At 40.2% G+C, this 57,671-nt stretch carries 57 protein-coding genes (2 of these 57 cut by a window edge); 45 read left to right on the top strand and 12 right to left on the bottom strand.

The annotated features are described in order from the left end of the window. Positions 1-8, top strand: the final stretch of a protein-coding gene (locus AAV98_RS19955) for a YjcZ family sporulation protein (protein ID WP_082380849.1). The gene continues 79 nt to the left of window position 1, outside the view; the window shows 8 of its 87 coding nt (coding positions 80-87); the start codon falls outside the window, past its left edge; the stop codon is at positions 6-8. 85 nt (positions 9-93) lie between these two features. On the opposite strand, the gene AAV98_RS09410 is transcribed toward AAV98_RS19955, so the two are convergent. Both AAV98_RS09410 and AAV98_RS09405 read right to left on the bottom strand, forming a co-directional pair. Continuing rightward, positions 94-285, bottom strand: coding sequence for a hypothetical protein (locus tag AAV98_RS09410; protein ID WP_010192281.1), 192 nt, complete (start codon positions 283-285; stop codon positions 94-96). 139 nt (positions 286-424) lie between these two features. Beyond that, complete coding sequence (locus tag AAV98_RS09405) at positions 425-979, bottom strand: DUF3267 domain-containing protein (RefSeq protein WP_060665296.1); 555 nt, start codon at positions 977-979, stop codon at positions 425-427. Positions 980-1,195: 216 nt separating this feature from the next. Between AAV98_RS09405 and AAV98_RS09400 the strand changes: the two genes are divergently transcribed. Beyond that, the gene (locus AAV98_RS09400) at positions 1,196-1,525 is read left to right on the top strand and encodes a DUF1878 family protein (protein ID WP_060665295.1); all 330 of its coding nucleotides are present in this window, start codon (positions 1,196-1,198) and stop codon (positions 1,523-1,525) included. Here AAV98_RS09400 and AAV98_RS09395 read toward each other — a convergent pair. Both AAV98_RS09395 and AAV98_RS09390 read right to left on the bottom strand, forming a co-directional pair. After that, on the bottom strand, positions 1,512-2,111 hold the full coding sequence (locus AAV98_RS09395; RefSeq protein WP_082380848.1) for an HTH-type transcriptional regulator Hpr: 600 nt from the start codon (positions 2,109-2,111) through the stop codon (positions 1,512-1,514). The two genes, AAV98_RS09400 and AAV98_RS09395, sit on opposite strands and share 14 nt — an antisense overlap. Before the next feature lie 93 nt (positions 2,112-2,204). Next, positions 2,205-2,570: a YtxH domain-containing protein gene (locus AAV98_RS09390; protein WP_060665294.1), complete on the bottom strand. Its 366-nt coding sequence runs from the start codon at positions 2,568-2,570 to the stop codon at positions 2,205-2,207. A 257-nt stretch (positions 2,571-2,827) separates the two neighbouring features. Between AAV98_RS09390 and AAV98_RS09385 the strand changes: the two genes are divergently transcribed. Further along, entirely contained in the window at positions 2,828-3,019 is a 192-nt protein-coding gene (locus tag AAV98_RS09385) for a hypothetical protein (RefSeq protein WP_060665293.1), read from the top strand. A 56-nt stretch (positions 3,020-3,075) separates the two neighbouring features. Here AAV98_RS09385 and AAV98_RS09380 read toward each other — a convergent pair whose 3' ends face one another. Further along, on the bottom strand, positions 3,076-3,600 hold the full coding sequence (locus AAV98_RS09380) for a tryptophan transporter (protein WP_060665292.1): 525 nt from the start codon (positions 3,598-3,600) through the stop codon (positions 3,076-3,078). Positions 3,601-3,723: 123 nt separating this feature from the next. After that, positions 3,724-4,806 (bottom strand): 3-phosphoserine/phosphohydroxythreonine transaminase, encoded by a 1,083-nt coding sequence (serC, locus tag AAV98_RS09375; protein ID WP_060665291.1) that lies wholly within the window; start codon positions 4,804-4,806, stop codon positions 3,724-3,726. 103 nt (positions 4,807-4,909) lie between these two features. Between serC and AAV98_RS09370 the strand changes: the two genes are divergently transcribed. Beyond that, positions 4,910-5,500, top strand: coding sequence for a hypothetical protein (locus tag AAV98_RS09370; RefSeq protein WP_060665290.1), 591 nt, complete (start codon positions 4,910-4,912; stop codon positions 5,498-5,500). A 30-nt stretch (positions 5,501-5,530) separates the two neighbouring features. Beyond that, positions 5,531-5,788 (top strand): hypothetical protein, encoded by a 258-nt coding sequence (locus AAV98_RS09365; RefSeq protein WP_060665289.1) that lies wholly within the window; start codon positions 5,531-5,533, stop codon positions 5,786-5,788. Between the two features lie 43 nt (positions 5,789-5,831). Here the strand turns inward: AAV98_RS09365 and AAV98_RS09360 are convergent, their stop codons facing one another. After that, positions 5,832-6,254: an HIT family protein gene (locus AAV98_RS09360; protein WP_060665288.1), complete on the bottom strand. Its 423-nt coding sequence runs from the start codon at positions 6,252-6,254 to the stop codon at positions 5,832-5,834. Between the two features lie 661 nt (positions 6,255-6,915). On the opposite strand from AAV98_RS09360, the gene AAV98_RS09355 reads away from it, so the two are divergent. The 3 genes from AAV98_RS09355 to AAV98_RS09345 all read left to right on the top strand — a co-directional run bounded on the left by AAV98_RS09355 (position 6,916) and on the right by AAV98_RS09345 (position 10,289). Further along, on the top strand, positions 6,916-7,656 hold the full coding sequence (locus AAV98_RS09355; protein WP_156317711.1) for an ABC transporter ATP-binding protein: 741 nt from the start codon (positions 6,916-6,918) through the stop codon (positions 7,654-7,656). Further along, positions 7,649-8,863, top strand: coding sequence for an ABC transporter permease (locus tag AAV98_RS09350; protein WP_060665287.1), 1,215 nt, complete (start codon positions 7,649-7,651; stop codon positions 8,861-8,863). Before AAV98_RS09355 ends, AAV98_RS09350 begins: the two co-directional genes overlap by 8 nt. Before the next feature lie 703 nt (positions 8,864-9,566). After that, positions 9,567-10,289 carry an EcsC family protein gene (locus AAV98_RS09345; RefSeq protein ID WP_269433455.1) on the top strand — a complete coding sequence of 241 codons (723 nt, stop codon included), beginning with the start codon at positions 9,567-9,569 and terminating at the stop codon, positions 10,287-10,289. Between the two features lie 45 nt (positions 10,290-10,334). Here AAV98_RS09345 and AAV98_RS09340 read toward each other — a convergent pair whose 3' ends face one another. Then, entirely contained in the window at positions 10,335-11,540 is a 1,206-nt protein-coding gene (locus tag AAV98_RS09340) for a M20 family metallopeptidase (protein WP_060665286.1), read from the bottom strand. 143 nt (positions 11,541-11,683) lie between these two features. Here AAV98_RS09340 and AAV98_RS09335 point away from each other — a divergent pair, with 143 nt between their 5' ends. From AAV98_RS09335 to AAV98_RS09320, 4 genes are all read left to right on the top strand, one after another. Beyond that, entirely contained in the window at positions 11,684-12,346 is a 663-nt protein-coding gene (locus AAV98_RS09335; RefSeq protein WP_060665285.1) for a phosphatase PAP2 family protein, read from the top strand. Positions 12,347-12,499: 153 nt separating this feature from the next. After that, positions 12,500-13,306 (top strand): cell wall-active antibiotics response protein LiaF, encoded by an 807-nt coding sequence (liaF, locus tag AAV98_RS09330; protein WP_060665284.1) that lies wholly within the window; start codon positions 12,500-12,502, stop codon positions 13,304-13,306. After that, positions 13,293-14,360: a sensor histidine kinase gene (locus tag AAV98_RS09325; protein WP_082380847.1), complete on the top strand. Its 1,068-nt coding sequence runs from the start codon at positions 13,293-13,295 to the stop codon at positions 14,358-14,360. Before liaF ends, AAV98_RS09325 begins: the two co-directional genes overlap by 14 nt. Continuing rightward, on the top strand, positions 14,361-15,005 hold the full coding sequence (locus AAV98_RS09320; RefSeq protein ID WP_060665282.1) for a response regulator transcription factor: 645 nt from the start codon (positions 14,361-14,363) through the stop codon (positions 15,003-15,005). A 268-nt stretch (positions 15,006-15,273) separates the two neighbouring features. On the opposite strand, the gene AAV98_RS09315 is transcribed toward AAV98_RS09320, so the two are convergent. Continuing rightward, a complete protein-coding gene (locus tag AAV98_RS09315; RefSeq protein WP_060665281.1) occupies positions 15,274-15,792 on the bottom strand; it encodes an antibiotic biosynthesis monooxygenase family protein in 519 nt (172 codons plus the stop codon). Between the two features lie 208 nt (positions 15,793-16,000). On the opposite strand from AAV98_RS09315, the gene AAV98_RS09310 reads away from it, so the two are divergent. The 8 genes from AAV98_RS09310 to AAV98_RS09275 all read left to right on the top strand — a co-directional run bounded on the left by AAV98_RS09310 (position 16,001) and on the right by AAV98_RS09275 (position 28,424). Continuing rightward, complete coding sequence (locus AAV98_RS09310) at positions 16,001-18,151, top strand: transglycosylase domain-containing protein (RefSeq protein ID WP_442853681.1); 2,151 nt, start codon at positions 16,001-16,003, stop codon at positions 18,149-18,151. A 75-nt stretch (positions 18,152-18,226) separates the two neighbouring features. Continuing rightward, positions 18,227-19,879: an ATP-binding protein gene (locus AAV98_RS09305; protein WP_060665280.1), complete on the top strand. Its 1,653-nt coding sequence runs from the start codon at positions 18,227-18,229 to the stop codon at positions 19,877-19,879. Between the two features lie 124 nt (positions 19,880-20,003). Then, on the top strand, positions 20,004-21,044 hold the full coding sequence (gene hemE, locus AAV98_RS09300) for a uroporphyrinogen decarboxylase (RefSeq protein WP_060665279.1): 1,041 nt from the start codon (positions 20,004-20,006) through the stop codon (positions 21,042-21,044). 202 nt (positions 21,045-21,246) lie between these two features. Beyond that, entirely contained in the window at positions 21,247-22,188 is a 942-nt protein-coding gene (hemH, locus tag AAV98_RS09295) for a ferrochelatase (protein WP_060665278.1), read from the top strand. A 26-nt stretch (positions 22,189-22,214) separates the two neighbouring features. Then, the gene (hemY, locus tag AAV98_RS09290; RefSeq protein ID WP_060665277.1) at positions 22,215-23,645 is read left to right on the top strand and encodes a protoporphyrinogen oxidase; all 1,431 of its coding nucleotides are present in this window, start codon (positions 22,215-22,217) and stop codon (positions 23,643-23,645) included. A 756-nt stretch (positions 23,646-24,401) separates the two neighbouring features. Continuing rightward, the gene (locus AAV98_RS09285) at positions 24,402-24,968 is read left to right on the top strand and encodes a TetR/AcrR family transcriptional regulator (protein ID WP_060665276.1); all 567 of its coding nucleotides are present in this window, start codon (positions 24,402-24,404) and stop codon (positions 24,966-24,968) included. Between the two features lie 72 nt (positions 24,969-25,040). Further along, on the top strand, positions 25,041-27,245 hold the full coding sequence (locus tag AAV98_RS09280; RefSeq protein WP_060665275.1) for a YhgE/Pip domain-containing protein: 2,205 nt from the start codon (positions 25,041-25,043) through the stop codon (positions 27,243-27,245). A gap of 168 nt (positions 27,246-27,413) precedes the next feature. Then, positions 27,414-28,424 (top strand): LacI family DNA-binding transcriptional regulator, encoded by a 1,011-nt coding sequence (locus AAV98_RS09275; protein WP_060665274.1) that lies wholly within the window; start codon positions 27,414-27,416, stop codon positions 28,422-28,424. Positions 28,425-28,891: 467 nt separating this feature from the next. Here the strand turns inward: AAV98_RS09275 and yhfH are convergent, their stop codons facing one another. Continuing rightward, positions 28,892-29,026 (bottom strand): protein YhfH, encoded by a 135-nt coding sequence (gene yhfH / locus AAV98_RS19950; protein WP_082380846.1) that lies wholly within the window; start codon positions 29,024-29,026, stop codon positions 28,892-28,894. 153 nt (positions 29,027-29,179) lie between these two features. Between yhfH and AAV98_RS09270 the strand changes: the two genes are divergently transcribed. From AAV98_RS09270 to aceA, 9 genes are all read left to right on the top strand, one after another. Then, positions 29,180-29,923, top strand: a complete 744-nt coding sequence (locus tag AAV98_RS09270) for an MBL fold metallo-hydrolase (protein ID WP_060665273.1) — start codon at positions 29,180-29,182, stop codon at positions 29,921-29,923. Continuing rightward, positions 29,923-30,909, top strand: a complete 987-nt coding sequence (locus AAV98_RS09265; protein WP_060665385.1) for a lipoate--protein ligase — start codon at positions 29,923-29,925, stop codon at positions 30,907-30,909. Before AAV98_RS09270 ends, AAV98_RS09265 begins: the two co-directional genes overlap by 1 nt. A gap of 177 nt (positions 30,910-31,086) precedes the next feature. Further along, positions 31,087-32,637: a fatty acid--CoA ligase family protein gene (locus tag AAV98_RS09260; RefSeq protein WP_060665384.1), complete on the top strand. Its 1,551-nt coding sequence runs from the start codon at positions 31,087-31,089 to the stop codon at positions 32,635-32,637. A gap of 80 nt (positions 32,638-32,717) precedes the next feature. Further along, a complete protein-coding gene (locus AAV98_RS09255; RefSeq protein ID WP_060665272.1) occupies positions 32,718-33,497 on the top strand; it encodes an enoyl-CoA hydratase-related protein in 780 nt (259 codons plus the stop codon). 270 nt (positions 33,498-33,767) lie between these two features. Next, entirely contained in the window at positions 33,768-34,493 is a 726-nt protein-coding gene (locus AAV98_RS09250; RefSeq protein ID WP_060665271.1) for an AzlC family ABC transporter permease, read from the top strand. Further along, positions 34,486-34,794, top strand: a complete 309-nt coding sequence (locus AAV98_RS09245) for an AzlD domain-containing protein (RefSeq protein WP_060665270.1) — start codon at positions 34,486-34,488, stop codon at positions 34,792-34,794. The genes AAV98_RS09250 and AAV98_RS09245 overlap by 8 nt, the downstream gene beginning before the upstream one ends. A 98-nt stretch (positions 34,795-34,892) precedes the next feature. Then, a complete protein-coding gene (locus tag AAV98_RS09240; RefSeq protein WP_060665269.1) occupies positions 34,893-36,152 on the top strand; it encodes a M48 family metallopeptidase in 1,260 nt (419 codons plus the stop codon). A gap of 976 nt (positions 36,153-37,128) precedes the next feature. Further along, complete coding sequence (gene aceB, locus AAV98_RS09230) at positions 37,129-38,724, top strand: malate synthase A (RefSeq protein ID WP_060665267.1); 1,596 nt, start codon at positions 37,129-37,131, stop codon at positions 38,722-38,724. A 30-nt stretch (positions 38,725-38,754) separates the two neighbouring features. After that, a complete protein-coding gene (gene aceA, locus AAV98_RS09225; RefSeq protein WP_060665266.1) occupies positions 38,755-40,044 on the top strand; it encodes an isocitrate lyase in 1,290 nt (429 codons plus the stop codon). 58 nt (positions 40,045-40,102) lie between these two features. Here the strand turns inward: aceA and AAV98_RS09220 are convergent, their stop codons facing one another. Then, positions 40,103-40,348 (bottom strand): IDEAL domain-containing protein, encoded by a 246-nt coding sequence (locus AAV98_RS09220; RefSeq protein WP_060665265.1) that lies wholly within the window; start codon positions 40,346-40,348, stop codon positions 40,103-40,105. A 193-nt stretch (positions 40,349-40,541) separates the two neighbouring features. On the opposite strand from AAV98_RS09220, the gene AAV98_RS09215 reads away from it, so the two are divergent. The 3 genes from AAV98_RS09215 to AAV98_RS09205 all read left to right on the top strand — a co-directional run bounded on the left by AAV98_RS09215 (position 40,542) and on the right by AAV98_RS09205 (position 42,708). Next, positions 40,542-41,102, top strand: a complete 561-nt coding sequence (locus AAV98_RS09215; RefSeq protein ID WP_060665264.1) for a competence protein ComK — start codon at positions 40,542-40,544, stop codon at positions 41,100-41,102. Between the two features lie 137 nt (positions 41,103-41,239). Further along, the gene (locus tag AAV98_RS09210; protein ID WP_060665383.1) at positions 41,240-41,962 is read left to right on the top strand and encodes a DUF421 domain-containing protein; all 723 of its coding nucleotides are present in this window, start codon (positions 41,240-41,242) and stop codon (positions 41,960-41,962) included. A 23-nt stretch (positions 41,963-41,985) separates the two neighbouring features. Then, a complete protein-coding gene (locus AAV98_RS09205) occupies positions 41,986-42,708 on the top strand; it encodes a DUF421 domain-containing protein (RefSeq protein WP_060665263.1) in 723 nt (240 codons plus the stop codon). On the opposite strand, the gene AAV98_RS09200 is transcribed toward AAV98_RS09205, so the two are convergent. Further along, the gene (locus AAV98_RS09200; RefSeq protein WP_060665262.1) at positions 42,695-43,072 is read right to left on the bottom strand and encodes a hypothetical protein; all 378 of its coding nucleotides are present in this window, start codon (positions 43,070-43,072) and stop codon (positions 42,695-42,697) included. The two genes, AAV98_RS09205 and AAV98_RS09200, sit on opposite strands and share 14 nt — an antisense overlap. Before the next feature lie 179 nt (positions 43,073-43,251). On the opposite strand from AAV98_RS09200, the gene AAV98_RS09195 reads away from it, so the two are divergent. The 13 genes from AAV98_RS09195 to AAV98_RS09140 all read left to right on the top strand — a co-directional run. Then, positions 43,252-45,243 (top strand): S9 family peptidase, encoded by a 1,992-nt coding sequence (locus tag AAV98_RS09195; RefSeq protein ID WP_060665261.1) that lies wholly within the window; start codon positions 43,252-43,254, stop codon positions 45,241-45,243. 81 nt (positions 45,244-45,324) lie between these two features. Beyond that, positions 45,325-45,693 carry a VOC family protein gene (locus tag AAV98_RS09190; protein ID WP_060665260.1) on the top strand — a complete coding sequence of 123 codons (369 nt, stop codon included), beginning with the start codon at positions 45,325-45,327 and terminating at the stop codon, positions 45,691-45,693. Positions 45,694-45,697: 4 nt separating this feature from the next. Then, positions 45,698-46,621: an aminoglycoside phosphotransferase family protein gene (locus AAV98_RS09185; RefSeq protein ID WP_060665259.1), complete on the top strand. Its 924-nt coding sequence runs from the start codon at positions 45,698-45,700 to the stop codon at positions 46,619-46,621. An 89-nt stretch (positions 46,622-46,710) separates the two neighbouring features. Continuing rightward, complete coding sequence (locus AAV98_RS09180) at positions 46,711-47,316, top strand: TVP38/TMEM64 family protein (RefSeq protein ID WP_060665258.1); 606 nt, start codon at positions 46,711-46,713, stop codon at positions 47,314-47,316. 112 nt (positions 47,317-47,428) lie between these two features. Then, positions 47,429-47,953 (top strand): signal peptidase I, encoded by a 525-nt coding sequence (lepB, locus tag AAV98_RS09175; protein WP_060665382.1) that lies wholly within the window; start codon positions 47,429-47,431, stop codon positions 47,951-47,953. Between the two features lie 108 nt (positions 47,954-48,061). Then, positions 48,062-51,280 (top strand): BTAD domain-containing putative transcriptional regulator, encoded by a 3,219-nt coding sequence (locus tag AAV98_RS09170; RefSeq protein WP_060665257.1) that lies wholly within the window; start codon positions 48,062-48,064, stop codon positions 51,278-51,280. A 685-nt stretch (positions 51,281-51,965) separates the two neighbouring features. Further along, positions 51,966-53,189, top strand: coding sequence for a substrate-binding domain-containing protein (locus AAV98_RS09165; RefSeq protein WP_060665256.1), 1,224 nt, complete (start codon positions 51,966-51,968; stop codon positions 53,187-53,189). A gap of 75 nt (positions 53,190-53,264) precedes the next feature. Then, a complete protein-coding gene (locus tag AAV98_RS09160; protein ID WP_060665255.1) occupies positions 53,265-54,032 on the top strand; it encodes an ABC transporter ATP-binding protein in 768 nt (255 codons plus the stop codon). Beyond that, positions 54,016-54,723: an ABC transporter ATP-binding protein gene (locus tag AAV98_RS09155; RefSeq protein WP_060665254.1), complete on the top strand. Its 708-nt coding sequence runs from the start codon at positions 54,016-54,018 to the stop codon at positions 54,721-54,723. Before AAV98_RS09160 ends, AAV98_RS09155 begins: the two co-directional genes overlap by 17 nt. A gap of 14 nt (positions 54,724-54,737) precedes the next feature. After that, positions 54,738-55,598, top strand: coding sequence for a branched-chain amino acid ABC transporter permease (locus AAV98_RS09150; RefSeq protein WP_060665253.1), 861 nt, complete (start codon positions 54,738-54,740; stop codon positions 55,596-55,598). 4 nt (positions 55,599-55,602) lie between these two features. Further along, positions 55,603-56,601: a branched-chain amino acid ABC transporter permease gene (locus tag AAV98_RS09145; protein WP_060665252.1), complete on the top strand. Its 999-nt coding sequence runs from the start codon at positions 55,603-55,605 to the stop codon at positions 56,599-56,601. Between the two features lie 14 nt (positions 56,602-56,615). Then, positions 56,616-56,792 carry a hypothetical protein gene (locus tag AAV98_RS20260; RefSeq protein WP_156317705.1) on the top strand — a complete coding sequence of 59 codons (177 nt, stop codon included), beginning with the start codon at positions 56,616-56,618 and terminating at the stop codon, positions 56,790-56,792. 4 nt (positions 56,793-56,796) lie between these two features. After that, on the top strand, positions 56,797-57,671 hold the 5' portion of the coding sequence (locus AAV98_RS09140; protein ID WP_060665251.1) for a 3-oxoacyl-ACP synthase. 157 nt of this gene lie beyond the right edge of the window; 875 of the gene's 1,032 nt are visible here — the first part of the coding sequence; it begins with the start codon at positions 56,797-56,799; its stop codon lies beyond the right edge, outside the window.

The following is a 57,671-nucleotide window of genomic DNA, read 5'->3' as shown; positions in this document are numbered from 1 at the left end:
TATGCTAAGCTAGACCTTGGAGAATAGGCTATGCCTTAAGCTCCGCAAAAACACCTTCCATGTTACATGGAAGGTGTTTTTAGTGCCGATTTATTATTTGGAGCTTAGCAGGATATCTACATAAGAGGAAATTAATAGAATGGTAATAAGTACATTTATGGTTCGGAAAACTTTCGGCTGACGATCCTCCGGTATTTCCTTTTGAACGCATAAAGCATTCGTTAATTTGTTTATGTAGAAGAGTATAAATACAGCCACCCAAACAAATAGAAATGCGATAGCCATAAGATCCCTCCTTTGTGGCTTGCTTTAAACTAAATACGGAATATATACTTATGCCTTCTACCTTACCAAAGTTTATGAGAAAAAGATACTGTGACAGTCCAAATCTTTTACAAAAAATGAAAAAGCATCCTAGATTTTTTTAGGACGCTATTTCTTTCTCATTAACTATTAAGATATCATAACCATTTTCTAATTCTTCAATTTGGCATTTGCTTGGCGCACGTTGGATAAGTTTAATATAAAGGAAATCTGGAATACTTAGACCAAGATTTACTGCCGCAAGCATAGAGAAATAATGATAATAGCTTGGGAAGATATGTGCAAGGAAGATGCATGCTGAAGTAATTATGGCAAAAGGAGCCAGTAATACAGCATACGATTGAATTTTTGTAAAAGGCTTTTTTGTTTTAATTTTCATATATGGCATATAGCACTTAAATTTCCATTTAAGTTTTACTTGGTTTTTTGTCGCAATTAGCGGAAGAACATGACATAGCTTGTGCATCGTGAACATGCCCAGCAGGCCAAGAATGAACCATCCAAAATTAGCAGATGAGACAGTTGTGTCATGGTAAATAAGGCTAAAAGACAGAAAGAATACAATAAACGAAAGTAAAGTAATGATAAACGAAATTAGTGTTATGCGATGGAGTCCATATTGTCTTGTAATATCAATGGATTTCCAGCAGTTCATAGTTGCGTCACCTACCGTAATTGCTTGTCGTAATCAAAATTACTAGATTAATGTAAGCTTTTTTATTGGAAAAATCAATAGGTGAATGTAATTTATTTTTTACTCTGTCCATCTAAATATTGGTAAGTGAAAGGAATTGATGTAAAATAAGGAGAAAAGTACAGCAAACCTTTGAGACTCATTAGGTAGAATTCCAAAAAGTAAGGACTGAATATAGTGGAAGAAAGATTTGAAACCCTGGAGTTCTATATGGAACTTTTAATAAAACAAATGGATCGGACAAGATATCCCTGGGATTATTTGATCATGCTTAAAAAATTGAGTAAGAAGGACGTGCAGAATCTGTACAATGTATGTGAAGAGTTGAGCAAAGAAATGGAGAAACAAAAAGCGGAAGGGTTTGTAACGTTTTCTCCGCTTCTTAAACATTTCAGGCAAGCCTTGCCAAAAGACCTGCCATTGGAGGACACAATTTCTGCTTTACGTACTCAAGGCTATTATGTCCAGCTGATGGACGCATTTCAAAGAGATATCAAGAAGAAGTAACGCTTTCATTTTTCTCTTCAAGCACTTCATCTTTTTTGGAAAGTCTACCATCGACCTCAACAAAATCCTCTTCAATATTATTAAATGATCTTTCAAAGATTTGCATAAAGTCCTCCCCATAAACATTGCGAATCACGCACATGATATCGAGCAACTCCGGAAATTTTCCATATAGATCATGCATCGGCAGAGCCCCGCTAAATACCGAATTTTTGCTAGGATCATAGGTTTCCATCAGTTCTAACAGAATTTTTTCTCCTTTGTCCGTTAGTTCAATATAGGTGTTTCGCTTATCATTTTCTTTTTTTGAAAAGCGAAGCAACTCTCTTTCTTCTAATTTCTTGGAGAAGTTAAAAGCAGTGGATACATGCATCACTCCGAATTTGGCAATCTCTGAAATACTTGCTCCTTTTAAGTGATACGCAATCCAAAGGATATGGTGTTCGTTTATATTTAAATCATATGGTTTAATCCACTGTTGCCAATCTTTTTCGATGGTCTTCCAAAGTGCTTTACTCAGCTGGGCAACACGTTGACTGAAGAGCATAGCTTCTTTTAATGAATACTGTCCGTTCTGTTGATTCACAACCTCACCTACTTTTTTCTAATATATTACTATCTATTATGACAATAAAATAAAAATTAATAAAGGTCTAAATTTACAAAAAATTAAAATTTTTTATTCGGCGGTATTTTTTGCTAGTTTTTTTTCTAGATTTTCTAACTCTTCCTGTAAGTTTGCAATATTTTGTTGAATCGATTCTTGATGGGGTTTAATTGAATTTTGCCAAAGGTCCACGGAAACCTTGATCTCTTCTGCAATATTTCCGACCGTTGCTTTTCCCTCTTCCATCACTTGTGTTACTTGATCCTTAATATGAATAGCCTCTTGTTTCAACTCTTCAATCGTCAATTGGACAGAATGAGCAGTAGACTTTATTTTCGCTCTCCTAGATGCTCCAGACTCAGAAGTTGTAAGCAATGCAGAAATACCCGCTATTGTTCCACCTATTAAAACTCCGTAAATGAATGATTTCCCATTCATAGTAATCACTCCTCTATAAAGTTATGTAAATATAGTTCAATACCCTAAGATTATTATATAATTCAACATTTATAAAAAAAATCCTCTTTTTGTTGATACTTTTCTAATTGATTCCATCCATACAAAAGAATACGCACCTATAGTATCTTTATTGTTTCCAAAATAACGGAAATATACTAGATAAAGCACTCGGTTTTATACTTGTTTCATAAGAAAAGAGAGACCGGCATATTTATGATATAAAGGGGGCGGACTTTGTGGCAGGTATAACATCTTTGTTATTTATCATAAGTATTGTGATGCTGTTTGGTGGTGGGAATTATTTTTTGGCTTCACAAAGGGCTGGTGTATATCCGCCGAGGAGAGTGTTGCAGCAGAGGGCTGTAGCTATTGGAGGTGCAGGTGGGGTCATGTTTTTGCTTGCAATATTGGTAACATGGGCCGTTTAAATGTCATTTTTATTATAAAAAGAGGGCAGTTCCTTTAGTAGGAAATGCCCTCCGAATTATGTTGTAGCTATAAATTTTGAACGTTTTGCGATGCTCGTAACAATTGGATAGATAATGATCATGACTATTGCATTCAGTGCAACAGCAGGTAGTACGGCTGTAACAAAGAAGAATGCAAAAGATTCTCCGCCTGGCAATCCTACCAGTGTTAGAGCGGTAAAAAGAAAAATGACACCTGAAATAATGGTTCCAATAGCAGTTAAAACACCTGCTTTAACAAGTGGTTTATCTAATTTCTTCAATGCAAGAAGCATAAAGAAAAATAAGAATGCTGTTATTGGCTTATCAACAATGTTTGGAATTTGGCCAGCTGGAAAAGTGGTCGTCAAGGCGGAAATTAACCCTGTCACAACTCCTAGTAATAATACATTTTTCTTTTCTGGAAACAGCATGATTCCTAAAAACATCATCGTTAAAGCCAAGTCTGGTTTCATACCGAGAATGACCCCCGGTACAACTGTGTGCAGAACAGCACCAATTCCCACCAATAAAGCTAGTGACACTAAAGTCTTTGTATTCATTTCTCATCTCTCCTCAACTAATCTTGTCTTTTTTAATTCCATTAGTACACTCATTGTCTAATGCGAATTAATAGTTACTAGTATATAAAAGAATTTCCTTTTTGAAAAGGGAAAACCTTCTCATTACCTATATTTGGCTTGAAAGCTCTTCATGAATAATGCTAATGCCTCACATGATTCCAATGGTACGGCATTGTAAATAGATGCTCTGCAGCCCCCGACCATTCTGTGACCTCCAAGGCCGACAAAGCCTTCCTCTTTTGCTTGACTCAGAAACACAGATGTGAGCTCATCGGAAGAAAGATTGAATGTAACATTCATGAGAGATCTAGATCCTTTTTCAGCATGACCTATGTAAAAGCCTTCACTTTCATCAATCGTGTGATAAAGGAGTTCTGCCTTCTTTTGGTTGATCTTTTCCATTGTTTCCACGCCCCCTTGCTCTGCCACCCACTCCAGTACAAGCGAAAGCATATATATGGAGAAGGTTGGAGGGGTATTATACAAGGAACTGTTTTTAGCGTGTGTCTGATAATTTAGCATGGTCGGTATATTGTTAGGACATTGCTCTAATAAATCCTTCTTTATTATTACAACGGTCACACCAGACGGCCCGAGATTTTTCTGGGCACCAGCGTAGATGAGAGAAAAATCTTCTACATTAATCGATCTGCTTAAGATATCACTCGACATATCTGCAATCAATGGAATGTGGGGGGAAATGGTAGGGAATTCCTTCCATTGTGTGCCGAAAATGGTATTGTTGCTCGTTACATGCAAATAAGCGGCATCTTTTGATAGTTCTAAGTGAGAAGGGATGCTAGTATAACCAGAGTCCTTAGCGGTTGAAGCAATGTGAGTCGAGCCCATTTTTTGTGCCTCTTTTAATGCTTTTTCTGACCAAGAACCGGACAAGCTATAGTTTGCTGTCTTACCTAAAGGAAGAAAGTTCATCGGGATGGCAGAAAATTGCAGACTAGCACCACCTTGCATGAAGAGAATGTCATAGTCATCTGGAATTTGTAATAGTTCTTGTAAAAGAGTTGCTGCTTTCTGATGAACCTTATCGTATTCTTTGCTTCGATGACTTAATTCCATAACAGACATACCTGTCTCTTGAAAATTCAACAATTCCTCCTGTGCACGTTTTAACGCTTGCTTTGGAAGTGCAGCCGGCCCAGCATTAAAATTATAAACACGCTTCATCCTATTAACCTCCTAAAGTAATCTAAAAATATTAATATATATCCTATCATGAATAATGTTAGAATACATGAAAGATTTCGAAAAAAGTTAGGAGTAAATGATTATGTATCATGAACAAAAGCCTTTTGATGTTAGTCCATATGATCATCCCGATATTTACCCTGGTCCAAGGCCGGCATCTTCTTTTTTATTTTGGCAAGGTAAAGCCCATAGAATGGAGGCGGGTAAAGGAGTGCCTGTTGAACAGCATTCTATTCACTTTACCAATGTAGACCATGTGCTGGGCAGTTTGGCATTTCAAAGTACCCATGTGAAAAAAGTGGAGGAGTTTTTGGGAGAGGGAGGATTACAATCCAAGGTTCCCGTCGTCGCTTATGGGTCGAATGTTTGTTTAGCTCAATTGCAATACAAATTCCGATTGCGCCCAGAAGAAGAGGATTTTATGCTTTGCTTAAAAGGGGCAGTTACGGATTCTGATATTGTTTATGCACCATTTTTAGCACCTTATGGGTCACTGCCTGCAGTCATTGCACCAGTGGAAGGGGCGGTATGTGAGGTTTGGTTGACGTTTATGGACAAAAAGCAATTGGAATTGATTAATTCAACGGAAAAAGGATATGAACTTAGAGTACATACTGGCAAAAAAGTTCGTTTGGATACTGGTGAAGTTTTTGAGAATGTCTATGCTTACTAAGAGCCTCGCGCCTTATTATGGAAAGACGAAATGCGCAGATTCAAGGACATTTCCGGTCAAAGTCCCCTACAGTCTGTTTGGCAAAGTGAGATGCTTAACGAGTTAAAGCTTGCAGTTGGCCATAGAGGAACACGTGAAGAATTTATTCACTTGTTAAGATGGGACAGAAGTTATCGTGATCATGTAGAAGGATTTCTAGAGGATGAATGCACCTATGCCTTTGATCATCCTGACTGGAATACTGCGGAACCGATCCTTTCCATCGGAGAGATGAAAAGATCATTTTGAAAATAAAAGGACGTGGATCCATAAAAGGACCACGTCATATATCTTACTTTATACCTTGATTAATTTTAGTTGAGATCTCTTGCAATTCTTGAGATGTGTAATCGCTTTGGTTCGACTTCCATACTGCTCCAAATCCATCACCTTTGCCGTAACGAGGGATGATGTGAAGATGGTAATGAAATACCGATTGACCGGCAGCTTCTCCATTATTATTCAATAGATTAAGACCAATTGGTTTAAACTCTTCTTTAATGGAATTAGCGATTTTAGGCACTACTTTAAAAAGATTCTCTGCTATTTCAGGAGTAAGTTCGTAAATGTTTTCTTTATGTACTTTCGGAATAACCAGTGTATGTCCTTTTGTTACCTGGCTAATATCAAGAAACGCCAAAACGTGCTCGTCTTCATAAACTTTTGCAGCTGGGATATCCCCGTCGATAATCTTACAGAAAATGCAATCACTCACCCGTATCACCTCTGAACTTTATTTTCATCTATTTTACCATGTCTTGGACAAGTAACCTAATCTGATGAGCAGACAAATTAAACAAGCAAGAGCAAAAGCTCCTGCTTGTGAAGAAGGGATCGAGAGGCAACAAGCTTCTCTATCTGAGTAAGGAGAAGCCTACAAACAACATTTTAGCTTTCAAATAACTGTGCTTGATAAACACCTCATTTGATATTAAAAATGTGTCTAATGGTCAGCTTTCCTGTTCAAAACAACCATCCCCTTGTTACTGAGTTATACAACTTTAGTAACGTGGCTATCGACTAAAAGTCTCTTTAACGAACACCTCATTTTCAGAATGAATCAATCACAGGTTACGACTTTAGAGTAAAGTGTCGCCCGTAAGCACCTCATTTCTTCATCAATCGGAGTTACGTTACAGATGATCGTGTAGTTGCAGTCGGTTAAGTCCCGCAACGACGAGAGAAATAGTTTAACCTTATCTAGAACAAAGCAACACTGTCTTTGACAGTCACCTCATCTACAAAGAAGTAAACCAAAGGCTTGTATATGTGCCCCTCTGTCCCCTTCCTTACATATGATGCGCACTTTCGTAAAAATTATGTTATGGTAAAATTTAATAATAAAGTTTTATTTCAGGCAGAAAGGGTAGGTTGATGTGAGCTTATTGGAGATTAATGGGTTAACTGGCGGTTATACAAACCAGGCTGTGCTAAAGGATGTTTCCTTTGGTGTGAAGGCTGGTGAATTGGTAGGACTAATCGGTCTTAATGGTGCCGGTAAGAGTACGACGATAAAACATGTGATCGGGACAATGGAGCCGAAGAAAGGGTCCATTAAGATTAATGGTATTTCCATTCAAGAGGATACGACGAAGTATCGCTCGACGTTTACATTTATTCCAGAGACTCCGATTTTATATGATGAATTGACGTTGTATGAACATCTTGAACTAACTGCGATGGCATATGGGTTATCAAAAGAAACATTTGAAGAACGATTGCATCCTTTACTAAAAGAATTCCGAATGGAAAAACGTCTTAAATGGTTTCCTGCCCATTTTTCAAAAGGTATGAAGCAGAAGGTTATGATCTTAGCTGCATTCTTGATTGAACCGAGGCTCTATATTGTGGATGAGCCATTTGTCGGTTTGGATCCCCTTGCCATTCATTCATTGCTTGAAATGATGGACAAGGTGAAAAAAAGTGGGGCTGGTATTCTGATGTCCACTCACATCTTGGCCACTGCCGAAAGATATTGTGATTCATTTGTCATTTTACATGAAGGAGAAGTTCGTGCAAAAGGTACGTTAGAAGAGCTGAGGGTGCAGTTTAATATGCCATTGGCAACACTTGATGACCTCTATATCCAATTGACAAAGGAAGAGAGCAATGTTTAATGTTGATCAGCTCTGGCAAACCAGATTCAGCCAATATATAAAAGATACCAGAAGATATTTACGCTATATGTTCAACGACCATCTCGTAATTGTAATGATTTTTTTGCTTAGCGGTCTAGCCCTTGCTTATCAAAATTGGTTAGAGGTAGTACCGCCTGATTTTCCTTATGCCTTACTTATGGGGGGGATTTTGGCCCTTCTAATGACAAGAGGAAGCATACATACATTTCTTAAGGACCCTGACCTTGTCTTTTTGCTTCCACTTGAAGAGAAGTTGAAACCATATATCAAAAAATCATTCATTTATTCCATTGTATTGGAGAGTTATTTTCTTTTACTTGTATTTGGAATATCTGTTCCGCTTTTTTTCACACTGACAGATGCAACGTTCCAAACGTTGATCTTCGTGCTTCTCTTGTTGCTGGGAATGAAATCCTGGAACCTATGGATGACATGGCTAATCAACTTCTATACAGATAAAAAGGTAAGGCTTGTGGATTGGTGGATCAGGCTTACGTTGAATTTCGGTATGCTGTATCTTGTATTTTCCGAAGCGAACCTGCTTTTTATTGGTGCAGTGGCGTTCATCATGCTCCTTTTGCTCATCTATTTCCAGAACACAACAAAGAAAATGAATTGGAAATGGGACTTGTTGATAGAAAACGAAACCAAACGGATGCAGCTATTTTATCGCGTAGCCAATCTGTTTGTTGATGTACCGGGTCTTAAAGAAAAAGTGTCAAGAAGAAAATGGTTGGATGTTCTCCTTTCCTGGTCACCTTATGGGAAAGACAAAGCATTTGGTTACCTATACCTTCGCACATTTCTGCGTTCGGGAGATTATTTTGGACTATATATGAGGTTATTGATTATTGGAGCTGTTTTGCTTTTGACACTTCCTGTAGGGTACGCAACATATCTAGTGCCTGTACTGGTGCTATATTTGACGGGCTTTCAACTTATCCCAATGTGGCGCCATCACTACAATAAACTCTGGTTGTCGATTTATCCAGTTCAAGAAAAGCACCGTATCCTTGCATTTACTAAAATGATTACGGTTATTCTTATATCACAGACGGTTGTTCTAGCTGCTTTATTAGTCTTTGTAGCGACTTGGATGGAAGTTGTGGTCATGTTGGTTGGCGGGATCCTATTTGCCTTCTTATATGTACAGGGTGTAGTAAAACGCAAGATTGCCTCACTCTAATTTCTAAAAAACACTCAAGTTTGCTTGGGTGTTTTTATTTAAATATTGGTTGCATTTTGGTACTGTTGCTTTCCGTTCCAGGCGCTTCGCTTGGCTGCGCCGAGGCCACTGAAAAAGTCTTGGATTTTAGATGTTGTTTAGACACCGCTGTTGATTTCCGCAAACGGCTTCGCTTTCCTAGGGGCGCTGCTGGAGCCTCCTCGGCAAGCCTGCGGGATCTCCACCTAGCGCTACCTCCCTCAGGAGTCTTCGCCTTTTGCTCCAATCAACAGCTAAGAATCATTTAAACTTTACGTTACCAGTTTTTCAGAGGCCTCAATGCGCCTGCGGGGTCTCACCAGTCCCTTCCTCCCGCTGGCTTCTACGCGCCTTCCACTTCAATCAACAAGATGACTTCATTCAACAAATGTTATTGAAGAACCATCAAAATGAGTTGCCAAATAAACCATCAAAGTAGCTTTAATGTAATTTTTAGCTGTGGATTGGAGCAATGGTGGAGACTCCAGCGGGGGAGAAACGGTTGGTTGAGACCCCGCAACGAAGTGAGGAGGCTCAAGCACCGTCCCGCGGAAAGCGAAGCCATTTGCGGAAAGGAACAGCGTCGGTAACACAGTAATCAAAATTGTTTTTTCTTATTCTGAAACATATTTACCCTAATTCTCGTATATGAAGTAAGGATAGATAAAGGTGAGGAGTGTTTCCTTTGTATGAAGACAAGGTAATGGAAGAAACGAGAAGGTGGAAAATGCAGGTGGCAAAGAAATCTACCATGTTTCAACGATTTTCAAAAGGTGCGCAAAACAAGATGAATGCCTTCATACCGGAGAAAGTCCATACCATCATGACAGAGAGCATAAAAAAAATGGTACAAGGGACACTTGTTGGGAGCAACATGACAACCAAATTGAAGGTAGGCCATGTAATCATGACCTTAGAGGAGAAGGAGAAGTGGATTCATGAAAAATTGAATGTATATAAAAGGACTGCAGCTGTGGAGGGGGCAGGTACAGGAGCGGGAGGAATCCTCCTTGGCTTAGCGGATTTCCCCCTGCTCCTGTCGATTAAAATGAAATTCTTATTCGAAGTGGCTGCCATTTATGGTTTTAATACAAAAAATTATGACGAAAGAGTATTTATTTTATATATCTTTCAGTTAGCCTTCTCAAGTGATTCCAGGAGAAAAGAAGTGTTAAGGTACGTGGAGAATTGGGAAGAGCACAAAGAGGAAGCAAAAGAGCTTGATTGGAAGGCGTTTCAACAGGAATACAGAGATCACATCGATTTGATCAAAATGCTGCAAATGATTCCTGGGTTTGGAGCGGTTGTGGGGGCATATGCAAACTATCATTTTCTTGATCAGTTGGGAACGACAGCGAAAAATTGTTATCGAATAAGAATGTTCAAGGAAAAGGGGATTAAGTTATAAAAATGCCAGGCTTCATAAATGGGAGCCTGGCATTTTTTTATCCTTTTATTGATGAGAAGGGATGAGCTTTTCTTTTTCGTGTTGGTGATAAAGTACAGTTGCTGCACCAAGCGTTTTGGCGGCGATTAATAGTGATTTTTCATTTATGTCAAACTTGGGATGATGGTGAGGATACGCCACTTCTACGCCTTCCGGTTTTGCACCTGTAAAAAAGAAAGTCCCTTTTACATGTCTCAGATAGTAGGAAAAGTCTTCTCCGCCCATATGTGGTGGTGTTTCTTCCAAAGCTTCCACCTCTTTAATACCAGAAGCGACGCTTACTAGGTAATCTGTCTCGTTTTTATGGTTGACGACAGCTGGGTACCCCCGGTGGAAATTGTATTCATAGGTTGAACCATTTAAGGCACAAGTAGAGGATGCAACTGTGTCAATTTCTGCCTCAATCAAATCTCTTACATCATCATTGAATGTTCGCACAGTTCCTTCTAGATAAGCCGAGTCTGCAATGATATTAAAGGCATTTTCTGCGACAAACGTACCAACTGAAATTACTGCAGGATCGATAGGGTTTACTCGTCTGCTTACTATCTGTTGAAGGTTAAGGACCAATTGAGAAGCAGTGACAACGGCATCTTTTGTCTTATGCGGCTGTGCACCATGGCCACCAGAACCTTGAACTTTGATGGAGAATCGATCCGCTGCAGCCATTACAGGACCTACTCGGTACAGAATTTTTCCAACTTCATTTCCAGACCATAAGTGGGTACCAAATATGACATCCACCCCTTCTAAACATCCGTCGTTTATCATGGCCACTGCTCCACCTGGTGCATATTCCTCTGCGTGTTGATGGATCAATACAACGTTTCCTTCAAGATCCTCTTTTAGTTCATTTAAACACTTTGCCAGTACTAATAATGTTGCGGTGTGGCCGTCATGTCCACAAGCATGCATCACACCTGGAACTTTTGATTTATATGCCACTTCTTTTTCATCCTGGATTGGGAGTGCGTCAAAATCGGCACGCAAGGCAACTGTTTTTCCAGGTCTGGCACCGGCTATCTTGGCAACCACTCCATTGCCGCCAACATTTGTTTGGTGTGCAATTCCTAAATTTTTATAGTAATCGGCAATATAGGCAGCTGTGTGGAATTCTTTAAAAGATAATTCAGGGAATTGGTGCAAATAGCGTCTGATTTCAACCATCTCATTGTAACGACTTTCTAAAAGTTCATTCAGCTTATCTAACAACTGGCTCTCCCCATTTCAAAATTATTATCATTGCTTTTGTTTAATATAGTATTCTATATGACTATTCGGAAAATTAATAGTCATAACTTTCATAAATTTAGTAAAATAGTAAATGAATGTAGGTATAAGAGGAGCTGACGTTTATGGAAACAGAATTAGGAAATAAACATGTCCAAGAAAACCATATAGGTAAATGGAGAAGGTTAATCTTATTTTTATTATGTGGTGCCTTTTTCATTTGGGCCTTCCAACAAATAATGAATGAACAAACAATAGGTTTTGATGAATCCATTCGCAACTTTGTCATTGGTTTGGAAGCGGATGTCCTGATTAGCTTTTTTCACTTATTTACGATGCTTGGAGATAAAACGGGAGTAATTATTATTATGGTACTGTCCATTCTAATGATTTGGTGGAAAAAAAGGGATTACAAAGCAATGGCTATAATTGTTGGAGGAGTCATTCTCGTCAATGAACTTAATAAATGGCTTAAAGACTTCACAGGCCGTGAAAGACCGATGACAGGTCCAGGCGCAGAGAGTCTAAGTTTTCCAAGTGGACACGCGATGGTAGGGCTATTCTTTTATGGATTATTAGTATATTTTGCACAAAGTGGAATACGCTTGCTGATCGCAATATTTGGAACAGTGTTCATTGCGCTTCTAGGCACTAGCAGACTGTTCTTAAATTATCATTACCCATCAGATGTTTTTGCTGGTTATGCTGCAGGGTACGTATGTTTGATTTTTGGTGTATTATTGTACGAATGGTCACAATCGTTTCGTAAGAATAAGAGAGCAATGTAGCTGTGGTTCCTTGCTTTTTTAGCTGCATTTCAGTCTCAAGACGGACAAAGAAACTGCCTGCGGATAGGGGCTTTTTAAAAAGAAAATACGTAAAATAGAATTACATAAAGGTTTCAAACGAAACCGTGTCAAATATAAAAGAAGGGAGGCTTAATGGATCGAATGAAAAGATTTAATCAGAAAATCATGGCTATTATCTTTGTTTTTATTGGAATAATGTTGTTACTTGTCAATATTGGTGTCATTTCCTTGGAAATAAAAGAGTATTTTGTCACCTATTATCCAGTGTTAATCGTACTTTTAGGGTTAAAGTTATTTATTGAAACTTTGTTTTTTCATAAACAAGCACTTTTCATTAGTTTGTTTCTTTTAGCTTTTGGTGGGTTATTGTTACTTGACCGTTTGGACTATATAGAGTTCCAGTTCCATATGTTTTGGAAATTATGGCCGCTCTTGATTGTTTATTTTGGAATGAAATTGTTTGTGAACAAGCGTCCAGTTACAATTAGATTCACAAAGGAAAATGATGAATACAAGGATGTCTTCGATACCTACGATAAGTCCGATGAAGAAATAAATTGGAATGGAAATAGTTCAAAGCGTGTCATAACGATTGGCGATATGAAAATGAATAAGCAAAACTGGGCAGTGGAGCCATTGTCTGTCTGGAATGTCGTGGGTGACTATTATTTTGACTTTAGTAAGGCTTATATACCGGACAAAGAAACAAGTATTCAAATAAAGGGTGTTGTTGCCGATTTAAAGATGCTTGTTCCGGAAGATCTTTCAATTAAAGTGTCGGCTAAAGTGAAAATTGGGCACCTGAATATATTAGGAAATTCTTCAGAAGGAAAAGGAAATAATCTTTACTATGAATCCGAAAATTACAATGAAGCGACTAGAAAGCTAAACATTGTGCTGGATATGAAAATAGGGGATGTTCGCATTGATCGAGTCTAAAAAGGAGAGGAAAATTGAGAGTTTGCGATTTTGGTATATCCGTTCTTTCATGGTTGTATCCGTTGTATCTGCGTTTCTTTTTTTTCTGTTTCTCCAGGTTGTTTTGCTTTTCTATCCGGATGGTTTAGTAGTCAATGTTCAATGGAGTATGTTGCTGACGGTGGTGGCATTTATAATTTTGGCCATTACAAGTTTATATTTTGGCTATAAGCAAAGTGGAAACATGAAAAAGAGAGTCGAGGATATTTCCACATTTATTGCAACGTTGAGAAGAGGAAAGTTCTCTGAAAGAATTGCAGTTGGACAAACTGATGAACTTGGTAGATTAGCAGAAGATATCAATCAGCTTGCTATTAAAATTCAAAATCAAGTCAAATCTTTACAAAAGCTAGCGGAAGAAAAAAATGAATTGGCAATCAAAGCGCATAATGCTGCAACAATTGAAGAAAGACAGCGTTTGGCAAGGGAGCTTCACGATTCTGTCAGTCAACAGCTGTTCGCATTAAGCATTATGTCTTCCGCTTCTATCAGGATGTTTGACTCTCATCCGCAGGAGGCAAAAAAGCAGCTAACTGATATTGCTGCCATTGCTGCTCAAGCACAAGGAGAAATGAGAGCCCTGCTCCTTCATTTAAGACCTGTCTCGTTGACCAATGATTCACTGTGCGTGGGGATTAACAAATTATTGACAGAGTTAGAGGATCGAACTCCTATCACTTTTCAAAAAGATATTCACGAAATTTCGGTTTTATCCAGTGCCACAGAAGATCATCTGTTTAGAATTATCCAAGAGGCAATATCCAATATTTTAAGACATGCTGATGCCACAATCGTTAAGTTGGACATGCATCAAAAAGGAAATCAGTATGTATACATATTTATTAGTGACAACGGTAAAGGGTTTGAGATTAATCAACAAAAACAAGCTTCTTTTGGTCTTCATACTATGCGAGAACGGTGTGAAGAAATAGGGGGGCAGTTACACATCCGTTCCAAAAAAGGGGAAGGAACTCATATTGAAATCAACATTCCAATACGAGAAGGGGAAAACTAGATGAATAGGATTAAAGTGGCGGTAGTCGATGATCATGATATGGTGCGAAAAGGATTATTGGCTTACTTAATAACGGAACCCGGTTTAGAGATTGTCGGGGAAGGTTCTAGCGGACAGGCAGCGATTGAACTTGCTAAACAAGAAAAACCTGATGTCATATTGATGGACTTACTGATGGAAAATGGTACAGGAATAGAAGCTACCAGGGAGATTATTAAGTTTCATCCAACCTGTAAAATCATTATTATCACAAGCTATTTCGATGATGAACAGGTTTTCCCAGCAATTGAAGCTGGAGCGTATAGTTACCTGTTGAAAACGGCAAGGGCGGAGGATATTATAAAAGCAATTGAAAAAGCAGTGCAAAATGAGCCTGTCATAGAACCAAAGGTGGCAAGTAAGATGATGAATCGGTTTCGTACACCTTCTAAATTACCTCATGATGAGCTAACAGAACGGGAGCTAGAAGTTCTTATGTGTCTTGGAGATGGATTGACGAATCAGGAAATCAGTGAGGAATTATTTATTGGAGTTAAGACTGTAAAAACACATGTGAGCAATATTTTAGGTAAACTTCAGGTTGCTGACAGAACGCAAGCGGCGATTTATGCCAATAGGCATGGCGTGCTGCGTGAGAAAAAATGAGGAAAATGAAAACCCCCGTTTATTGATGGAGGCCACTGAAATAGTATTTTATTTAAGGTTTAGGTGAACGCCGATGTTGATTTTCGCAAATGGCTACGCTTTCCTAGGGGCACTGCTGGAGCCTCCTCGGCTACGCCTGCGGGGTCTCCACCTAGCGCTGTCTCCCTCAGGAGTCTTCGCCTTTTGCTACAATCAACAGCTAGAATCTTCAAGTACTATCTAGTATCAGTTTTTCAGTGGCCGTCATTGAAGGACGGGAGATTCCCTATTACGAATCCTGCTCTTGCATTTCTGCGTAGTAGGTGGTTACGTAAGAAGGACGAGGGAAAATCTGTTGTTTTTGTTCTACGCCTTCTGAGGTGCCGCGTTTTTCGTGGGCTTTATCATAAGCTTTGGATTCTTGCCATTGCTTAAAGTATTTATCATCTTCCCATAATGTTAAAATCACATAAGTATCAGAATCTACTGGGCGAAGTACACGAATAGCTGCAAATCCAGGTTCCTTTTCAATCAATCCTGCTCTTTGGCTAAAACGATATTCAAAGACAGGTCTACCTTCATCTGTTACTGGTATGTTATTCAAAACAGCAAACTTACCTTTCGACAGATCTCCATTAGAATCTAGCACTTCAAAATTCTTACCAGATTTAAAGCTGGACTGATCCACCGTTTCATGCATCAGAACGGCATTATCCTCCCCAAACATTAACAAGTTTTCTCCACTTTCTAACGTGTTTTGTAAATCGCTTAAATAATCGGTAGTACCGAAAGTCATGTAAAAATTCATCTTCTATTCTCTCCTTTATGTTTAATATCGACATTATAATTACAAAATAAGGGGAACCCGAGAAAAAATATGTAGAATAAGGTAGAATAAAGGGTGGACAACCTTTCAATTTTACCTTACTAGATGATTATTCCCGGTACATAGGAGGAGGTAAACCACTTTGGAAAGATTTAAGAGAAATAAATTATCCCAAATGAAATTACCAAACATCAAAGCAATCTTGTCAAAAAAGTACTTCCTTTTTCCATTCATTTTAGCATGCATTGCTGTAATAGGACTAATAGGTTATATCTTTATCATTTTATTAGGAGACTATGTCATTGATGAAAAGAAACTGATCATGGACTCTACTACAACTATGGTAGATGAAAACGGAAATGAAATAGCCTCACTCTTCTTTGAAAATAGGGAAATCGTAGAAATATCCAAAATACCGGTACATGTAAGAGAGGCATTTGTGGCGGTGGAGGACAATCGTTTTTATGAACATAGAGGAATTGATGTTCGGGCAATTGGTAGAGCAGTTTACCGTGACATTCTGGCCAGAAGTAAGGTAGAAGGAGGAAGCACCCTTACGCAGCAACTCGCAAAAAATATCTTCTTATCGAATGAAAAATCATGGCTCCGGAAGACGAAGGAAGCGGTAATAGCCATAAACCTAGAAAGAAGATATACAAAAAATGAAATTTTGGAAATGTATTTAAATCAGATTTATTTTGGACATGGTGCATATGGCGTTCAAGCAGCATCAGAGCTTTATTTTAATAAAAATGTAGAAGAATTGACGGTAGAACAAGGTGCCTTGTTGGCTGCTCTTCCTAAAGCGCCTAATGGTTACTCCCCTATCAATCATCCAGAAGAAGCGAAAAAAAGACGTGACCTTGTTTTGCATCTTATGGAAGACCAAGGCTATCTTGAGGCAGAAGAAGCTGTTGGTTTAATGGGGAAAACGTTAGGCTTGGATGTAATCGAATCTCCAGAAAAACAGGCTTACCTAACGTATATCGATATGGTGATGGAAGAAGCAGAAGAGAAATATGGCTTTACTCCAGAGGAATTGCATAGAGGCGGATATAAAATCTTGGTACCGATGAATGTTGCCGCTCAAGATGCTGCATTCCAACGTTTTCAGGACAATCAATATTTTCCTGGCACCAATGATAACGTCGAAGGTGCGTTTGTCTTGATGAATCAACACAATGGTGGCGTTATGGCAGTTATCGGTGGCCGAAACTATGTCACAAAGGGAACAAACCGTGTCCATATTAAAAGGCAGCCTGGCTCCACCTTCAAACCTTTGGCTGTCTATGCCCCTGCACTTGAGGAAGGCAAATATGAGCCGTACAGCCTTTTAAAAGATGAGTTACTTACTTATAAAGATGGACAAGAAGTGTATAAACCAAGAAATTATCATCATCAATATAAAAAAGAAGTGACCATGTATGAGGCGATAAAGGATTCCTTAAATGCACCTGCAGTTTGGGCGTTAAATGAATTGGGAATCAAAAAAAGTAAAAGCTATCTTGAAAAGTTGGACCTGTCTATTCCCGATAACGGGCTGGCTATTGCACTTGGAGGATTGAAAGAAGGGGTGACCCCTCTAGAACTCACAAAAGCTTATCGATCTTTTGGCAATAATGGCAAGATAGTAGAACCCTATTTTATTCAGGAAATCAGAACGAGAAAAAACGAAGTTATCGCCAAAGTAAAAAAAACCGAAAAAAAAGTTTTTAGCCCTCAAACAGCATGGAATATGACAAGGATGCTTGAAGGAGTAGTTCAGGACGGGTCTGCACAAGCAGGAGACCTACAAGGAGAACTTGCTGGTAAGACAGGCACTACCAACTATCCAGGTTTTGATAATGCTATAAAGGATACTTGGTTTGTCGGGTATACCCAAGATGTAATCGGAACAGTTTGGATGGGCTATGATAATACGACTCCCGAACAACATTTGACTGCAGGAGGAGCTTATCCCACTAGACTGTTGAAAGATATATTGCGAGATGCAGGACTCGATAATGGAGCGTTTTCCGTTCCTGTCGGTGTAGCGGACCTAGAAGAACCAATCTCTATGCCAGAGAGTATTCAATTAAATGGATCGATTACCTTTCATCCGTTGGGATTGTTTACAGTCAACCTGGAGTGGAGTGAAGCGGAAGATGACCGAATTGTCTATAGAGTTTATTCTGTTTCAAGGGATAAGGAAAATTTGATTGGAGAAGTATCTGGGGAGCATCAACACTCAGTGAAAAACATCAATATCTTTAATGTTCCTGAATTTTACGTTGTTCCATACAATACCCAAACGCAAAAAGAAGGAAATCCATCTAATACATTAAAGCCGTCATTTAGATAAGGAATAAATCGACAGCAATGATACAAAAAAGATAAAAAATATCAATGAAATGTACGGTTTGAGGAGAAGCGGGAGATGAATGTACAAGTAGGAGCATTTTTTGCAAGAGTAGGATTGAATATTAAAAAAGCTTGGTTAAATGAAAAAAGTTTGAACCTTGAGCAATTGCACGTTATTCATCAGAAAAATAAGTTGATGTTGGTCGTATTTGTTACGATGCTCATTCTAGACCTTTTAACCAACATATTTATTTTTCCTCAGATACTTCCTGCAATCATACTCACAGGAGGATCGATGTGTGCTTTGGTTGCTTTCTTTGTTTTGCGGCCTAAGCTTGCTAAGGTGGGAATGTATGTCATCGTATGTACATCCTTCATTCCATTTTGTCTGGTTGCTTATTTAGATAAAGATGTAATCAATTTTTATTTTCTATCCATTCCTTTAATTATGTCTTCCCTATATAACCGTATCTTGCCAATTTTAATAGCAAGTTTGTTAACTAGTATCACCCTGTCATTTTTCTACATCGACTATAACGACATCGTGTTTTCCGATCATTTAAAAGTGGATGTATTGTATTTTATTTTGTTTTCCGTATTTGTCACCATTTTTCTCCTCTTTTCTAGCAGGCTGACAGGGAGTCTCTTAGAAAAGGCAGAAAAGAAAGAAAAGCAAACATCCTTAGAGTTGCTTTCTACGAAAGAATATTTAGAAGCATATTTCAATAATACGACAGACTCTATTGGAGTCTATGACCTGAAGGGGGCCATCTTAAAAGTAAATGCTTCCTTTGAAAAGATGTTTAAAGTGGAAGAAAAAGATATCATTGGTTCGGGAACAAGCTTTCTTTCTTTTACATCTGAAAATTCTTTGCGTGTTTTTTTAAGTAAACTGAAAAGACAGAAGCAACTCTCATTCGAACTTCTGACAGCAACAACGGAAGGAATGCATATTGACCTTAACATTACGGTTACACCTGTAAGGGATGGGCAGGGAGGAATAATAGCGCTAGTTTTTCTCATGAAGGATGTTACCGATAAAAAGAGAACGGAAGAGGCACTCATGCAGTCCGAAAAGCTTTCTGTCATCGGAGAACTCGCAGCCGGAGTGGCACATGAAATTAGAAATCCTGTCACCGTTTTAAAAGGGTTCGTACATCTCCTTTCCCAGGAAAGCAGAGAAAAAGAATTCTTTACCATCATGGATAAAGAATTGGAACGAATCAACCAGATTACAAATGAATTTATGGCGCTCGCAAAACCGCAGGCCATGAAATTTAAAAGACAAAATCTAAAAGAGCTCATACAAGAGGTCTGTGTTTTCCTTGAGAGTGAGGCATTTATTAATCAAGTTGTCATCGAAGTGGTTCATTTTGAAGAGTACTTATGGCTAGAATGTGAACCAAACCAAATCAAACAAGTATTAATAAATATAATTAAAAATGGCATGGAAGCAATGCCAGACGGCGGGAAAATAACCATTCATACTCAAGTAGTAGACGGTTTTGTCACTCTCTTGATTAAGGATGAAGGGTATGGGATCCCTGCAGAAGTGATCAACAAATTGGGACAACCTTTCTTTACCACTAAAGAACAGGGTACAGGGTTAGGTCTGATGGTTTCCATGAAAATTATTGAAAACCACGGTGGTCAGTTAACCATTCGCAGTGAAGAAAAAGTAGGATCAACAGTAGAAATCTCACTGCCGCATATAAAGGTGGGGGAATAATCGTCAATTTTATGAACAATAAGCACTCATTCTATACATTCCTTACATTTATAGGTATAGTGTAACATGACAGAAGTGAAACGAAATAAAAGCAGAAATAAGTCATTTGGAAGGGGTCATCATTTTGAGTCAAACAACATTTAACGATTCATTTATACGAGCATGTAGAGGAGAGAAAACAGAACATGTCCCATTATGGTATATGAGACAAGCTGGACGTTCTCAACCCGAATACAGAAAAATTAAAGAAAAATATTCTTTATTTGAGATAACTCATCAACCTGAGCTTTGTGCTTATGTGACAAAGCTGCCTGTTGATCAATATAACGTGGATGCAGCCATCTTATATAAAGATATTATGAGTCCCCTTCCTGCAATTGGTGTGGATGTAGAGATAAAATCCGGAATCGGCCCAGTTATTGATAACCCGATCCGATCCATTCAAGATGTTGAAAAGCTTGGGGAAATACATCCTGAAGAAGATGTGCCATATGTACTCGATACAATCAAACTATTAACAAAAGAACAATTGAATGTTCCGTTAATTGGTTTTGCAGGTGCTCCATTTACGCTTGCTTCCTACATGATTGAAGGCGGACCATCTAAAAACTATAATAAAACCAAGGCATTTATGTATGCAGAACCGAAAGCTTGGTTTGCATTAATGGATAAACTTGCCGATATGACGATTACCTACGTTCGTTCCCAAATTAATGCGGGTGCAAAAGCAATCCAAATTTTTGATAGTTGGGTTGGAGCATTGAATGTAGAAGACTACCGTTACTTCATTAAACCGGTCATGAATCGCATCTTCTCTACTTTAAAGGAGGAAAATGTACCTCTAATTATGTTTGGAGTAGGTGCAAGCCATTTAGCAAATGAATGGCACGACCTTCCACTTGACGTGGTCGGCCTCGACTGGCGCTTACCGATTGCAGAAGCTAGAGAGCGTGGAATTACGAAACCTGTTCAGGGCAACTTAGATCCTGCTATTCTTTTAGCACCGTGGGAAGTCATTGAAGCAAAAGCAAAAGCAATCCTTGACCAAGGAATGCAACAACCTGGCTACATCTTTAATCTGGGCCATGGAGTATTCCCACAGGTAAATCCAGACACACTAAAACGTTTAGCAACATTCGTACATGACTATTCTTCTAATAGATAGATAATTATGTTTTAGGATATTTAAGCTGATGATTGGAGCAATGGGCGAAGACTTCTGAGGGAGATAGCGGTAGCTTGAGACCCCGCAGCGGAGCGAGGAGGCTCAAGCACCGCCCCTAGGAAAGCGAAGCCCAGTGCGGAAATCATCAGCAGAGTTAACATAATACTCTCCAATAAACCAGAAAAGAAAAGAGGTAAACTATATGTCCAAAAAAACAATGGGCTTGTTGGTAATGGCATACGGTACACCATATAAAGAAGAAGACCTGGAACCATTCTACACACATATCCGCCGCGGCAGAAAACCATCTGACGAAATGCTGCAGGACCTGCGTGAAAGATACGATGCCATTGGAGGAATCTCTCCACTTGCACGTATCACAGAAGAACAAGCAAATGCATTAGGTGCACACTTAAACAGCATCCAAGACGACATTGAATTTAAAGTCTACTTAGGCTTAAAGCATATCGAACCATTCGTAGAGGATGCGGTTCAGCAAATGAAAGAAGATGGAATAGAAGAAGCAGTAAGCATCGTACTTGCTCCTCACTTCTCTACTTTCAGCGTGAAATCCTACAATGGACGTGCAAAAGAAGAAGCAGAAAAAATCGGAGGCCCTTCCATCGTTTCTGTTGAAAGTTGGTATGATGAGCCGAAATTTATCCAGTACTGGGTGGATAGAGTGAAAGAAACGTTTGGATCCATGGATGAAGCTGAACGTGAAAAGGCAGTATTGATTGTTTCAGCTCATAGCCTTCCGGAAAAGATCATTCAAATGGGCGACCCATATCCAATCCAACTCCAAGAAACTGCAGATCTGATCGCAAAGGGTGCAGGAATTAAAAACTATGAGATAGCATGGCAAAGTGAAGGAAACACACCAGATCCATGGTTAGGACCAGATGTTCAAGACATCACTCATGATCTTCATAAAGACAAAGGCTATACATCCTTTGTGTACACTCCGGTAGGATTTGTATCGGATCACTTAGAAGTGCTCTATGACAATGACTACGAGTGTAAAATTGTAACAGATGAAATTGGTGCAAAGTACTATCGCCCAGAAATGCCAAATACACAACCAGAATTTATTGATGCGATGGCTACTGTGGTATTGGAAGAATTAAAGAAAGTATCTCAGTAAATCTAGAAAAAGAAGGCGATGAAACCATGAACGAGGAGAAAAAAAGGGTTGTCATCATCGGTGGAGGCATTACTGGCCTAGCCGCTGCCTACTATCTTCAAAAGGAAAAAAAAGAGAAAAACCTTGATATAGAGATTACCCTGATAGAAGCAAGCAACCGACTGGGTGGGAAAATCCAAACTGTAAAGCGGGATGGATTTACTATTGAACGTGGACCAGACAGCTTCCTTGCTAGAAAATTAAGTGCAGGAAGATTGATAAAAGAAGTGGGACTTGAAGATCAATTAGTGCACAATTCAACAGGTCAAGCCTACATCCTTCTAAAGGGACAACTCCATCCAATGCCAGAAGGGTCTGTAATGGGAATCCCTACAAAACTGTCACCTTTTGTTACTACAGGATTATTTTCCCCAATTGGAAAAATGCGTGCAGCAGCGGACCTTATCCTTCCAGCTTCAAACAATGCCAGCGAAGACCAATCACTTGGGTCTTTTTTCCGCAGAAGACTGGGGAATGAAGTGGTGGAGAACCTGATTGAACCGTTACTATCTGGGATTTATGCGGGGGACATCGATAAATTAAGCCTGCAAGCCACTTTCCCGCAATTTCAGCAGGTGGAAGAGAAGTACCGCAGTTTAATACTTGGGATGAAACAGACAACTCCTAAACAAAAGCCTGCACCTGCCCAAAAGAAAAAAGGTATGTTCCAGACTTTGCGCGGGGGCCTTCAAACGCTTGTAGATGCACTTGAAGAAAAGCTAGATCAGGTAACAATCTTAAAAGCAGTTAAAGTAGACACTATTAAGAAAATAGAGAATCAATATTCTTTAGCATTAAGTAATGGCAAAGAGGTCCAATGTGATAATGTCATTATCTCGACTCCCCATCACGCTACAGCAAGCTTGATTCCTGGAGCAGATTTTCTTGATCCACTACAACAGATGTCTTCTACTTCTGTTGCGACCATTGCAATGGCATTTGATGAATCAGCTCTTAAACAAGACATTGACGGGACAGGCTTTGTGGTCTCTAGGAACAATGATTATACGATAACAGCTTGCACGTGGACCCACAAAAAGTGGCCGCATACAACACCAAAAGGGAAAGTAATCCTTCGCTGTTACGTTGGCAGAGTGGGAGAGGAAGCAATCGTTGATCAAAGCGATGAAGAAATAAAAAAAGTGGTTCTAGACGACCTTAACAAAATTATGGAGGTCGGTTCAGAGCCTGAATTTACGATTGTCACTCGCTGGAGAGAAGCAATGCCTCAATATGCTGTCGGTCATAAAAAGATGCTGCAGAAGATGAACGCTCGTCTATCAGAAGAGATGCCGGGAGTGTATCTTGCTGGAAGTTCTTTTGAAGGGGTTGGGCTGCCTGACTGCATCGATTCCGGTGAAGCGGCAGTCAAAGCAGTGATGAATAGCATAAAAAACAAACCTGTTGCTCAGGTATAAATATCAATAGACGGTTCGGTCGCAGCATAAAGCGACTGAACCGTTTTTTTTTTTTGAAAATATATAATACTGTTGATTGCCGTTCTAGGCACTTTGCTTGCCTGCGGGCGGTCCGGGAGCCTCCTCGGCTACGCCGAGGCCACTAAAAAAAGCTTGATTTTAGTATTTTTATAACCACCGCTGTTGATTTCCGCAAAGGGCTTCGCTTTCCTAGGGGCTGACGTGAGCCTCCTCGGCTACGCCTGCGGGTTCCCAGCTAACGCTATCTCCCTCAGGAGTCTTCGCCTTTTACTCCAATCACCAGCTAGGAATCAAAAAAATTTTTTTTTTAGTTTTTCAGTGGCTTCGCTACGCCTGCGGGGTCTCCAGCTAACGCTATCTCCCTCAGGAGTCTTGGCCTTTTGCTCCAATCACCAGCTAGGAATCAAAAAAATTTTTTTTTAGTTTTTCAGTGGCTTCGCTTCGCCTACGGGGTCTCCAGCTAACGCTATCTCCCTCAGGAGTCTTGGCCTTTTGCTCCAATCACCAGCTAGGAATCAGAAAAATTTTTTTTTAGTTTTTCAGTGGCTTCGCAACGCCTGCGGGGTCTCCACCTAGCGCTATCTCCCTCAGGAGTCTTCGCCATTTGCGGAAAGGAACAGCGGCGACAAGGCAAATATTAAACCTAGATGTTGCTTTTTTATAAAAGAGCATCTATAATAAAACCAATTGACCAATATAGACAATTAGTCATTTTTGTAGGAAAGGAGCTATCAAATGGATCGTAAACAAAGTATCCTTGAGGCAGCTTTAAAATCGTTCTCTTTATTCGGGTATAAAGCTACCACGATGGATCAAGTCGCAAAGCTCGCTAACGTTGGAAAAGGGACAATTTACACCTTTTATTCTAATAAAGAAGAGCTCTTTAGTGAAATTGTCGCAGGAATATTAAGAGAAATGCAGGAAGTGGCTGACCGTTCCATAAATTCAGAGCAATCCTTTTTCGAAAATGCACACAGGGCCCTAATCAGCTTGCTTGATTTTCGAAATGAACATCAACTGACCGTCAAATTGATTCAAGAAGAAAAGGAACTAGGAACAAAAATAGTTAACCAAGAACTTAACCGCCTAGAGCAAATGATTATTACATTTATTAAAGAAAGAATTGAAAAGGCGATAGAAAAAGGGGAACTAAGAAAGTGTGACCCGGAAATTACAGCATTTCTAATGCTCAAGCTTTATGTGGCACTTGTAGTGGACTGGGAAGAACATCATACCCCATTATCCAAAGATGAGATTGCCAATCTATTTGAATTATATTTTATCAAAGGATTATCAACTTGATGATCCTTAAAATTTTTAGAAAAATGACCAAATGACAAAAATGGTCATAATGTAGTATGGAGGTAATACAAGATGAAAAGCGTACTATTTGAGTGGAAGGAATTGCTTACAAACAAAAAAATCCTGATTCCGGTTATAGCAGTATTATTAATTCCATTACTGTATAGTGGAATGTTTCTGTGGGCCTTTTGGGATCCATACGAAAAACTTGATGAACTACCGGTTGCTGTGGTCAATATGGATGAAGGTTCTGAGTATGAAGGAGAACCACTTACTATAGGAGACGACCTACAAGAAAACTTGAAAAAAAATGATGGATTCAAATGGGAGTTTGTTTCTAAGGAAGTAGCATACGAAGGGATGGATAAACAGCAGTACTATATGATTATTGAAATTCCTGATGATTTTTCAGATAGAGCAACAACGCTCTTGGATGAAAACCCTTCTTCATTGGAAATGAAATTCGTTCCAAATGAGAGCTATAATTTTTTATCTGCTCAAATTGGATCGACAGCTGTAGAGAAAATTAAAGAAGAAGTATCTAAAGAACTTACCAGTACTTATGCAGAAGCGATGTTTGCTAATCTGGAAAAGATGGCCGACGGGTACAAAGATGCAGCAGATGGTACTAATAAACTAAACAATGGCGTTCATGAGTTACAAGATGGTTCTGTTGCTTTGAAAGAAGGTTTAGAACAGGCTGTCGAAAAATCGATTGTATTCCAAGATGGAGTGGGAAAGGCCTTTGGTGCCGTAAAAGAAATCCATAAGGGAAATGAGGATCTGTCAAAAGGTTTGGGCCAATTGCATGAAGGTCAAGGGCAACTGGCCTCAGCATCCGAGCAACTCCAAACTGGAGCAGCAACGCTTAATGACGGTTTAACTAAAAGCAATGAAGGTATGTCACATTTGCAAGATGCTCAAGGAGAACTTACAAATGGAGCAGGAAACTTGGCAGAAGGTGCCGCGGAATTAAATGCTGGGACCGTAAAGCTTGAAGAAGGGGCTACACAAGCACAAGAAAAGGCAGAAAAATTGAATCAAGGAATGATTCAATTGAAAAAAGCACTTGAACCAATGATAGAGCAGGCAAGCGAAGAACAACAGGCAGAAATTAATGCTTCTTTTGAACAGTTGATTAATGGTAGTGATGAGTTTTCTAAAAGGCTGATGGCTCTTCAACAGGGAGCTTTAGAATTAAATACAGGCACTTCTTCCTTAGCGGAATATAGCAGAAAGCTTGCAGAGGGACATTCAAACTTTCAGACTGGTTTGACAGAACTGGCAAATGGAACTAACCACCTCTCAGAAGGTTCATCAGAACTTCTTAAAGGTCATATAGAATTTAACAAAGGAATAACACAGTTTGGTGAAAAATTAGGTGACGCAATTGAGGGCAGTAAAAAGCTTGCAGAAGGGTCAAGTCAGCTTTTAGCCGGTATGGAACAGTTAGACGGAGGTTCCAAACAATTTCAACAAGGTACACAAGAGCTTGCAGAAGGTTCAAATAAAATCTCCTCTGGTCTATCTGAAGTCGGTGAAGGAACAGATGAACTGGAGGAGAACTTGAAAGATGCTTCTGAGAAATCCGGGGAGGTTAAGGGGACGGACAAAACCTTTGATATGATTTCTGAGCCGGTAAAGGTAAAATCAGAAGTGGAGAACGGTGTTCCGAACTATGGAACAGGTTTTGCACCTTACTTCTTATCTCTTGGTCTTTTTGTAGGTGCACTCTTGCTTTCCATCGTATATCCAATGCGCGAGCCTGCAGGCACACCTCGTTCTGGGACAGCATGGTTTACTGGTAAAGCGGCGATTCTTGCTGCAGTAGGAATTCTACAGGCATTGCTTGCAGATGCCGTATTGATTCTAGGATTAGGTGTGGAAGTAAAGAGCATCGGATTATTTATTTTGTTCAGTATCCTTACTTCCTTTACTTTTATTGCACTAGTGCAGTTTTTGGTAACCACACTAGGGGATCCAGGTCGATTTGTTGCCATAATAATTTTGATTTTACAATTAACAACAAGTGCGGGAACATTCCCACTAGAACTAATTCCTAATGCCCTTCAACCATTCAATTTACTGTTGCCGATGACTTACTCAGTGTCAGGATTCAAGGCGGTTATTTCAAGCGGAGACTTCGCATTTATGTGGGAAAATGTGATGATATTAAGTGGATTCATGGTTATTTTGCTTACTGGTACATGGGCATATTTTGTTTATAAGTTTAAAAAGGAATACAAAATCCCTGTTGAACATTCACCGGTAAATTAATTGATTTCACTACATTGGAGGCCGCATTAATTTGCGGTCTCTTCTATTTAATTAAGCAAATTGTAAAATTTTTATTGAAAACACTTACATTTCCTTTTATACTAGTAGTTATGAAAACGATTTCAACCATTCTACTAACCTATTATCTCAGCTAAGGTGGCGAGACTCGTGGCAACAATAGAAGATGTAGCAAGATTGGCAGGGTTATCAAGAACCACTGTTTCCCGTGTCATAAATAACCACCCGTATGTATCGGAAAAGAAGCGTGTACTTGTATCAAATGCAATGAGTGAACTTGGTTATGTTCCAAATTCATCTGCAAGAAGTCTGAGAAGCCAGAAGACGGAGATGGTTGCATTACTGATACCTCGTGTGATGAATCCATTTTTCAGTGAACTGATCGAACGGATGGAAATGGCTGCAGCCGAAAACGGTTACCAGCTCATCATCTGTCAGACAAAATATTCAAAGAAAAAGGAACTTGATTATTTGAACTTGTTAAAAACGAAACAAGTGGACGGGATTATCCTTTCCTCCATACAAAATGACTGGAATGTAATAGAACCGTTTTTAGAATATGGACCGATCGTTTTGTGCAATGAGTTTGAAGAAGATGCGGATGTACCGTCTGTAAGGCTCGACCAGACATATGGCGGTTACATATCGACTAAGCACTTGTTGGAACTTGGTCATCGCAGGGTTGCCTATTGTACTGGTGGCTATAAAAGCAATGTCGCTAAAAGCAGGGAGGCAGGCTTTAAAAAAGCACTTATAGAATTCAATGTAGAATTTCGTGAAGATTTTTCTTTCCGTGATGCTTTTACTATCGAGGACGGAAGAAGGGTGTTTCAGGAAATTTTGGCTTTGGAGGAAAAACCAAGTGCTATTTTCACTGGTGGGGATGAAGTGGCGGCCGGTATTATTTCAGAGGCAAAGCGCTCGGGCTGGAAGATCCCAGAAGATCTTGCAGTTGTGGGATTTGACAATCAGGCGATTACGGAACTGGTGGAACCGACTATTACAACTGTCTATCAGCCTATTGATGAAATGGCCCGCAAAGCCTTTCAGGTCATGATGGAAAAGGTGCGTTCCAAACGTTTTCGTCACAAGGAAATTTATGAATATGATCTCGAGCTTATCGTTCGGGAATCAACGGTCAAACAAGGGGTTTACGTATAGAATAGAAAAAAGAGCACTTATGGGGATGAGTGCTCTTTTGTTATGAGAAAGTATAAGATCGGTTGATTTCCGTTCCAGGCGCTTCGCTTGCCTGCGGGCGGTCCGGGAGCCTTCTCGGCTGCGCCTGCGGGGTCTCCCCTGTCCCTTCCTCCCGCGGGCGTCTACGCGCCTTCCACTCCAATCAACAAGATGGCTTCATTCATTTAAAGGTTTATGAAAAAGCATCTAATAGAGTTAGCTTAATAGGCATAAACATAAATTTTACGCAATTTTTCAGCTGTGGATTGGAGCAAATGGCGAAGACTCCAGCGGGGGAGTAACGGTAGATTGAGACCCCGCAACGAAGTGAGGAGGCTCAAGCATCGTCCCGCGGAAAGCGCAGTCATTTGCGGAAAGGAACAGCTGTCTAAAACAAAAACCAGGGAACCCGCTATGAATCTAGCAAATTCCCTGGCTTATATTTTATATTATTTTAACTGACTGGACATACACTCATCGCAATGGTTGCCGTAGCACTCGTGCTGCTCATCCATTGTTTTTTTGCATTCAACGCATTTTTTAGGTGGTAAGGTTTTGAAAAATTCTGTACTTTTAATCAACATGTTATCACCCTCCGTTTTGTTATTTGTTGTTATTGTATTATAACAGAACTTGTCCTGTCAACAACTGTTTTAAAACAACTCCTCTAAATAGGAAAATGGGCAGGGTTATGGTAGACTTGATTTTGGAAACCAATAGAAGGGTGATGTATAGGCATGAAGCTTACCGTGGTAGGATTTTGGGGAGGCTATCCAGCTGTTAATAGTGCAACATCTGGGTATTTAGTCGAGCATAAAAATTTTAGATTATTGATTGATTGTGGAAGTGGTGTATTAGCACAGCTTCAGAATTACATAGATGTAACAGAACTTGATGCAGTAGTCTTGTCACATTACCATCATGATCATGTCGCGGATATTGGTCCTTTGCAATATGCGAGACTTATCTCATTTTATATGGGCAAATCTGTAACTCAGCTTCCTATCTACGGTCACCAGGAGGACTTACAAGGGTTTTCGTCACTGCATCATAAAGAATACACAAAAGGAATTGCATATGATCCGTCTACTCCATTACAGGTAGGGCCATTCACCATTGAGTTCTTGAAAACGACTCATCCTGTTCCGTGTTTTGCCATGAAGGTATCCACAGACGAAGGTTCGTTTGTGTACACGGCAGATACAAGCTATCAGGAATCATTCATCCCCTTTACACAAGGGACAGACTTATTGATTTGTGAATGTAATCTGTACGCTCACCAAGATGGTAAAGATGCAGGACATATGAACAGCCATGATGCTGCAAAGGTTGCGCAAGGTGCAGAAGTGCCACAATTGTTGCTCACACATCTACCTCATTTCGGTAAAGTGGAGCAGTTGGTGGAAGAGGCTGAAACGATCTACCATGGAAAAATTGATTTAGCACATATAGGATATGGTTGGGAGAGTGGCAAGAAATGATGCTTTTTATTGATAATAAAGGAATTACTGATCCAAGAATCAATTTGGCAATTGAAGAATATGCACTTAAAAATTTGGAAATTGAAGATACCTACTTACTCTTTTACATCAATGAGCCTTCCATTATCATCGGGAAAAATCAGAACAGTGTTGAAGAAATTAATACAAAGTATGTGGAGGATAATGGCATTCATGTGGTACGTAGATTATCCGGAGGTGGAGCGGTTTATCATGATCATGGAAACTTGAATTTTAGTTTTATCACCAAAGATGATGGCGAAAGCTTCCATAACTTCAAAAAGTTCACGGCACCAGTTGTGGAAGCATTGAAAAGCCTTGGAGTGGAAGCAGAAATGAGCGGGAGAAATGATATTCTTGCCGAAGGACGAAAGATCTCCGGAAACGCTCAGTTCTCAACAAAAGGCCGTATGTTCAGCCATGGCACGCTTCTGTTTGATTCTGAAATTGAGCATGTCGTTTCCGCGCTGAACGTGAAGAAGGATAAAATTGAATCCAAAGGCATAAAATCAATTCGCAGCCGTGTGGCAAATATTAAAGAGTTCCTAAAGGAAGATGTTACGATTGAACAGTTCCGCCAACTTCTATTAGAGGCAATCTTTAAATCAAAGGATATTCCTACGTACGAACTAACAGAGGAAGACTGGCAGAACATTCAGGAGCTCTCCAAAGAACGTTACCAAAACTGGGATTGGAACTACGGAAAGTCACCGAAGTTTAATCTCCAGCATTCACACCGTTATCCAGTGGGGCAAATTGATGTGCGTCTAGATGTAACAAAAGGAAAAATAGAAACCTGCAAAATTTATGGTGATTTCTTTGGTGTAGGAGATGTATCAGAAGTGGAAAACCTTTTGTCTGGTGTGAAGTATGAGAAAGCCGAAATTTCACAAGCTCTAGAAGGAATAGATGTGAAACATTATTTTGGAAATATTACCAGAGATGAATTAATAGATCTAATATATTAATTTTAAGAGCAAGGGGCAGGAATTCCCTGCTCTTTTTTTATACTAAAATATTTTATCTGAAAATTTTAATTTTATCGACATAATTTAATGACAGATATCTAGCAATCTACTATAATGGATAATGGGAGATTTATGAATGGTCATTCATTCAATTTACTCGAAGGGGAGATGAAACACTTGAATATTTCATCGCAGTTGGCACAAACCGCAAAAACAAATCCAATGAAAGAAGCGTATATTTTTGAAGGGGATTCCAAAACTTACGCAGAGTTGAATGCTGCAATTAACGCTTTTGCAACAGGACTTGAAAAGATGGGAATCACAAAGGGGGATCATATCGGCCTTGTTGTCGGAAACTCGCCATATTTCGTCATTGGGCTTTATGGTGCGGCACGAATTGGGGCAACCGTTATTCCTATCAATCCAATCTATACTCCAGAAGAACTTTCTTACATCCTTAGAGATGGCGATGTCAAAGCCATCATCACCCTAGACCTTCTTGTTCCACTATTTGAAAAGCTTCATGGTCACCTGCCTTTAACGGAGCATTACATCATTTGCGAAACACCTGACGGCAAAGAAAAAGCGAAAGATTTTCCGCTTGAGCAACTATCGGTTTATCCAAAATTGAAATCGTTTACAACTATTATGGCATCTGGAAGCTTTACATATGAGGGTCCGGAGCTGAAGGATGACGATGTGGCTGTAATCCTTTATACATCCGGAACAACAGGTAAACCGAAAGGAGCAATGCTGACGCATAAGAACTTGTATCGAAATGCAAAGGATTCTGCCGATTTTCTAAAGATGAACGAATCGGACAAGGTTGTAGCAACGCTTCCAATGTTTCATGTATTCTGTTTGACAGTAGCTTTAAATGCACCATTGATGAATGGCGCGACAGTCATCATTGTTCCAAGGTTCAGCCCTCAGGTGATTTTTGATGTGGTAAAAGACTATGAGGCGACTGTTTTTGCAGGTGTTCCAACCATGTACAATTTCCTTTTGCAATCACAAGGCGATGTAGAAGATGTAAAATCGTTGAGACTTTGCATTTCTGGTGGAGCTTCCATGCCTGTGGCTCTGTTAAAGAATTTTGAAAAGAAATACAATGTTATCATTTCCGAAGGTTACGGATTATCAGAGGCATCACCTGTTACCTGTTTTAATCCATTAGATAAGCCTCGAAAAGCTGGTTCTATAGGGACTACGATTGTAAATGTGGAAAATAAAGTCGTGAATGAACTAGGAGAAGAAGTGGCACCTAATGAAGTGGGAGAACTTGTTGTAAGGGGGCCGAATGTCATGTCAGGCTATTATAAGATGCCAGAAGAAACGTCCGTTGCAATCCGTGACGGCTGGCTATATACAGGCGATCTAGCAAAGATGGACGAAGACGGTTACTTCTATATCGTTGACCGTAAAAAAGACATGATTATTGTAGGAGGCTATAATGTATACCCTCGTGAAGTGGAAGAAGTTCTTTACAGTCACGAAAATGTGGTAGAAGTAGCAGTTGTCGGGGTGCCTGACCCTCAGTTCGGTGAAGCGATAAAGTGTTTTGTCGTAACCAATGCTTACCTGAATGAATCAGACTTACTTGGCTATTGTGCGGAGCGCTTGGCGAAATATAAGGTCCCTTCTTCCATTGAGTTCTTAGAAGAGCTTCCGAAGAATACAACCGGAAAAATCTTAAGAAGAGCATTAAAAGAAAAGCTGGGTGTTTAAAGGATTTACGCTCTCTTTAGAGAATGTATAAAATAGCGAAATTTGTAACCGCTAACAATCTTGGAGGGAGACGGAGAGATTTGAATTATATTGCAGTAGAAATAAAAGATTATATAGCAACTGTAACGCTCAATCGCCCTGATGCGATGAACGCGTTTAATTATGATATGTTAGTAGAATTAGGAAATGTAGCGGAGGAGCTACGCACAAATGGTGACGTCCGTGTTGTAGTGATTACAGCGGCAGGGGAAAAGGCATTTAGTGTTGGAGCAGACCTCAAGGAAAGAAGAGGCCTTACCGAGCAGCAAGTTAGACGCAATGTTTACAAGATCGGGGATGTGTTCAACCGCATCGCTGACTTGCCGCAGCCGACAATCGCAGCTATAAATGGGTATGCGTTCGGTGGCGGGATGGAGCTCCTTCTTGCTTGTGATTTTCGAGTGACGTGCAAAGATGTGAAAATGGGCCTGACGGAAACAAGCTTGGCGATTATTCCTGGAGCAGGTGGTACCCAGCGCCTGCCGCGTATTATTGGTGAAGCAAAGGCGATGGAATTAATTCTGACAGCTCGCCGATTTACTGGAGAAGAGGCATATAGTTTTGGTTTGATTACAAGGTTAGTAGACGAAGGTTTTATGGTGCTTAATAGTGCCATGGAGCTTGCCAGTGAGATGCTCAAAAACGGTCCGGTGGCACTTCAACAAGCCAAATTTGCCATTCGTCAAGGTATGGGAGTTGATATGCAGACAGGCTTGCAGATTGAGCGTAAAGCATATGAAGTGATTATACCGACGGAAGACCGAATAGAGGCGCTTGTTGCGTTTAGTGAAAAGCGGGCACCGGAGTTTAAGGGGAAATAAAATTTATGTGGGACTCTCTCTTCTTTAGGAAGGGGGAGTTTTTTTGTGTGACAAACTGAATGGTTGACGTATGAAACACGAAAAGGGAGCAGGAGAAATAAGTGTGTCAAAGAATCTGTAAGTAACACAAAAAGTGGCAAGCGGGAAAAAAGCCTCTTTCACTATTGTAAAACGATAAGTATCTCGCTTTTCGAAATACTCTTTACATATCCAGTAAACTACTAGTATATTAATAAATAATTCAATTTACTAGTATAGGAGAAATGCACAGTGGCAACTACCATCGCAGCAAGAAAACCTTCTTCTTTTAGAAACGGCTTGCAAGCTGGAGTCAGCATCGCAATCGGCTACATACCAATCGCCATTACATTTGGACTTTTGGCAAAATCAGCAGGCTTAACGGTCTCTGAAACGGTGCTGATGAGCTTACTCGTCTTTGCCGGAGCAGCACAATATATGTCTTTGAATATGATTGTACTCGGATCTGGTGTATTTGAAATTGTTATGACGACTTTTATTCTGAACATACGTCACTTTTTGATGAGCGCTTCCTTGAACGAAAAAGTGGAAGAGAATAGTCTCTGGAAGAAATCACTTTTCTCATTTGGCATAACCGATGAAACATTTTCGGTCTCTGCTACCAAAGAAGGAACCATTCAAACAGGATATATGTTCGGTGTAATCTTAATCGCCTATTCCAGTTGGGTGGTAAGCTCGGGGATCGGGCATGTCATCGGCAGCAGTTTGCCCTCATCGCTTCAGGAGAGCATGGCGGTTGCCCTTTATGCCATGTTTGTCGGCTTGTTGATGCCTTCCTTAAAGAAACACCGAAAAGTGGTTGTGCTCGCCGGGGCTGCCGCTATCCTTAATACTCTATTTTCGTTGGTACTTGGGATTGCCGCCGGATGGTCCATTGTTCTTGCGACTATCACTAGTGCTGTTGGGATAGAAATTTTATTCGCTAAATGGTCAAAGGAGGGGAAAGTGGATGAATAGTATGATTATCATAATGATTGTCGGCATGGCTGTCGTCACCTACCTTCCGCGTTTGATACCGTTTGTGATGTTCCAAGGCAAGGAGCTGCCGCCATTCGTACAGGCAGTATTGAAAAATGTTCCCTATGCGACACTTGGAGCGCTTATTGTTCCCGGGATTTTCTTAATAAATGAAGATATCATGTATGGATTTATCGGTGCAGCCGTGGCATTACTGGTCGCTTACCTAGGAGCAAACGTCATTTTGGTTGTTATTAGCTCTATTGCAGCATTGAGTGTGTATTCCTGGCTTGTCAGTTAAAAATGAAACGAGTAGGCTTTTCTTTCTAATAGCCTGCTTATTTTTTATATTGTGGCATAGAATAAAACAGGGATATCAGGACAAGGGGTTGTGATAAAGTGAAAAAAACAGTCTCTCTAACGTTGATTAGTTACGTTCTCTATTCTTTAGCGGTGACTTTCTACATATGGGTTGGAGCGGATACTTCCCTTCCAACTGAATTAGTGGGAACAAAAGCGGACCCAGCAACCTTTCTAAGTAGCAAGGAACTGTTACTCACCGAAGAGTTTTCTAAAATACGTAATACCATCTACTTTCTGACGCTTCCAGTGGAATGGATCTTCTATTTCCTTCTTCTTGTTTTAGGTGGGGCAAGTGCCATTCAAGGATGGGCGGAGAAAGTCACAAAATATAAATCGCTACAGACAGGAATCTATCTTTTTTGGCTAACCTTATTCAGCACGGTCATTCATTATCCACTAAGCTACCTTCGTTACTTTCTATCTAAGGATTATGGCATTACAGTTCAGCCTTACTCCGGCTGGATGCGTGATCAGGTTGTCGGATTTTGGGAAGGAATGCTGATTATGTGGATAGTGGTTCTTCTTCTCTATCTGCTTATCCGTAAGTTTTCGAAGTGGTGGTGGGCGATTGCTTGGGGATGCTTCATTCCACTTGTATTTTTTATGATGTATATCCAACCTGTTGTCATAGACCCTTTATATAATGATTTTACCGAGCTCCAAGATAAAGAATTAGAAGATAAAATCCTTGAACTGGCAGCCGAAGCGGACATTCCTGCCGACAGAGTTTATGAAGTGAATATGGCTGAAAAAACGAATAGCATGAATGCTTATGTAACAGGTGTCGGGGGTAACTCCCGTATTGTGCTGTGGGATACGCTCTTGACTCGACTTCAGGAAGAAGAAATTCTGTTTATCATGGCGCATGAAATGGGACACTATGACATGAATCATATTGTAATCGGCATTACTGGATACATCGTCTTTTCTTTCTTTGCTTTTTACTTGATCTATTGGACAGCAAGTAGGCTTATAAAGAAATTCGGTAAGAGATGGAAAATCAACAGCTTAAACCAACTTGCCTCGCTCCCGTTATTGCTATTGCTGGTGTCTTTGTTGCTTTTCCTTGCGAGTCCTGTAACAAATGCAATATCACGATATCAGGAGCACAGGGCAGACGTATATGCCATTGAACTGACCGGAAATACAGAACCTGCTATAGAGGCTTTTCAGGAAATTACAAGGTCTAGTTTAAGTGAAGTGAATCCTCCATCTGTAGTGAAATTTTTTCGATATACCCACCCTCCAATGGTGGACAGAATCGCTTATCTGGAGCGATATGTAAAGGCAGAGTAAGCAACGTGAAAGAGTGCGTTGCTTGCTTTTTTTTGTAGGAAGCAATTGTATAATACAGGTGATTTCCGTTCCAGTTTGCATAGCTTGCCAGCGGGCGATCCGTGAGCCTTCTCACGCCTTTGGAAGTCATGTAATAAGTCCTTGATTTTAGGTATTGTTTAGACACCGCTGGTGATTTCCGCAAATGGCTTCGCTTTCCTAGGGGCACTGCTGGAGCCTCCTCGGCTACGCCTGCGGGGTCTCCACCTAGCGCTATCTCCCTCAGGACAAGGAAGGCTTCGGAAGCGATTCATCGCACGAAGAAAATGCGTAGCATTTTCGAGGAGTCTTCGCCTTTTGCTCCAATCACCAGCTAGGAATTAATAAAAATTTTATTTTATCAGTTTTTCAGTGGCTCGCTACGCCTGAGGGGTCTCCACCTAGCGCTATCTCTCTCAGGACAAGGAAGGCTTCGGCAGCGTTTCATCGCACGAAGAAAATGCGTAGCATTTTCGAGGAGTCTTCGCCTTTTGCTCCAATCACCAGCTAGGAATCAATAAAAACTTTACTTTATCAGTTTTTCAGGGGCATATCTTGCTTGCGCGCCTTCCACTTCATTCAACAAGGTGACTCCCTTAAACTAAGGTTAAAAAAGCCTCAAAAAAACATTATTCTTTTGTTCTTTTTATTTCTAGCTGTGTATTGGAGCAAATGGCGGAGACTCCTACGGGGAAGTAGCGGCAATGTTGAGACCCCGCAGCGAAGCGAGGAGGCTCAAGGCCGCCCCGTGGAAAGCGCAGCTATTTGCGGAAAGGAACAGCGGCTTTCTTAAATTTTATTAGACCGGGTTGTTCATGCCCGTTTTTTTTATTTTTTCCCGTGTCGAAAAATATTTACCAATAAATTTTTAAAAAAGTCTTTTTATTACGAACACTCTGTTATATAATACAATACAAATATACTAACTGTTTCATAACAAGAGAGGAGCAAGTATATCGTGAATACCGGTACAACAGGCATCAGCATTACAGGTCCAATGAAAAACGGCTTTGAAACTGTACTAACACAGGAAGCATTATCTTTCCTCGAGAAGCTCCATCACAATTTTAATGAGCGCAGAAGAGAACTGTTAGCAGTAAGAAAAGAAAGGCAAGCAAGGATTGATCAGGGAGAACCATTAAACTTTCTTGATAGCACGAAAAGTATCCGAACAAGTAACTGGAAAGTGAATGACATTCCGAAAGACCTACAAGACAGAAGAGTGGAAATAACAGGTCCGGTTGATCGTAAGATGATTATTCATGCCTTAAACTCAGGAGCAAAAGTGTTCATGGCGGACTTTGAGGATGCCTCTTCTCCAACATGGAACAACATGATAGAGGGGCAGATCAATCTACGAGATGCAAACTTGCGCAAAATTGACTTTACCGCTTCAAACGGAAAAGAGTACAAATTGAATAAAGAAATCGCTACCCTTCTTGTTAGACCAAGAGGATGGCACTTGGAGGAAAAACGTATCCAAATAAATAACGAATCTGTATCTGGTAGTCTTTTTGATTTTGGATTGTATTTCTTTCATAACGTCAAGGTTCTGCAGGAAAATGGAAGCGCTCCATATTTTTATCTTCCTAAGCTTGAAAGTCATCAAGAGGCAAGATTGTGGAATGATGTGTTTGTATTTGCTCAGCAAGAATTGGGAATTGAACAAGGGACTATTAAAGCAACCGTATTAATAGAAACCATTACGGCAGCCTTTGAAATGGATGAAATATTATATGAGCTGAAAGAGCATGCTGCTGGACTGAATTGTGGAAGATGGGATTATATCTTCAGTTTCATAAAGAAATTTAGAAATGATCCGACCTTCTTGTTGCCTGACAGAAGCCAAGTGACAATGGCAGTTCCTTTCATGAGAGCCTACACACAATTGGTGATTCAGACTTGCCATAAACGAGGTGCCTTCGCAATCGGTGGGATGGCAGCACAAATACCGGTGAAAAATGATGAGGAAGCGAATGCTCAAGCATTCCAAAAAGTAAGAGAAGATAAACTTCGTGAAGTAAAAGATGGCCATGATGGAACGTGGGTGGCACATCCTTCATTGGTTCCGGTGGCATTAGAAGTATTTAATGAGCACATGAAAGGTCAGAATCAGTTGCACATAAAAAGGGAAGACGTCAAGGCAGACCCAGGTGCACTCGTTCAAATTCCTGAAGGTACGATAACGGCAGATGGTTTTCGTAAAAACATTCATGTCGGAATGGAGTACATCGCAGCATGGTTGGATGGAAACGGTGCTGTGCCAATTTTTCACCTGATGGAAGATGCAGCTACAGCAGAAATCTCGAGGTCCCAAGTATGGCAATGGGTTAGACATCCAAAAGCAGAACTAGAAGATGGAACGAAAATTACATTAGAGTTGGTCAAACAACTAATTGAGGAAGAAAAACAAGCCATCATAGAAAAAGTAGGTTCTGATCGGTTTTCATCTGGGAAACTTGATCAGGCAGCCACTCTTTTTGAAAACTTAATCAAAGATGATGAATTTGCCGAATTTTTAACACTTCCAGCTTACAAATTATTGGAAGATTAATAGATACCTAAATTAAGGGAGGAATTAGTAATGAGAAGAGAAGAAAGAATTGCACAGTTAGAAGAAAGCTGGGAACTAGAACAACGTTGGAATGGGGTTGAAAGACCATATTCAGCAGAAGAAGTGCTGCGTCTTAGAGGTTCCATTGATATTGAACATACATTGGCAAAAAGAGGATCACAAAAACTTTGGGATCTTCTTCATACACAGGACTATGTGCATGCACTTGGGGCTTTAACAGGAAATCAGGCCATTCAGCAAGTAAAAGCGGGTTTGAAAGCCATTTATTTAAGCGGCTGGCAAGTTGCTGCAGATGCCAACCTATCCGGTCATATGTACCCTGACCAAAGTCTCTATCCGGCAAATAGTGTGCCACATGTTGTTAAACGAATCAATCAAGCATTGCAGCGTGCAGATCAAATCCAATACCTAGAAGGAAGCGAAGAGGTGGATTACTTTGCACCAATCGTTGCAGATGCGGAGGCGGGCTTTGGTGGTCAGTTGAATGTGTTTGAGTTGATGAAAGGCATGATTGAGTCCGGTGCGTCTGGCGTTCACTTTGAAGACCAATTGTCTTCTGAGAAAAAGTGCGGACATCTTGGAGGGAAAGTATTATTGCCAACCCAAACGGCTGTGAAAAATCTTATCTCAGCACGTCTCGCAGCAGACGTAATGGGTGTGCCGACAGTTTTGATTGCAAGAACCGATGCGGACGCGGCAGATCTTATTACAAGTGATATTGATGAGAACGACCAAGCATTTTTAACTGGCGAGCGAACGGCTGAAGGATTCTATCGCACAAAAGCCGGAATTGAACAAGCAATTGCTCGTGGTCTTGCATATGCACCTTACGCTGATCTGATTTGGTGTGAGACTTCCGAACCTAACTTGGAGCAGGCAAGAGCTTTTGCGGAAGCCATTCATGAAAAGTTTCCCGGAAAACTGTTAGCATATAACTGTTCACCATCTTTCAACTGGAAAGCAAAGTTGGATGATGCAACCATTGAAACATTCCAGCAGCAGATTGCCCAGTTCGGCTATAAGTTCCAGTTTGTGACCCTAGCCGGATTCCATGCCTTGAACCACGGAATGTTTGAGCTTGCAAGAGGTTATCGTGATCGTGGGATGGGAGCATATTCCGAGTTGCAACAAGCGGAGTTTGAAAGTGAGCAGTATGGCTATACAGCGACTCGTCATCAACGTGAAGTTGGTACTGGTTATTTTGATGAAGTGGCAAAGCTCGTATCCGGTGGAACATCGTCTACCACTGCACTGAGCGGCTCAACAGAAGAAGCGCAGTTCTATCAAGGGAAAAAATAAGAAAAAGAAATAGAGAAGAGCGCTAACGCTCTTCTCTTATTTTGGGGTATATTTCCTTTTATGCGGAAACGCCCCAATCATTTAGAAATTTTTTATATTTAGTGGAAAGTAGTTGGAACAGGGAAGGGTCATTGGCATCCAGGGCACTGTCAATTTTCTCTTGCAGAAGGTTTTTGTGGTAGTGGAATAAAGACTCATCAATAATCATCTGAACATACACATTCATCATATAGGCTTCAACGGACACTTTCTTGTTCATCTTTTTCGCTTTCATCAATTCCGTATAAGACTTCTCATTCTTCATGAGTTCCTCACCTCGAGCCTTTTTAATAGTATATTGAGGAAAGTTAGAAAAATCAACAAATTTTTAAAATATTTAAAATATTTTAAAAACCTTTACACTGATTGGGTTTTCTGGGAAAATATACATAAATAGTCAAATAACTAGTTCTATTGTCACGAGATGACAGAGAACATGGATGGAAAGGATGAACATAATGAAGAATAATGTCGATATGTCGTGTGATTATGAAATTAATGGCTTTACTATGGCAATCATTCCCTTTGAAATGGAGGGCAACCTTTATTCAAAGGTGCTTGAAGAAGAGGGAGAAATCTATGTTTCATTGCCTCCCATAAAAATTATAGAAGACAGCTGCAACTTTTACGGATCCAGCTTTGAAGGACGAAAACAAGGTACCAAGGGTATCTCCGGCTATACTCACAAACCCCCAATTGTCATCGATCCGATGAATGACATTTTCTTTTTCCCCACTGCATCACCTACAAATGATAACTGCATATGGATTTCACTACATTACGCATATGAATATAAACATAGTCCCACTGGGAATACACAAGTTATGTTTCCAAACAACATCATGGTGGAATTTCCGATATCAAAAACTTCTTATGAAGCACAAGTCCATCGTACGTCTCTTTTTAGGGCAAAGCTTCAGCAACGAGTGAACAGGAAAAGGAGTAACCCAAACCGCAGCCTTGTCGCTACCCCGGGGATTATGTACAAATTGAGAAACAGTAAGGACTTACAAAGTTAAGACAAGATTAACAGGAGAATAGTCCTTCCTTTACTTACAGTCTTTCGTAAAAGAAAGGCTTCTTTTTTGGAGTAAGAATGCATAACCTTCTCTTTTTGAATAAGGCTAAGAAAAAGGATGGAGGGACGATTCACTTTATGGAACTAATACTTGATCTATCAAAGGTGATTTTTCGCATTATTACCATTTTGCCATTGATGCTAGTCGTAACCTTATTTATGGGAAAGCGTTCTGTTGGTGAACTTCCGGTTTTTGATTTTCTTGTCATCTTAACACTGGGTTCGGTGGTCGGTGCAGATATTGCTGAACCTACTATCCATCATCTTCCTACTGTAGGAGCTATCGTTGCAATTGCACTCTTACAAAAGTTCATTGCTTGGTTAAAAATAAAGAACCATAAAGTTGGAAGGCTTCTTTCTTTTGAGCCCACTCTTGTGATATATGAAGGTCAATTCCATATAAAAAATATGCGAAAGATCAGTTACTCTATTGATAATATCCTGCAAATGTTAAGGGAAAAGAATGTTTTCCAATTGCAGGATGTCCATTTTGCTTTAATTGAAGCAAACGGAGAGTTATCAGTGAAATTAAAGCCAGAAAAAGAACCATTGAAAATGAAAGATGTGCAGGTTACTTTCCCAAAACCTTCCCTCGAATACACCGTTATCATGGATGGTAGAATACAGCCAAAAGCATTGGAATATCTAGAATTAGATGAAGCATGGTTACAAAAGGAGCTACTGAAAAAAAATATTGTTAATATCCAAGATGTATTTTATGCGGCACTAAATGAAGATAATATCCTGCATGTCACCTTAAAAACCCCCGGTTACACACAAAGTGTACCAATTTTTCATTAAGGCAAGCTAGGAGGGCGATTAAAGTGGAATTATTCATAGACTTCTTAAAGGTGCTGGGAAGAATCATCACGATTCTGCCGCTCATGTTAATTGTAACTTTATTTATGGGAAAACGGTCCATTGGAGAGCTTCCCGTGTTTGATTTCATTGTTATCATCACACTTGGAGCGGTAGTTGGAGCAGATATTGCAGACCCAAGCATCCAGCATTTTCCTACTGCAGGTGCAATTATCGCTATAGGTCTGCTGCAGAAAATAATAGCGTGGTTAAAGATAAAAAATCATAGGCTTGGCAGACTTTTAACGTTTGAACCGACATTAGTCATATATGAAGGTCAATTTCACATTAAGAATATGCGTAAAATAAGTTACTCGATTGATAATGTCCTGCAAATGTTAAGGGAAAAAGATGTTTTTAAAGTGGAAGACGTTCACTTTGCATTAATTGAAGCAAATGGAAACCTATCCGTTAAAATGAAGCCCCAAAAAGAGGTGGCAAAGGTGGAAGATGTTCGCTCTGGTGGTTACGAAAACTCCATGGATTTTCCAGTTATAATGGACGGTCGAATTTATAAGGAAACTTTGGCATACAAAGGATTAAACGAGGCTTGGCTTCGAGAAGAACTGTTAAAACAGAAAGTAACTAGTGTTGAAGATGTTTTTTATGCTTCTGTAAATGAACATCATGAGTTAAATGTTACTTTACGCAATCCATTGCAAGAACCATTCATACCTATTTTTCATTAGTTATCGATTCTTCCGTTTTCAAGATATATTGCATCAAAAGTTCATTTACTTTATTCCTGATTCTAGGGTTGAAATAGTTATGGTGCTCTTCATATCCATTAAACAGAAAGGCATACATGGTGAAGGATTCATCCTGCTTTAATTTGTGGAGTTTCATGTGTTGCTGCTTCATGTCCGCTTTTATTTGCTTAAGTTGAAGCTGAATTTTGCGCATGACTTGATCAATAAGAGTAAGATAGGGTTCTTTTAGTTTAATTCCGCTGTCCTTAATAACGCTTGTATCTCTTTCTAAAACAATCAATAACAAAGGAAGATATATCGCCTGTTCAAACAGGTTTATTTGTTCTTTTGATAATCTTGTCATTTCATCTTCCTCCTAAAATAAAGAACGTTTGTTCGTATTTATTTTATACCAAAAACCAAAAAATATGCAAGTGCCTTTTTAAAACTGTAATTTAAAGTTTTTTTCAAATTTCTTAAAGGGGAATTATTTCATTTGTCGAAATAAGTAGAATGGAGAATTTACATAAGGGAGAGATTTCAATGACAAAGAGAAAAATAGAGTCTGAAGACTTGTTTCGGCTAACATCTATTACCGATCCTCAATGGGATAAACATTCCCGCAAATATGCGTTTGTACAGACTACAGTTCACGAGGAAGATAATGAATACCGCTCCTCCATTTTCGTTGGGGATTTAGATGGGAAAGCGGTACCATTTACATCTGGAAAAGGAAGAGCAACAAGCCCTAGGTGGTCTCCGGATGGAAGCAAGCTTGCTTTTGTCTCCAACCGAAATGAGAAAAGCCAACTCTATGTGATGCCGGTTAACGGCGGAGAAGCAGAGCAGGTTACCTTCTGCCAAAATGGTGCCAGAGGTCCAGTCTGGTCACCATGTGGCACGAAACTTTTGTTCAGTACTTCTGTAGAGAGCGTGGATGATTTGCATGGCAGTTCCTCTGAAAAAGCAGAAAAGAAAAAGCCAGAGCCCCTCGTAGTCGAAAAAATGCGTTATAAGTCTGATGCCAAGGGATTTTTGGACAATAAAAACGATCATCTTGCCTTACTGGATTTGAAAACAAAGGAAGTGAGCCTCCTCACAGAAGGAGATCGTGATTATGGCAGCCCTGCCTGGTCGCCTGATGGAACACAAATTGCTTTTGTAGCAAATCTTGAAGAAGATCCGGATGTTTCATTGGTCTCTGATGTTTATGTAATGGATGTTCAGTCCAAAGAAAAGAAAAAAATTACTCGTAGCAACGGTTTTTTCTCTACGATCTCCTTCTCACCAGATGGTCAGTATTTAGGTTTTTTAGGCCACGAAAAAGAGTTTCAAAGTGCTACGTTGACTCGTGTATGGGTGACCCAGCTTGCAACAGGTGAAACTCATTGCCTATCCGAAAATCTGGATGTGGAGGTAGGGGACGTTGTAGTTGGTGATTTCCATTCCGGTAATGTGAACCCTGGTCTTATGTGGACTGAAGAGAGTGAAGGCTTTTATTTCTTAATGAGTGACCAAGGTGCTACAGGAATCTACTTTGGTTCGTTGGATGGTTCTATGTATCCCATCCATCTGCCGGATGAGCACGTGTATGCGGTAAGCATGCTTACCGATACTCATGAAGCAATTGTAGGGGTAAGCAACTCTACTGAACCGGGGGAACTTTACTATCTTGACTTCCGTTCTCAGACACGTACTCCATTGACTAATGTCAATGAAGCTTGGAAAAATGAAGTAGAGGTAAGTATTGCCGAACCTATCCGCTATAAAGCACCGGATGGCTGGGATTTGCATGGTTGGATCATGAAGCCTGCTGGGTTTGAAGAAGGAAAGAAATATCCGACCATCTTGGAGGTGCATGGCGGCCCACATGCCATGTATGCCAACACATACTTCCATGAGTTCCAAACCTTAACAGCTCAAGGATTTGTCGTGTTATTTACCAATCCGCGAGGAAGTCACGGTTATGGCCAGGATTTTGTCGATGCTGTGCGCGGTGATTACGGGGGCAAGGATTATCTCGATGTCATGGCTGCAATGGATTATGCGCTTGAAACATTCGATTTTATTGATGAAAAGAATCTGGGGATTACCGGAGGAAGTTATGGAGGCTTCATGACAAACTGGGTGGTCAGTCATACCGACCGCTTCAAAGCAGCCGTGACACAACGCTCTATTTCAAACTGGCTGAGCTTTTATGGTGTCAGCGACATTGGTTACTATTTCTCTGAATGGGAAGTAAAAGGAGATATGGGTGAAAAAGTGGAGAAGCTTTGGGAGCATTCTCCAATCAAATATGTTAGCAATGTAAATACCCCACTTTTAATTCTGCACGGAGAACGAGATTACCGTTGTCCAGTTGAACAAGCAGAGCAACTTTTCATTGCATTGAAACAACAGGGTAAAACAACGAAGCTTGTTCGTTTCCCAGGTGCCAATCATGAACTCTCTAGAAGTGGAGATCCAGCACTGCGTATTCACCGACTGGAGCATATTAAGAACTGGTTTGTAGAATATTTGGAGGGTGCTAAGTAATAAAGTAGAAAGCATGCGAGGCTCTTCCTTTTGGGAGAGCTTCGTTTTTACTGAAAGATAAATTAAGGAGGAGAATCATACATGATAAAAAGTCTCGATCACATTGTTCTATTTTGCAAAGATACGGAAAGCTCCAAGGAATGGTACACGAATGCAGGGTTCCAATACTCACACGGCTATGAAGGGATGCACTGGTTCCACCTGGGTAGCGGCTTGATTATGCTTCACCCGACAGACGAAACAAATCCAGGCATTACCGAGGTACATGCCGCAGTCCAAAATGTGAAGGAACTATTCCGCTTTGTTCAAGAAAACGGACTCACACCAATAGACCATCAAAATGGTAATAATACACTAACGGAGCCGGTAATTCGTCCATGGGGAGACATCCAGTTTGAGTTGGCCGATCCAGATGGTCATCGATGGGCATTTACCCAGCGAGAGGAATAGGAACATGGTGAATCTCCCACCAAAATATATGCAGACAATCAGAAACATCCATCAAGAAAAGGGGGAAGAGTGGTTACAGAACTTTGACTCCTTAATACATTACTGTGAGAAGAAGTGGAGTCTGAAGATTCTTCCTCCCTTTGAGCTTTCATATAATTTTGTGGCTCCTGCCAAGAAACAAGGTGGGGGCCAGGTTGTCCTGAAACTCTCTGTTCCAAGCAAGGAATTTTATTCTGAAGTGGACGCGTTAAGGTATTTTGCTGGTGAAGGCATAGTTCGGATTATAGACATGGAAATAGATCGTGGAATATTGATTATAGAACAACTTACTCCAGGCGATACGCTTGCCACATTGGGAGATGACATAGAAGCAACCAAGATTGCTGCTGGAATCATGAAATCATTGTGGGTACCAGATACATCCTATTCTAATCTTCCTCTTATTGAAGACAGAGAGCGCGGTCTCCATCATTTTTTCAACGAACATCCAGCAGGTAAAGCTCCGATTACTCGAGACATTCTGTTAAAAGCTATTCGTACGTTTCGAAGCTTGCTCGATGAAAAAAATAAAAGATATATCCTGCATGGAGACCTGCACCATTACAATATTTTAAAGGCAGAATCATCATGGATAGCCATCGACCCTAAAGGTTTGGTCGGAGAACGTGAATATGATACGATTCAATTTCTTTTAAACAATCTTCCAGATGATCAAAATTTAGAGGCAATTCTATCAAAAAGAATAGCCGTTCTGGTGGATAAATTGAAACTGAATGAAAGAAGAATTTTTGCATGGGGGTTTGCACATTCTGTACTTTCTATCTGCTGGTCATTGGAGGATGGAGAAGAATTTAGTGAGGCATTTTATAAAAGCATATTTGTGTTTGAGAAATTACATAATGAAAAGTTTGGCTGTTTAACAGAGTAAAATTTGAAAATGAGGTTATTTAATGGGACATTAAAGGAATAATTAGTACAATAGAGAAAGATGACTAGCAGAGAAGTGGAGATAGTGTAATGGAATTTATTGATTATATGAAAGAATTACTGACAATGGAGAATCTACTGGAGATATTGGAGGAGTATCAATCGTTTGGACCGCTGCCTGGTTTCCTGTTTGTGGTGCTCGAAGCTTTTCTTCCTTTTCTCCCATTGATTGTAATTGTCATGGCAAATGCTGCTGCTTTTGGTCTTTGGTTCGGTTTTTTAATATCTTGGACAGGGTCTGTAGTCGGAGCAGTAATTGTATACTATTTTGTTCATAAATTGAAAAGAAGCCGAAGAATACAGGCGTTGCTTAGAAAAGAAAAGATTAGAAAAATGATGTCATGGATTGAGAGACATGGCTTCGGCCCTATCTTCCTTTTGCTAAGTTTTCCTTTTACCCCATCTTTCTTAATCAACGTGGTTGCCGGTCTCTCAAAAATTAAATTTTATCAATTTTTTCTGGCGCTGGTAGCTGGTAAAATGGTGATGATTTTTACCATCAGTTATATTGGGTATGACATCATTTCCTTTATTCGCGCCCCGATAAAAACAGCTATTGCCATTACTATTATGTTAGTTTTATGGTTTATCGGTAAAAAAGTAGAACTTCGTCTACAACTATCAGGTGAAAAATAAACAATTGTTTGTAAAAATTCAGTATATTATGATAATATTAACGTACAAAAGACCTAGATAGAATTCCGGGGGTTATGAGTTGAAAGAAAAGATCACAAAACGTAAATCAGCAATGAAATGGTTGGTAGTCACATTCCTTTTGGTGCTTATGATTCGTGCGCTTTTCTTTTCTAATTATATTGTAGAAGGGCATTCTATGAATCCTACATTGGAGCAGGGAAATTTCCTGATGGTCAATAAAATGGTTTACTCCTTTACCAAGCCAGAACGATTTGATGTCGTTGTTTTTCAACAAGAAGATGCCGATATCCATTATGTAAAAAGAGTAATCGGGTTGCCTGGCGACCAAATTGAATACAAGCAAGATATGCTTTATGTAAATGGAGAGCTTGTGACAGAGCCTTTCATCTCTCCTGAAAATTTAAAGATATTTGGCGGAAACTTTACAGGAGATTTTTCGCTAGAAGAGTTAACGGGCGAAGAAGAAGTACCGAAAGGACATGTATTTGTAATAGGAGATAACAGATTAAACAGCTTAGACAGCAGGCATTTTGGTTTTGTAAAAATAGAGGACATCGTTGGAAAAGTCCATGTCCGTTACTGGCCGTTTAATGAATTTAATACGACTTTCAAGTAAAGAACAGCTTTTGTTAAGATTAGCTGTTCTTTTTGATGTTTTTATACTCCCCAATCATTATAATAGAAAGTAATAGATTTAAAATTCAGAAAAAAGGAGGAGAGGTAGATGCTTCCTCAAGAAACTGTAGTGCAGACTAAGATCACGATACCTACAGTCAAAGAACATGTTCTTAGAAGAGTAAAAATAGCCAGAAAAATGAAAGCGGTTACCAACTTCGGTGTCACCGTTGTTCACTCAGGTCCGGGATACGGAAAGAGCACAATTGTTGCCTCCTTCGCACCTACTTTTGATGCCCTCTCCTGTTGGTACACCGCAACGGATTTTGATGATGAATTAATCCCCTTTCTACGATATGTTGTCCACTCCATCAGAACGATTAAAAATCAATTTGGAGAAGGTATATTAAGTTATTTGAACAAGATGGACCGTTATATTCGAGAGGAGGAAATCCAGGATCTATGCTCACTGTTTATTAATGAAATAGCGCATATAGATGGATCTCTCGTTTTAATTATTGATGATTTTCACTTTGTACAGAAAAACCCTGACATCGTTACATGGTTTCATTGGTTGCTACAGCATTTCCCGAGTAATCTTCATGTCATTCTCATCACAAGGGAAAGGCCGGGTTGGGATGTTATTACGGCAATGAAGGTGAAAAATGAACTCTTAGAAATAACAGAAGAAGATCTCAAGTTTTCCAGGGAAGAGGTGGAAGTGCTCCTTGAAGATATTTATATGTTAGAAGTGGAAGATGACGATATTGAACAAATTTACTCCTTATCAGAAGGCTGGGTCATGGCGTTAGGTCTATTGAGTCAAAGGCTTGCAGAAGAAACATCCACAGTTGGCTTGGTCACAACGCAAGGGAAATTGGAAGACCTATTCAAGTACTTGGCAACGGAAGTGTTCATGAAGCAGACACCAATGATTCAGCAGTTCTTGGAACAAACCTCTATCATGGATATGCTTACAGGGGAAATGTGTGATGAGGTTTTGGGCATAAACGGGTCTAACTATATCTTGCAGTCCCTGGCAGAGCGTCATCTGTTTATAACCGTAACAGGAAAAAGCCAATACCGTTATCATGCCCTTTTTAAAGAATTTCTCGAAAGAAGATTCATAAGGCAAGAAGAACAATTCCTGCTTTTACATAAACGCTGTGCAAGATGGTATATGAAACAGCGGGACATTCTTCCGGCAATCTCACATTTTGAAAAGATAACCGATTACTCCTCTATCGGCGTTCTTATTCATGAGCATGGAATTCAATTGATGGAACAAGGACAACTTTCTTATGTCTTGGAAAAATTGCATAGAATTTCTGATGAAATAAAAGGTAGATATTATATGCTTTGGTTTATACAAGGAGAGATTCTTCGTTACCGATGTCTTTATGAGGAAGCAGAAACGGCATATAGAAATGGACTGGATGCTGCCAGAAAGTCCGGAGATATCCTTGTAATCATAAGATCTTTGAAAGGAATTGCCAAAATCTATCTTGACACTATCCAACCGATTAAAGCAGAAAGAGTCCTGTCTGAAGCGATTTTGCTAATAGAAGCATGCCCCATTGAAAAGAAGGAAGAAAATCAGTTATATGCCATCATGGCCGAGAATTTCTTGAATAAAGGGCATGCACCAAAAGCACTGCAATGGTTCGATAAGCTTGATGTTGTTTATAAACAGGAGGAGGCAGGAAACCTCGAAGCACGAATCCTCTTGCGTTCAGGAAACCTTCATAGAGCGAAAAAACTCCTTCTCCATAAGAAGAAAGATCACACAAAAGGGACACTGCAACAGTCACACCGCGAGACAGATCTCCTATTATCATTGGTGGAAGCATTTATGGGAAATGCAGACCAGGCAAAAAAATTGGCTGATGCAGGAATAAAACAAGGCATTAAGCTTCAAGCTCCTTTTGTAGAGGCTTGTGGCTGGATTCGCTTAGGTCATGCTGTTCAGCTTATGGAGATTTATGATAGTGCGCTTGCTAAGGAATGTTATCAAACTGCATTGGAAATTATGGAAGAACTGAATGTGTCAAGAGGAAAAGCAGAAGCAAATATGGGCTTATGTATATTGCACACCAATCAAGGTGCCTATGAGAAAGCAATACTTTGTGGAGAAGAGGCATTGAAAGAAACGGAAGAAGTAAAAGATAACTGGCTTTCTGGACTCATCTATCTTGCAATGAAAATAGCTAGTCTTCACCATAGAAAGTGGGATAGGGCAGAATATTACGGGATCCGTGCAAGCAGGCTTTTGCGTAACTGTGGGGATCAGTATGCAGAATTGTTGCTGTCTTTCTGGAAGGCATTCTACTACTATGAACGGCAGGAGTGGAAAGAGTTTACACAATCCATGAATGTATTTTTGAACTTCTTACAAACTGGCAACTATGAATACATACTATCTAACAGAACCACTTTTGGGCCAAACGATCTTCAACAATTCACTCCCCTTCTTATGGAAGCACAAAATAGGGAAATTCAGCCTGCATACGTTTCGTCTTTGTTGAATGAGCTTGGCTTTTCTAATATCCAGAATCATCCGGGATACACGTTAAAAATCCAAACACTTGGGAATTTTAAAGTTTGGCTCGGTCAAAAAGAGGTAGGTTCAAAAGATTGGCAGCGAGCTAAAGCAAAAGAGCTTCTGGAATTCTTTGTAACAAAAAGAAACAAGCAATTAGTTAAAGATGAAATTTTTTCAGCCCTTTGGCCAAATGCTCCTGAGAAAACGGTAACGAGAGACTTTAAAGTAGCACTAAATGCACTGAACAATGCATTGGAACCCGTGAGAAAAGCTAGAACGGAGCCTTTCTTTATTCAAAGAGAGGGGAATTCATATGGGTTGAACTCAAGCTGCGGCTATGTTCTGGATTGTAGTGAATTTGAAAGCTATGCATCAGCAGGACTAGAAGAACAGGAGCCTGCAAATGCTATAAATTATTTAGAAAAAGCATTGGCTTTATATAAGGGAGATTTCCTTCCCGACCAAAAATATGCAGACTGGTGTTTAAACGAAAGGGAGAGACTACTGGTCTACTATCTGCGGTGCAGTGAAAAGCTTGCACAGCTTTTGGTGGCAAGGAAGGAATTTGATTCCGCCATACAGTTATGTGAGAGAGTTATTGATAAGGACCCGACTTGGGAAGAAGCTTATCGCTTGCTTATGTTTTGTTATTATCACAAAAACAATCGTTCACAAGCCATGAAATGGTTTGCAAAGTGCAAACACTATTTGGAAAGTGAGCTGGGCGTAGAACCAATGTTCTCGACGAAGAAAATGTACGATATGGTGCTTGGAAAAGCCAACTAACCCCGCCTTGATGGTGGGGTTTTTTAAGATAAGAAAGAGTTTTTTAAACAGTTGATTTCCGTTTCACGCGCTTCACTTGCCTGCGGGCGGTCCGTGAGCCTCCACGGCTCTCACCTGTCCCATCCTCCCTCGGGCGTCTATGCGCCTTCCACTCCAATCAACAAAACTACTTCATTTACCTTAGAGGTTATAAAAAGGTATCTAACCAGTGTAACAGAAAGTACATAAACTCTTTCTACTAGTAATTAATAGCTGTTGATTGGAGCAAAAGGCGAAGACTCCTCGAAAATGCTACGCATTTTCTTCGTGCGATGTATTGCTGCCGGAGCCTTCCTTGTCCTGAGGGAGATAGCGGTAGCTTGAGACCCCGCAGCGGAGCGAGGAGGCTCAAGCACCGCCCCTAGGAAAACGAAGCCATTTGCGGAAATGAACAGCGGTGTCTAAACAACATCTTAAGTCAAAGACTTTTTCAGCAGCTTCTAGCGGAGCAAGGAGGCTCAAGCAACCGCCCCTAGGAAGGCGAAGTCATTTGCGGAGATCAACAGCGGAGAATAACCAACAACTAAAAAAGAACCGGGCGGTTGTTTTTCGTGTAGCAGGCTTTGCTTTGTAACCCATTTGTAACCACCTCGTCTTAAGCTGAAAATACAACTTAAACACATTAATGGGTTAAGGGGGAAGGGAAATGAAAAAGTGGAAGACAGGATTTCTGCTTGTGTGTGCAATGATGTTGGTGTTGGCTGGCTGTAGCGACAGCAATGCCGGAACGGAAACAGATTCAAGTGGTGACGGTGATCAAAAAGTAATCAAGGTAGGTGTGCTCGCCTCCTTAACTGGTGCGCTTGAAACGTATGGTAAGCAAACGGTTCAGGGCTTTGAACTTGGTCTTGAATATGCAACAGAAGGAACAATGGAAGTAAACGGTCATAAGATAGAGTTTGTAGTGGAAGACACTGAAACAAAACCGGAAGTGGCGATTCAAAAAGCGACTAAACTATTGGAAGAAGATGAGGTAGATTTCCTAGTCGGATCTTCAAGCTCTGGAGACACTTTAGCGGTACTGCCTCTTGCAGAAGAGTATGAAAAGGTGATGTTGGTGGAACCAGCAGTGGCCGATAGTATTACAGGAGCAGATTGGAACAAATATATTTTCCGTACAGCACGAAATTCCTCTCAAGATGCAGTGGCTGGAGCAGCTGCGATTGCAGGAGATGGAGTGAAGATTGCGACATTGGCACCAGATTATTCTTTTGGCCATGATGGAGTGGCGGCTTTCAAAGAAGCAGCAATGGAACTTGGTGCTGAAATTGTTCTAGAAGAATATGCAGATCCTGCTGCAACTGATTTTACATCCAATATTCAAAAGATTTTGGATGCAGACCCTGACTATCTTTTTGTTGTATGGGCAGGTGCGAATTCTCCTTGGAATCAGATTTCCGATATGAAAGTACAAGAAAGAGGAATCAAGATTTCTACGGGTGCTCCTGATATTGCAGCCTTATACACAATGGAACAGTTGATTGGTATGGAAGGGTTCTCCGTTTACTACCATACACTTCCTGATAATCCAATTAATGATTGGTTAGTGGAAAAACATAAAGAAAAATTCAACGGAGAAGTTCCAGACTTGTTTACTCCAGGCGGAATGACGGCTGCCATCGCTATCGTGGAAGCACTAAAGAAAACAGAGGGGGATACGGATTCCGATTTAATCATAGAAACAATGGAAGGAATGAGCTTTGATACACCAAAAGGTCAAATGACGTTCCGACCTGAGGATCATCAAGCGATGCAAACTTTATATGCTGTGCGTCTAGAGAAAGTGGATGGATTCGACTATCCAGTACCTGTGTTAATGAGGGAGCTATCTCCGGAGGAAACAGCTCCTCCAATCCGTAACAATCAATAAGTAGAAGTGGAACTTTGGAGCGATGCTCTAAAGTTCCTTCGTGTTATTAAATATCATTAAAAGGAGGTACACAATTTGAATCCCATTTTACAGACTAAGGATTTAACCATTGCATTTGGAGGTCATGTGGCAGTGGATCATGTTAGTTTTACGGTGGAGCCTTTCCATTTCAAATCCATCATCGGACCCAATGGAGCTGGGAAAACAACATTTTTCAACCTCTTAAGCGGACAGTTGAAGCCTACAAAGGGAGAGGTGATTTGGAAAGGGGAGGACATAACAAAGCTTTCCTCCATGAAACGGACTAGAAAAGGGATTGGGAGGTCGTTTCAGATTACTAATGTGTTTCCAAATCTAACAGTCTTGGAAAATGTTCGGCTGGCAGTGCAGTCTCAGCGTGGAGTCAGGTATAATATGCTTTTTCATTTTCAACACTTTAAGGAGTTTGAAGAGCGGTCATTGGATTTATTAAAGACGGTCCTTCTGGATGATAAAGCTTCTTCACTTGCAAATAACTTGGCACATGGAGAAAAGAGAAAACTTGAAATTGCCATGCTTTTAGCGCTTGAAACGGAACTGCTTCTTTTGGATGAACCAACGGCAGGTATGTCCATTGAAGAAGTACCGGCAATACTGGAGGTTATTAAACTAATAAAAGCCAAGAAAGATAGGACCATCATATTAATTGAACATAAAATGGACATGATATTAGACTTGTCTGATTCTGTTACGGTACTTTTCAATGGGAAATTGTTAGCGGACGGTACACCGCAAGAGATCATGAACAATGAAACAGTACAGTCAGCGTATTTGGGAGGATTGTATGATGACAACGCTTCTTAAAGTGGAAAAGATTCAAACATATATTGACCAGTTTCATATTTTGCAAGGTGTTGACTTTGAAGCGAAACAAGGAGAAGTTACCGTATTGCTAGGGAGAAACGGAGCAGGGAAAACGACAACTCTCAGAAGTGTGATGGGTCTTAATCCTCCTAAACAGGGTTCTATTTTGTTTGATGGACAGGATATTACTGGATTGGCAACGTATGACATAGCTAATAGTGGAATTGGCTATGTCCCAGAAGATCAAGGGGTGTTCGGAGAGTTAACAGTAGAAGAAAATATGAAGGTTGCCATGAAAAAAACAGATAAAGAAACCCTTGCGAAATTAGATTGGGTGTTAGACTTGTTTCCGGATTTAAAAACATACTGGAAAAAGCGGGGCGGGAACTTAAGTGGCGGTCAAAAGCAGATGCTGGCAATTTCACGGGCTTATATTAATAACAGCAGGCTTCTATTGATTGATGAACCAAGTAAGGGGTTGGCTCCAATTATGGTAGAAAAGGTGATGGACTCCATCCAGCAGATGAAAAAAGAAACGAGCATTATTCTAGTAGAGCAGAACTTTTATATGGCAAGTACAATAGGGGATTGCTTTTATATCTTGGATGATGGAAAGACCGTTCACCATGGTCACATGCATGAGCTGAAAGAAGATGAGGCGCTCAGAAGGCAATATCTTGGGATCGCATAAAGGAGGGGCATATAGTGGATGTATTGGTGAATTTGACAGTCAACGGATTAGCAACGGGAATGTTGATTTTTTTGCTTGCTGCTGGTCTGACTTTGATATTTGGTTTAATGGATGTCCTTAACTTTGCCCATGGGGGACTGTTTGCCTGGGGCGCCTTTTCAGGGATCTGGGTATATTCGGCAACAGGCAGCTTCCTAGTAGGAATTATTGCTGCAATTGGTACTGGGCTTATATTGGGACTTGCGCTTGAACGATACATCATTCAGCCTGTTTATGGAAATCATGTTCAACAGATTCTGATTACATTAGGAGTCATGCTGGTTTTAAGTGAAATGATTAAAGTGGTATTCGGTCCCAATCAGCTTAGCGCAAGAACGCCATCATATTTGAGTGGCAGCTGGGAGTTTGGGGATATCATCATCATCAAATATCGCTTGTTTATCATTGTTATTGGTATTTTAGTTTTCGCTGCAATCTTCTATATTCTAAGAAATACAAAAATAGGCCTTATCGTACGAGCAGGTGTGATCAACAAAGAGATGGTGCAGGCATTAGGCATTAATATAAAAAGGGTATTTATGCTCGTGTTTATGGCTGGGGCTGCAATGGCGGCACTTGGTGGCATGCTGCTTGGGCCGTATTCCGGTGTTATTTATGCAGAGATGGGTCTGGAGTTTGGGATCTTGGCATTCATTGTGGTGGTAATTGGGGGGATGGGAAGCATTACAGGTTCGGTGCTTGCAGCCATTTTGGTCGGATTGAGTGGATCCTTTATGGCCTATTTCGTTCCGGATTTAGCATTGGCAGTGAACATGATGCTGATGACCATCGTTTTGATATTCCGTCCACAAGGATTATTTGGGGTAAAGGGGTGAGAGGATGAACAACTATATGACCATACCAAATGCCGTCTACATCATCATATTTTTGATGCTTCTTGCACTTCCGTTTGTGACAGATTCTCGTACTCTATTGATCATGTTTACTCAAATCTTCCTATTTGCCATCTTTGCAATGAGTTATGATATCTTGCTTGGTTATACCGGTATTGTTTCGTTTGGGCATGCCATGTTTTTTGGAATAGGAGCCTATTCTACGGGTATCATGTTGAAGCAATATGACAGTACCTTACTTATGCTTGTATTAGCAATTCTTGTCGGTGCAGTTATTGCAGGTATTGTAAGCTATATTGTCGGGATGCTTTCCCTTCGTTTGAAAAGTCACTTCTATGCAATGTTAACCCTTGCCTTCTCAGGATTGTTCTTAGTATTGGCGGAAAAGTGGCGAACACTTACACAGGGGAATGATGGCTTTACCTTCAGTATTCCTGACCCTTTGCGTGATAGATTAAATTTATACTTGCTGTCTTTAATCATGATGGTCCTAATTTTCCTTTTATTAAAGCGATTTACACATTCTCCATTAGGAAGGGTCCTGCAGGCAATAAGAGAGAATGAGGAGCGGACCGAATCGCTTGGCTACCATGTGCTGCATTATAAAGTCATAGCGAGTGTGGTAGCTGGTGTGTTTGCTAGTTTTGCCGGCAGTCTCTATGTATTGACACTTAGGTTCGTCAATACGTCTGTTTTTGCAGTAGACGTCACGTTGGATGCCTTATTGATGACCATCATTGGAGGTGTAGGTACTTTAATAGGCGCCATAATTGGAGCAGGGTTGATAGAGTTTGCACACCATTGGTTAACAGATCTTGCAAAAGTTCATTGGATCTTTGAAAGGTGGATTATTTTTTTCGGAATTCTTTACGTTGTCGTGGTGATGTTTTTTCCTCAAGGGATTGTAGGGACCGTCAGATTATGGTGGTCTAGAAGAAAAGGAGCGCAGCTTAAAGTAGGAAAAGAGAAAAACATTTCAGGTTAATTGGAGGGGAATGGATGAGCAGTCAGCCACAAGTTGCATCTTTTGTTGTACGGTGTGCCGGTTTTTCAGATGCAGGACAGCCGTCACCAATCTGGAGAATTACAGTCAGCCACGTGCAAGAGGAAGAGGAAATAACGGTTACTTGCTTTGAAGAAGTCTGTAAATATATGAAAGAAAAACTTAGTGGGTGAGGTTATGACGCAGATAGGAATTGTAAGTGTCGGTACATTTATTCCAGAAAATTTCATGACCAGCAAGGAAATCGCAGAGAAATCTGGAATACCTATAGAGGTGGTCGAAGAAAAGCTGGGCATTCGGTCTAAGCCAGTTGCGGGCTACGAGGATCATACGTGTGAAATGGGAATAAAAGCTGCACGGATTGCCTTGGAAAAGGGAAAGATTGCGCCAGAGGAAATAGACCTGATTCTCTATATTGGGGAAGAGCATAAAGAATATCCACTATGGACGGCAGCCCTATATATGCAGAAGCAGCTTGGGGCGGTAAATGCGGTAGGCTTTGATATGGGATTGCGATGCGGAACCACCATCATGGGATTAAAAGTTGCAAAAGATATGATGATAGCGGATGAATCTATTCAGACAGTTCTGCTTGCTGGTGGATACCGTAACGAAGATTTTATTGATTACACCAATCCAAGAACCAGATTTATGTATAACCTTGCAGCGGGTGGGGGAGCCATTGTGTTAAGAAAGAATCATGGTGAAAATTCTTTATTGGCTTCTCATCTTATAACGGATGGTTCTTTTTCTGAGGACGTAGTAGTAGTTGCGGGCGGAACGAAGCACCCCATTTCTCCCGAAGCATTGGAAAAAGGTCTGAATAAGCTGGATGTGCTTGATCCTGTTGGAATGAAAGGAAAATTAGAAGAGAAATCCATGAAGAATTTTTTGAAAGTAATTCGACTGTCGTTATCCAAAAGCGGTCTTACGGAAGAAGCATTGAATTATCTCGGAATCCTTCATATGAAAAAGTCAGCCCACCAATATGTTTTAAAGGAGCTAGGTTTGTCCGAACAACAATCTATTTATCTAGAAAACTACGGACACGT

It is taken from the genome of Bacillus sp. CHD6a, assembly GCF_001293645.1.
Taxonomy (GTDB): domain Bacteria; phylum Bacillota; class Bacilli; order Bacillales; family Bacillaceae_I; genus Sutcliffiella_A.
This window is presented reverse-complemented; position numbering and strand designations above follow the sequence as displayed.

Bases quoted from the DNA above. Each gene is read 5' to 3' on its own strand.
- AAV98_RS09410 (WP_010192281.1), bottom strand. From the start codon at position 285: ATGGCTATCGCATTTCTATTTGTTTGGGTGGCTGTATTTATACTCTTC.
- AAV98_RS09405 (WP_060665296.1), bottom strand. From the start codon at position 979: ATGAACTGCTGGAAATCCATTGATATTACAAGACAATATGGACTCCAT.
- AAV98_RS09390 (WP_060665294.1), bottom strand. From the start codon at position 2,570: ATGAATGGGAAATCATTCATTTACGGAGTTTTAATAGGTGGAACAATA.
- AAV98_RS09380 (WP_060665292.1), bottom strand. From the start codon at position 3,600: ATGAATACAAAGACTTTAGTGTCACTAGCTTTATTGGTGGGAATTGGT.
- serC (WP_060665291.1), bottom strand. From the start codon at position 4,806: ATGAAGCGTGTTTATAATTTTAATGCTGGGCCGGCTGCACTTCCAAAG.
- AAV98_RS09370 (WP_060665290.1), top strand. From the start codon at position 4,910: ATGTATCATGAACAAAAGCCTTTTGATGTTAGTCCATATGATCATCCC.
- AAV98_RS09365 (WP_060665289.1), top strand. From the start codon at position 5,531: ATGCGCAGATTCAAGGACATTTCCGGTCAAAGTCCCCTACAGTCTGTT.
- AAV98_RS09350 (WP_060665287.1), top strand. From the start codon at position 7,649: ATGTTTAATGTTGATCAGCTCTGGCAAACCAGATTCAGCCAATATATA.
- AAV98_RS09335 (WP_060665285.1), top strand. From the start codon at position 11,684: ATGGAAACAGAATTAGGAAATAAACATGTCCAAGAAAACCATATAGGT.
- liaF (WP_060665284.1), top strand. From the start codon at position 12,500: ATGGATCGAATGAAAAGATTTAATCAGAAAATCATGGCTATTATCTTT.
- AAV98_RS09320 (WP_060665282.1), top strand. From the start codon at position 14,361: ATGAATAGGATTAAAGTGGCGGTAGTCGATGATCATGATATGGTGCGA.
- AAV98_RS09315 (WP_060665281.1), bottom strand. From the start codon at position 15,792: ATGAATTTTTACATGACTTTCGGTACTACCGATTATTTAAGCGATTTA.
- AAV98_RS09305 (WP_060665280.1), top strand. From the start codon at position 18,227: ATGAATGTACAAGTAGGAGCATTTTTTGCAAGAGTAGGATTGAATATT.
- hemH (WP_060665278.1), top strand. From the start codon at position 21,247: ATGTCCAAAAAAACAATGGGCTTGTTGGTAATGGCATACGGTACACCA.
- hemY (WP_060665277.1), top strand. From the start codon at position 22,215: ATGAACGAGGAGAAAAAAAGGGTTGTCATCATCGGTGGAGGCATTACT.
- AAV98_RS09285 (WP_060665276.1), top strand. From the start codon at position 24,402: ATGGATCGTAAACAAAGTATCCTTGAGGCAGCTTTAAAATCGTTCTCT.
- AAV98_RS09280 (WP_060665275.1), top strand. From the start codon at position 25,041: ATGAAAAGCGTACTATTTGAGTGGAAGGAATTGCTTACAAACAAAAAA.
- yhfH (WP_082380846.1), bottom strand. From the start codon at position 29,026: ATGTTGATTAAAAGTACAGAATTTTTCAAAACCTTACCACCTAAAAAA.
- AAV98_RS09270 (WP_060665273.1), top strand. From the start codon at position 29,180: ATGAAGCTTACCGTGGTAGGATTTTGGGGAGGCTATCCAGCTGTTAAT.
- AAV98_RS09265 (WP_060665385.1), top strand. From the start codon at position 29,923: ATGCTTTTTATTGATAATAAAGGAATTACTGATCCAAGAATCAATTTG.
- AAV98_RS09245 (WP_060665270.1), top strand. From the start codon at position 34,486: ATGAATAGTATGATTATCATAATGATTGTCGGCATGGCTGTCGTCACC.
- aceA (WP_060665266.1), top strand. From the start codon at position 38,755: ATGAGAAGAGAAGAAAGAATTGCACAGTTAGAAGAAAGCTGGGAACTA.
- AAV98_RS09220 (WP_060665265.1), bottom strand. From the start codon at position 40,348: ATGAAGAATGAGAAGTCTTATACGGAATTGATGAAAGCGAAAAAGATG.
- AAV98_RS09215 (WP_060665264.1), top strand. From the start codon at position 40,542: ATGAAGAATAATGTCGATATGTCGTGTGATTATGAAATTAATGGCTTT.
- AAV98_RS09210 (WP_060665383.1), top strand. From the start codon at position 41,240: ATGGAACTAATACTTGATCTATCAAAGGTGATTTTTCGCATTATTACC.
- AAV98_RS09200 (WP_060665262.1), bottom strand. From the start codon at position 43,072: ATGACAAGATTATCAAAAGAACAAATAAACCTGTTTGAACAGGCGATA.
- AAV98_RS09195 (WP_060665261.1), top strand. From the start codon at position 43,252: ATGACAAAGAGAAAAATAGAGTCTGAAGACTTGTTTCGGCTAACATCT.
- AAV98_RS09190 (WP_060665260.1), top strand. From the start codon at position 45,325: ATGATAAAAAGTCTCGATCACATTGTTCTATTTTGCAAAGATACGGAA.
- AAV98_RS09185 (WP_060665259.1), top strand. From the start codon at position 45,698: ATGGTGAATCTCCCACCAAAATATATGCAGACAATCAGAAACATCCAT.
- AAV98_RS09180 (WP_060665258.1), top strand. From the start codon at position 46,711: ATGGAATTTATTGATTATATGAAAGAATTACTGACAATGGAGAATCTA.
- lepB (WP_060665382.1), top strand. From the start codon at position 47,429: ATGAAATGGTTGGTAGTCACATTCCTTTTGGTGCTTATGATTCGTGCG.
- AAV98_RS09170 (WP_060665257.1), top strand. From the start codon at position 48,062: ATGCTTCCTCAAGAAACTGTAGTGCAGACTAAGATCACGATACCTACA.
- AAV98_RS09165 (WP_060665256.1), top strand. From the start codon at position 51,966: ATGAAAAAGTGGAAGACAGGATTTCTGCTTGTGTGTGCAATGATGTTG.
- AAV98_RS09155 (WP_060665254.1), top strand. From the start codon at position 54,016: ATGACAACGCTTCTTAAAGTGGAAAAGATTCAAACATATATTGACCAG.
- AAV98_RS09145 (WP_060665252.1), top strand. From the start codon at position 55,603: ATGAACAACTATATGACCATACCAAATGCCGTCTACATCATCATATTT.
- AAV98_RS20260 (WP_156317705.1), top strand. From the start codon at position 56,616: ATGAGCAGTCAGCCACAAGTTGCATCTTTTGTTGTACGGTGTGCCGGT.